A 57,671-nucleotide genomic window follows, 5' to 3' on the forward strand; every position below is an offset into this window, starting at 1 on the left:
GCTTCCAGGTGTTTTGGGTTTTTGACCCGAGATGTCCGATGCCGGTTCCAATGATGTCGTTGATGGCCTAGCCGGCCGGATACGAAAGAGGGATCGGAGAAGGTAGGAAGCTTGTCACTCTGGTCGTCTGTTGTTGGTGACGCAAGTCACCTCTGATGGATCACTGATGATCGTTGCCTGACCGCGCGATCCCGGATTTAATCTCGAGAAGCTGGTCTTAAGACAAGCTGCAAGCGAGCTGCTCGGCGTAGCTCCAATAAAGCAGACTTGTCGAACACGTCGATGGCATCTGAAATAGCCCGGTTGTAAAAGGTAACTGGGTTTGGTGAGGCAGTAGGAATTGGGCAGTAGGCAGTGGGGTTTAGATCCTATTGGCTAATGCCTATTGGCTATTGGCTTTCCATATGGATGAGCATTGGCAATGAGAACGATTAAGTGTCGTAAGGGCATTTGGTGGATGCCTTGGCATGCACAGGCGAAGAAGGACGTGATACGCTGCGAAAAGCCGTGGGGAGCTGCGAATGAGCTTTGATCCATGGATCTCCGAATGGGGCAACCCACCTTAAATGCTTGGGAAATCTGGTGCGCCGATGGCGCACAAGGCAGTAGGAATTAGGCAATAGGCAGTAGGGTTTAGATCCTATTGGCTACTGCCTATTGGCTATTGCCTGCGTCGAAGACGCTCCAGGTTTCCAAGCATTGTGATAAGGTATCTAACTCTGAATACATAGGGGTTAGAAGCGAACGCAGGGAACTGAAACATCTAAGTACCTGCAGGAAAGGACATCAACCGAGACTCCGTAAGTAGTGGCGAGCGAACGCGGACCAGGCCAGTGGCAATGTGAGCTAAAGTGGAACGATCTGGAAAGTTCGGCCGTAGCGGGTGATAGCCCCGTACACGTAAAATACGCATTGTCCTAGAGTAGGGCGGGACACGAGAAATCCTGTCTGAACATGGGGAGACCACTCTCCAAGCCTAAGTACTCGTGCATGACCGATAGCGAACAAGTACCGTGAGGGAAAGGTGAAAAGCACCCCGACAAGGGGAGTGAAATAGAACCTGAAACCGGATGCCTACAAACAGTAGGAGGGCGAAAGCCTGACTGCGTACCTTTTGTATAATGGGTCAACGACTTAGTGTATCTAGCAAGCTTAAGCCGGTAGGTGTAGGCGCAGCGAAAGCGAGTGTTAATAGCGCGTTCAGTTAGATGCATTAGACCCGAAACCGAGTGATCTAGCCATGAGCAGGCTGAAGGTTGGGTAACACCAACTGGAGGGCCGAACCCGCATCTGTTGCAATAGATTGGGATGACTTGTGGCTAGGGGTGAAAGGCCAATCAAACTCGGAAATAGCTGGTTCTCCGCGAAAACTATTTAGGTAGTGCGTCGATCGAATACCCCGGGGGGTAGAGCACTGGATGGGCTATGGGGACTCACCGTCTTACTGATCCTAACCAAACTCCGAATACCCGGGAGTACTAATCGGCAGACACACGGCGGGTGCTAACGTCCGTCGTGAAGAGGGCAACAACCCTGACCTCCAGCTAAGGTCCCCAAGTCATGGCTAAGTGGGAAAGGATGTGAGGATCCCAAAACAACCAGGATGTTGGCTTAGAAGCAGCCATCATTTAAAGAAAGCGTAACAGCTCACTGGTCTAAATAAGGGTCTTTGCGCCGAAAATGTAACGGGGCTAAAGCCATGCACCGAAGCTGAGGATGTGCAGTTTACTGCACGTGGTAGCGGAGCGTTCCGTAAGCCTGCGAAGGAGGACCCGTGAGGGCCTCTGGAGGTATCGGAAGTGCGAATGTTGACATGAGTAACGATAAAGGGGGTGAGAGACCCCCTCGCCGAAAGACCAAGGGTTCCTGCTTAAAGTTAATCTGAGCAGGGTTAGCCGGCCCCTAAGGCGAGGCAGAAATGCGTAGTCGATGGGAACCACGTTAATATTCGTGGGCCTGGTGGTAGTGACGGATTGCGTAACTTGTTCATTCTTATTGGATTGGATGGGCGAGGAAGCGGTTCCAGGAAATAGCTCCATCATTATAGACCGTACCCGAAACCGACACAGGTGGTCAGGTAGAGTATACCAAGGCGCTTGAGAGAACTATGTTGAAGGAACTCGGCAAATTGCACGCGTAACTTCGGAAGAAGCGTGACCCTGCTGTACGCAAGTATGTCAGGGTGGCACAGACCAGGGGGTAGCGACTGTTTATCAAAAACACAGGGCTCTGCGAAGTCGCAAGACGACGTATAGGGTCTGACGCCTGCCCGGTGCTGGAAGGTTAAGAGGAGAGGTGCAAGCTTTGAATCGAAGCCCCAGTAAACGGCGGCCGTAACTATAACGGTCCTAAGGTAGCGAAATTCCTTGTCGGGTAAGTTCCGACCTGCACGAATGGCGTAACGACTTCCCCGCTGTCTCCAACATAGACTCAGTGAAATTGAATTCCCCGTGAAGATGCGGGGTTCCTGCGGTCAGACGGAAAGACCCCGTGCACCTTTACTATAGCTTTACACTGGCATTCGTGTCGGCATGTGTAGGATAGGTGGTAGGCTTTGAAGCGGGGACGCCAGTTCTCGTGGAGCCATCCTTGAAATACCACCCTTATCGTCATGGATGTCTAACCGCGGTCCGTCATCCGGATCCGGGACAGTGTATGGTGGGTAGTTTGACTGGGGCGGTCGCCTCCGAAAGAGTAACGGAGGCGCGCGATGGTGGGCTCAGACCGGTCGGAAATCGGTCGTCGAGTGCAATGGCATAAGCCCGCCTGACTGCGAGACTGACAAGTCGAGCAGAGACGAAAGTCGGTCATAGTGATCCGGTGGTCCCGTGTGGAAGGGCCATCGCTCAACGGATAAAAGGTACGCCGGGGATAACAGGCTGATGACCCCCAAGAGTCCATATCGACGGGGTTGTTTGGCACCTCGATGTCGGCTCATCGCATCCTGGGGCTGGAGCAGGTCCCAAGGGTTTGGCTGTTCGCCAATTAAAGCGGTACGTGAGCTGGGTTCAGAACGTCGTGAGACAGTTCGGTCCCTATCTGCCGTGGGTGTAGGAATATTGACAGGATCTGTCCCTAGTACGAGAGGACCGGGATGGACATATCTCTGGTGGACCTGTTGTCCTGCCAAGGGCATAGCAGGGTAGCTATATATGGAAGGGATAACCGCTGAAGGCATCTAAGCGGGAAACCCACCTGAAAACGAGTATTCCCTATCAGAGCCGTGGAAGACGACCACGTTGATAGGACGGGTGTGGACGTGCAGTAATGCATGAAGCTTACCGTTACTAATAGCTCGATTGGCTTGATCGTTCTCATTGATAATGCTCATCGAAGATGAGCCATCTCTTTCAGTCTTCACGCTGTCGCATCCTTCGGATGCTACGCTGCAGACGGCGCGCCAAACGATTGGCGACGGCCAAAGGCCTGTATGGGTGACCTGCTCATACGGCCGCATGAAAGAAAAAAGACGTGTTCAAAAAAAACTATTGGCTACTGCCTATTGGCTAAGCCCTAGTTACCAGCTTCTCAACACATTGCCCTTAGCTGACCTGGTGGTCATGGCGGGGCGGCTGCACCCGTTCCCATTCCGAACACGGCCGTGAAACGCCCCTGCGCCAATGGTACTTCGTCTCAAGACGCGGGAGAGTAGGTCGCTGCCAGGTCTGCTAAAGGCAATGTTGTCACGGTTTGCACTTGCAAATCCGTCGGGTTTTGCGAAAGCAAATACCCAGGTTTTGCACTCGCAAATACCTCGCGGTTTGAACTTTGCAAATCCGCCAATCTTCTCGTCACAAACACTAACGGCCCAGCCGATAACAAAAGGGTCGCTCAAAGCGGCCTTTTTGCTGTAAGTCTCTAAAGCGTCGCAACTATCAGTGCACGCTCTTGGCGCGGGGTGGAGCAGCCCGGTAGCTCGTCAGGCTCATAACCTGAAGGCCGCAGGTTCAAATCCTGCCCCCGCAACCAAATCCCAAAACATCCCGTAGCCAAAACGCTGCGGGATTTTTGCGTTTCTGGCCTTCGATCGTCCTGGTGTTGGTTTCCACGCGGAACTGAGCCGGTGGGGGTGCGGATAAAAACTTGGACTGCTTCAAAAATTCAGGCCGAGGCTCTTACGATATTCGACTGGGCTTAGCGAGCCCAGCGATATCTTGATGCGCTTCTCGTTGTACCAGCGGATGTAAGCATCCACCTCGGCGACGAACTGTTCGATTGTGATGGCCTTCCAATCTCCTGGATAGAAGAGTTCCGTTTTCAACCGGCCGAAGAAGCCTTCGCACGCAGCGTTGTCTTGTGAGCAGCCCTTCCGGGACATCGAGCGAACCATCTGCGCGTTGCTGATCCGTGTTAGCCAGCCGGGCCAACGATAATGAGCTCCGCGATCGGAATGGACGATTGGCCGTTCCTCTCCGTTGGTCACGGTCTCAATGGCGGCATCCAGCATTGTGTTGACCAGGCCTGCATCTGGTTGCGTTCCAATCGACCAACTGATGACCATACCGTCGAAGCGTATGCGCCGTCTACGCCCCATTGATTTTTCAGTTTCAGCTACTCGGTAGTGCTGCCTGAGGGCCGGATGTGAGCTCACCGGATAGTATCTGACGAGCTCATTGTGAGGCCTTGATGCGAGCGGCATAGGCCCACGGCATCAGATCGTCGATGTCTTTGGCAAGGTGACCGTTTGCGAGACGTGTGAAGAGATCACACATATAGGCGTAGGGCTCCACGCCGTTCATTTTGCATGTTCCGATCAGGCTGGCAAACCGGGCCCAATTGCGACCCCCTTCGTCATGGCCCGCAAAGAGCGCATTGCGGCGGTTCATGGCCGGGCGACGGATGGCGTTTTCCACCAGGTTGGAGTCGATATCGACGTGGCCGTCATCAAGGAACAGCCGAAAGCCATCCTGTCGTTTCAGCATATAGGCCAGGGCAATGCCGAGATCGGATTTGCGTGAGACACGCCCAGCCTGGGCCGCGAGCCAAGTGAAGAACTCGTCCACCAGCGGAAGGGACAGGTCCTGTCGAACTGCCCGGCGATGTTCGGGACCTGAACCGCGGATACTGTCTTCGATCTTGTAGAGCGCGGCGATGCGCACCAGTGCCTCGTCGACGATGGGCGATCCGCTCTTCGGCGCGGCCTTGATCAGCTTTCTACGCCCATGTGCCCAACAGAAAGCCAGCTTCAAGGGATCGCCACCCATCCGGTCCGACGTGGCGAGGTGCGAATAGCCACGTAGGCATCCACCTGGATTGTCCCGTTGAACCCGTCGAGGATTTCAGCGGCATATTCTCCTTTACGCCCAGGCCGATAATGGAACACCACACCTGACGGAGCAGAGCCATTCCAGCCGCGGTCGTCGCGCAGCACGGCCCAAAGATAGCCGGTCTTCGTCTTGCCTCGCCCCGGATCAAGCACCGGAGCGGTTGTCTCGTCGACATAGAGGCGCGTGCTTTCCCACAGCAGCCGTTTGGCCATGTGGTCGACCACCGGTGCGATTTCGCTACCCGTGCGCCCCATCCAATCGGCCAGCACCGTGCGGTCGATTGGCACGCCGTGTCGCGCCATGACCTCGGCCTGACGGTTGAGGGGCATGTGTTCGGAATGCTTGGAGACGGCAATCTCCGCCAGAAGGGCCTCCGTCGGCCAGCTCCCTTCCAGAAGATGCGCCGGCGCTCTGGCCTGGACGACGCCGGTTCGACCCTTGGGGCATGCGTATTTCGGGCGGATCGTGACGATCACCTCGTAGCGTGCCGGGACCCGGTCGAGCCGTTCCGTCCGGTCCTCGCCGATCCGAACCATGTTGCCGCAACCGCAGGGGCAAACGATGCTCTCGGGCTCGATCACTCGCTCGACGCGCGGCAGGTGTTCGGGCAGTGCACGGACCTTACGCTCCTTGCGACGAGAGGCTTTCGCGGGGTCATCCGAGGCGCTGGCTTCGATCTTTTTCTCGACGGCGGCGATCCGCGCCTGTGTTTCGGCAATCGCCGTTTCAAGGTCTTCCAGCGCCAGTTCCATCTGCGCCGGATCGAGCTTTTCCGATTTCGGCCCGAACTTCGTGCGCCTGTAATCGTGAACCTGCCCCTCAAGCTTCTCGATCAGTTCCTTCAGTTCGGCGATGAACGCGTCCTTCTCGGCAACGACCGCCTGCTCATGCTGGCGTGCCGCACGCTCGACCGACAGTTCGAACTGCATCGCCGCAAAGGCTTTGACTACCTCTGACGGAAGGTCCGGAAACAGGCTGAGATCAATAGGTTGCGACATGCCGCTTTATAGCAAAGAAGCTCAAAAAATCCAAATAAAACAATAGAAAGACGGCCGAACAATCACCCTGCCGCCGACGGCGCGGTCACCCGTTGCGCCATGACACGCCGCCAGTCCAGCCCCTCGAATAGAGCTTCGTACTGAGCCCTGGAAAGACGCATCGTGCCGTCCTGCACCTTGGGCCAGGCAAAGCTTCCCTGTTCAAGAATTTTATAAATCAAGACCATTCCGCTGCCATCCCACACCAGGATCTTCAGGCGATCCCCGCGTTTTGAGCGAAAGATCACAGTCACCCCGGAATGCGGGTCGAGCTTCAACTCGGTCTGCACCATCAGAGCCAGAGCCTGATGCCCACAGCGGAAGTCCACCGGCCGTGTTGCGATCAGGATCGGCAATCGTTGGCCGGCGACGATCATGCCGCTCCTAGCACAGCGCGAACCAGAGCGGCGACCCGTTCAACGGGCACATCATTAGGAACCCGCATCACGACGTCGGAGCCAATCTGCAACGTCAAAACCTGCATCTTCGGCCCGTCGGAGGCCAGCTTCGGCAGCGGCAAACAATTGACAGGCTCAGGAGGCTCCGCAGAGATTGCCAAAGGCACGAATGCAGGCTCGATACCATCGTGCTCCGACGGCGTCGTTGCCGCCGCAAACGGCAGCACCAGAATACCGTCGCGCACTTGACGTCGCCAATCGGAAAGCTGGTTTGCTATAACGCCGTGACGGCGCGCGACATCCACAACACGAACACCAGGCTCAAAGCTCTCCGCCACGATCCGCGCCTTCACATTATCCGGCCAACGCCGGTTACCGCGGCGCGGCTCAACAACCTCATAGCGACCAACAAATCCATCATCCATCATTCAGCTTCCAGATACGCCTGGAAGCCTTCTCGCATGCCCAGCTATGCTCAAAAAGCAGCGGATCCAATGGGACAGAGACGGCGCTTACGTCGAAGCAGTCGATGATGGGCGAGAGGTACACCTTCCCAGCTGGGATCTGGAACTCGGTGATGTCTGTCAGCCATTTTACGTTCGGTGCTTTTGCATGGAAGTCGCGATTGATCAGGTTCTCGGGCGCCGGGCTGATTTCTCCCAGATATGATCCAAAACGCCGTCGACGCGGCCTGGCGACGACCAACTGCTCCTGCTTCATCAAACGCTGCACAACCTTCTCCGAGATTGTCACGCTTTGCCTGGCAAGCGACGCCTGCAATCGGCGATAGCCGTAGCAGCGACGGTTTGCTTCGAAGATTTCCGCAAGGCTGTGCCGGATGGCGGCATACTTGTCTGCCAGACACATGCGTGTGCGATGGTAAAAGTAGGAGCTTCGGGCAATTCGCAGCTGGGCGAGGAGTTCTGGCAAGCGATAAACTTCCTTCAGGGCGTCAATCAGCTGTGTCTTCTCCCGATTGCTCAGGATCTGCAGATCGACGCCCAGGCCTTTTTTTAACAGTTCGTTGGCCTTCTTCAGGAGATCATGCTCGAGTTGCAACTGGCGGACATCACGCTGGAGGGCTTCAAGCTGTCGCTCGAGTTCCTCACGTTCTGGCACTTTGGAGTTGCCTTTGCGGCGTTTCATGGATGAAGGAGCCTCGTGATCGAGTAGCTGATCTCTCCAGCTGTACAATGTCGGCCTTGAGACGCCCAGCCGATCAGCTACCTGTTGAGCGGTTTCATCTCCACCGCATAGTCCGATGACTCCTGCTTGCCGGACCTCCTCGCAATAGCCAGGATGCCACGATCGACCAACCATTGATGTTCGCGCTTCCGGAAAGGCCTCTCGGACCCAGGCGGTCAGAGTCCCTCGTCCTGGATAGCCAAGCGCCCTCATCGTCGCAGAGATGCATCGATCATGGGTGCTAAAGTGTTCAAGTGCCGCCTGCCTTTCGGCCTCGGAATATTTTGGCGCCCGGGCCACCGGCTGAGGACGCAGGTCGAGATGCTGTAAGTATCACGGTACCAGCCCCTCAGCGCATTCTTGGTGGGATAACCCAACTGGCGAATGGTCGCGTTGAGCCGCTTGCCAAGCCTGATGTAGAGCTCAACCGCTCGAAGTCTGTCTGCGTAGGAATACATGAACTACCTCCTGGTGGTCCAAGTTTTCGTCCGCACCCCCTTATGCGCCTAACCGGCTCAGTTCTGCGTGGAAACCAACAGTTGCGGACACCAAGGAAGGAGCCGCTGCGTAAGCGGCGGTTCCCCTTGTTCCAAGGAAAAAGTCGCGCCCGCCAGAGGCGGGCGCTGGGTATATGAGGTTTGAAGATGATGAAATCGGATCAATTCTGTTGAGTATCCTGCGATATTGTCAAACTTGAAAATGGTTTGAGAGTCGTGTAATATACTCAGCATGGCTGAGCAATCTGCGTCACTGTTAAACCGACTAGAGAAAGACCTGCCCGAAGGGCTGGTCGTGGATGCCGCTTGGCTGGAAGACCACGGCATCGCCAGCAATTTGCGCGCCTACTACGTCAAGGCCGGCTGGCTGGAACAGCCGGTGCGCAGCGTCTACAAAAGGCCGCGCGGCACACTGAGCTGGCAGCAAGTCGTCATATCGCTCCAGACCCTGCTATTGCGAACGCCGTTTTACGTCGGCGGACGCACCGCACTGGAGCTGCAGGGCTTTGCGCATTATCTCTCGTACGAGACCAAGACCGTTCACCTTTATGGCCCGGACAAGCCGCCCACATGGCTGCAAAAGCTGAACCTTCCTCAGCGCTTTGTCTATCACAACAGCACGACCCTCTTCCGGAATGATCCCGTAACAAAGGGGCTTGGCAGTCTCGCTTGGAACATCGCTGATGGATCGCCGCGCGATCTCAGCCGATTTCAGGGCGGCAGTCTGACGTCGCTTCCATGGGGACAGTGGGACTGGCCGCTGACCCTTTCCCAGCCCGAGCGCGCCTATCTCGAAATGCTCGACGAGCTGCCGCGCCATGAGAGTTTCCATCAGGCCGACATGATCATGCAGAGTGCCGCAAATTTCAGCCCGAGGCGGCTGCAAAAGCTGCTGGTCGATTGCGACAGCGTGAAAGTGAAGCGCCTGTTCTTCTATTTTGCGGATCGCCATGGCCATGCCTGGCTCAAGCGTCTCGATAGAACCGCTATCGATCTTGGCAAGGGCAAGCGCATGCTTGTCCCCGGCGGCAGGCTCGATCCTGTCTATCTGATCACCGTGCCGGAGGACCTTGATGCCGTTTCGTGACCAGTACCAGGCCCAGGTTCGGCTGCTCATGCGCCTTCTTCCCATCGTCGCGCGAGAGACCTGTTTTGCGCTCAAGGGCGGAACGGCGATTAACCTCTTTGTGCGCAACCTGCCGCGCCTCTCGGTCGATATCGATCTGATGTATCTGCCGGTCCATGACAGGCCGGAGGCTTTGGCCGGGATCGATGCGGCCATGAAGCGCATCAAGGCGGCAGCTCTGGCGGAGCTGCCCGGCGCGCGCGTCACCGAAAACATTCACGATGGTGCGATCCTTCGCCTTCTCGTGATTGCGGAGGGCACGCAGGTCAAGATCGAAGTCTCTCCCGTATTGCGCGGCGTGGTCCATGAACCTTCCACCATTCCGGTCACCGAAGCGGTCGAAGAAGCGTTCGGCTTTGCGGAAACCAGCGTCGTATCTTTTGAAGACCTCTTTGCTGGCAAGCTGGTTGCAGCACTTGATCGGCAGCATCCGCGTGACCTCTTCGATGTGCAAGGCCTGCTTGCCCATGAAGGGCTGAGCGGTGACCTACGCGAAGCGTTCCTCGTCTATCTACTCAGTCACAACCGCCCCATGGGTTAGGTCCTTTCCGGCCGCGTCAAAGACCTCGAAAACGAATACAGCAATGGCTTCGAGGGCATGACCGAGACGACTGTCGCAATCGATGATCTGGTCAAAACCCAGCATGAAATGATCGAGGCACTGATCGGCGCAATGCCGGATCACCACCGGGAATTTCTGATCGGCTTCGAGCGCGGGGAACCGGACTGGTCCTTGCTGAAGATTGGCCATGTGGCAGAGCTTCCCGCCATCCGATGGCGGCAGCGCAATCTCGACAAACTCAAGACGGACCAACGTTCAGCCTTGGTCGAATTGCTGCGAACTTCCCTTGAACGTCGCGGATAGAAACTCCCGCTCCCTCGGCTTTGAACACCGGAAAGCAGCGATATGAGAGCGTAAACGGCGGTAGGGGAAGGACCGCAAGATAAAGCGAACCGGGGTTCGCCCGAGCTGCGCTCGTAAGTGATTGTCTGCACATTGTTTTCCAGCCGGAAAACGGGGAAGTGTCGCGGTTCGCGATGTGCGATGAATTTTAGGCCCTGCTGATTTTCTTTGATCGCCATGAGCATAGCGGCTACCTGCCGCGAGGTGCGCCACGCCGATCTACGCGGTTGCAAGTCTTTTTACGCCCGCCTGCGATGACGGCAAAATGCTGTTTGTCAGGCCGAGGAGGGGCGGAGAGCATGACGAGGGCGAGGGCGAACGCGGCGGCAAAGACTGACGTGATGGGCAAATAGATCATGGTGAGTTCTTCCATGCGTAGAGAGGATCGCTGCGGGGCCCGGGTCCCCGCAGTGATGTGGCGGACCGCGCGTCAGCGCGCGCCGTCGATGACCATGCCGCCATCAGGGGAGAGCGACTGTCTTTGCAGTCAAGCGTTTTGCCATGGTTTTTGGTCCCGGATGATGGCGTTGAGCATGGTGAGGAGTTTGCGCATTGTTGCGACGATGGCGACGATCTTGGGTTTGCCGGCTGCGACGAGACGGTCACGAAAGGCTTTGAGCACGGGGTTGTGCCGGCTGGCGACGAGGGCTGCCATGAACAGCACGGCCCGCACTTTGCCCCTGCCGCCGCCAATGAAGCTCTTGCCTTTCCACGTGCCCGATTGTCGGGTAAAGGGTGCCAGACCCGCCAGCGATGCGATCTGACGTCGATCGAGACTGCCCAGTTCCGGCATCTCGGCGAGCAGCGTGCGAGCGGTGGCGGCCCCCACCCCCGGCACCGATGTCAGCAGCTGCTCGCGCACCCGCCACAGCGGCGACCTGCGGATATGTTCATCGAGATCGGCGTCGAGACTTTCCAGCTCGCGCTTGAGGGCTTTCAGCAACCGCGTAATGCTCTTCTGGGCCTCTTTCGCCAGAACCATGCGCGCCCGGTTTTCCTCGGCCACGATCATCTGGACGATCTGCCGCCTGCGGGCCACAAGTGCCGACAAAGCCTGGGTTTCCAAGTCTTTGAGCGGTCTCAGCTCTGGCTGGGTCGCAATCACGAAAGCGGCAATCACTGCCGCATCGATCGGATCTGTCTTGGCGCGACGGCCGATCGCATTGGCATAAGAACGCACCTGCGCCGGATTGACCACGAGGACGGCAAAGCCCGCCGAAGACAGCGCCGCCACCGCCAGCATCTCAAACCCGCCGGTTGCTTCCATGGCAACGGCATCGGCTTTGATCGATTGCAGTCGCGAGACCAGATCTTCGACGCCCGCATGCGTATTTTCCACCGCAAACGTCACACCGGATGGCGCCACGGCGATATCCAGACGATCCTTCGAAACATCGATCCCAACAACGATATCCATCTTTTCCCATCCTTGCCTAAACGGACTTTGCCTGCGCAAGCGGTCCTGGCGACTGTTCGGGTTCGATGGAACGGCGGACGGAGACCCTTGCTCTCCCACGGGCTTGGTGTCCCAAAGGTTTGTCGGTCTCCCATCCGCCACCGCATCGGGCAGTACACACCCAAATGCGGCTATTGGGAAGTTACAAGGGTGTAGCCCGTCAGGAACTGCGCATCCTTGCTCGCCAGGAACAGAAGAACAGGCGCAATGTCGTTCTCCGGCGAGCCATAGCGTTGCAGCGCGTTGTTTGCAGGCGGCACCTCGATATCGCCCCAGGTCTCGGCCACCGGCTGAATGTTGTTCACGGTTATCTTGTCAGGTCCCCATTCGCGTGCCGCGGTTCGCGTCAAGGCACGGGTTGCCTCCTTGGCCATGTTGTAGGGTGCATAGGGCAGCATCCCGAGAAGCGCCGCTGGCGAACCGAAGTTGATGACGCGACCCTCCCCGCTCGCTTTGAGATATGGATAGCAGGCTTGCATCGTGCGCAGGGTAGCGATCGGACCCGTATCAAAGTTGCGCTGCAGCTGCTCGACCGACAACTCCATGATTGACGACATGACAGCCGAGGGATCGAAGGCGTTGTTCACCAGAATATCGACCCCGCCATAGGCTGCGACCACCTTTTCCACAGCCGCCGTGATCTGATCGGCGCTGCTCACATCGCAGGGTACCCCGAGCGCCGTCCCGCCGGCGGCCTCGATGTCCGCGACGACCGCTTCCACATTGGCGGGTGTGATTGAGAGCACCGCGACCTTCGCGCCTTCCGCTGCGAATAACTTGGCGGTCGCCCGTCCGATACCTCGACCCGCGCCTGTGACAATCGCGATTTTTCCGTTGAGTCGACTCATGTTTGTCTCCTGTGAATACTGGGCTGAGATGTGGGTTACGCAGTGGCGTTGCCCGTTGCTGATGACTGGCGCATGGCGGATCCAGCGCCGGTCAGTGATTTGAGCTGGTTGCTCCAAGGGGCCGCTCCCTCATCGCACATCACCAATCGTTTCGGATACGAAGGGAGCGTAGGGCGACGGCATCTCTCTTGCGGCGTTCTGTGTGAGAAATGATCCGGCGATCAGTGCAAGACCGACTGCCGCCGGTAGCGCCGCCTTGATATCGCGCACGCCCAGATGAGCGAGAACGGCGAAGGCCAGGTGATAGAACATCCCGGCATAGGCGAGATCGCTGAGCCCCACGCTGATGCGCGAAAGGATCGCCGCCACGGCGAGCAGCTTGACGATGATCAGGACCGGTACGAGGTAGCCGGGATAGCCCAGCTTGACGATGATCTGCCGGACTTGCTCGCTCCTCGTCAGATAAAGCAGAGCTGATGACATATAGAGCAGAGACAGCAGCGCTGTCGCTATCCAGTATAGATTGGTTTCGGTCATAGGGGTTCCTGCCCACCAGTGGGCCCGGTGAGGTCCTCGATAAAATGGCTTCTTTGGGCGCTGGCGCATTTCCATGATGCGGTGGAGCGTGTATTGAAAATGTAGACTATGAGCGGGAAGCGCAAGTAGGATGAATTCTTGGTGGTAAGTATGGAAAACCAGACCAATGGAGACCGTGTCGCGACAATGCAGGACGAGATGCGCAGAGCGTTCATGCTGCTCTCGGGCAAGTGGAAGCTCGAGATCATGTGGCTGCTCAACCAGCGGGTCTATCGCTTCGGTGAATTGCGAAAGGCGATCCCGGGTATCACGCAGCACATGCTGACGGCACAGCTTCGGGAGCTCGAAGCCGACGGCCTGATTTCTCGTACGATATTTGCCGAGGTTCCGCCGAGGGTGGATTATGAGATAACGGCCAAGGCCCGCGGTCTCCAGCCGACGATGGAGGCCTTGGCTGCCTGGTGGCGGGAATATGGGACTGACGTTCCAGCAAAGCCGGCAACGCGTGGGCGCAAGGCGGGCAGCGCCACTGCCTCTGGCAAAAGCGTATCTTAGGCGTCAAGCCGCCCAAACCATCCAGACGCGTCTTAGTTGGACTGCGCGCACGAGCACGCCACAGGCTGATCCGCGCGCAATGCGCGGGATATGTCGGCCGCCACAGAGGGGGATCCGCTGCAGGCAAACATCAGCCGCATCACCTTGTGCGCTAGCCGGTCGTCCGTTCTGACGCCTCGACGACTTTCGAAGCATAGGCGGTGATGATGGCTGGAAGCAGACCCGGGAAACGTGCCTCCATATCGGCGAAGCGCGGATGATTTCGCATTTCCACGCCGTGACGCTCGCTGCGGATCAATCCTGCTTCGCGCAGCACCTTGAAGTGGTTCGACAGCGACGATTTCGGAATGACCCGATCACCCAAGGCCGAGACGGCAGAGCACGTCTGAATGCCGCCCGCTCGCATGATGTTGACAAAGATCGCTGCGCGATTGGGATCCGAGAGCGCGTGAAGGATCGCTTCCGGCTGAACGTCGTCGATGGAGGGATGAAAAAATGGTCTCATGCCTTCTCACATACACCGGCTTGACACGTTGTTCAATAGTTCATAATTTCCGAACTATTGAACAAGAGCGGCTCTTTCTGCGCTGCCTGACGTTCGCAACGCAAAAGAGGTACAGAGAATGAGCAAGCTCCAAGACAAGGTCGCAGTCGTAACCGGAGCGTCGAAAGGCATCGGCGCGGGCATCGCCAAAGCTTTGGCGAAGGACGGCGCGGCCGTCGTCGTCAACTATGCTTCAAGCAGGGTAGGGGCAGACGCAGTCGTCGATGCCATCAAGGCTTCAGGAGGCAAGGCGATTGCCGTCCAGGGCGACGTCTCCATTGCCACTGAAGCACAGGCGCTGATCGAGACGGCCGTGTCCGAGTTCGGTCGGCTCGATATCCTCGTCAACAACTCGGGCGTTTGGGAAGCCGGTCCGGTCGAGCTGTTCACCGAAGCTCAATATCGGCATGTGTTCGACGTCAACGTGCTTGGCGTGCTGCTGACAACGCAGGCTGCGATCAAGCACCTACAGGAAGGCGGGAGCGTCATCAACATCTCGTCTTCGATCACGACCCTGCGTTCGCCGGGCACATCGATCTATACCGCGAGCAAGGCAGCGGTGAACGCAATTTCGGAAGTGTTGGTCAAGGAACTCGCGCCTCGGAAGATCCGCGTCAACGTCGTCAGCCCCGGCTTCGTCGCCACAGAGGGAACTAAGGCGGCCGGCATCGCAGGATCTGAGATGGAAGCGGGCATCGTCTCGCAAACGCCGCTCGGCCGCGCCGGAGAGCCGGACGATATCGCCCGCGTCGTTGCGTTCCTTGCGTCCGACGATGCGCGCTTCGTGACCGGCGAGAACATTCTGGCCAGCGGCGGCTTGCGTTGATGCACCGGTGCTGGGTGGTTTGCCGGTGATCGGACATGGTGCCCAGCACCAAACTGTTGAAACGCAGGCAGCGAGACCTCAATCGCTTTGCACCTTATTCAAAATGAAAAGGAAAGATCCATGAGAGCCGTTCAATACGAAAGTTATGGCGAACCCGACGTTCTACAGATTGTCGACATCGCTGCGCCGCACGCCGGCGCCGGCCAGATCCGCGTCGCGGTTCGGGCGGCAGGCGTCAACCCTCTGGACTGGAAGCTGCGGTCGGGACTGTACCGTGATTTCATGCCGATAGATCTCCCCAGCGGCGTCGGCGCCGAGGCGGCGGGTATCGTCGACGAAGTGGGCGACGGCGTGTCCAATGTCGCGGTCGGCGATCGTGTATTCGGTATCACCGTTCGCCGGACAGCCATGGCAGAACATGCGGTGTTGACCAGTTGGGCACATACTCCCGACGACATGTCGTTCGAGGTGGCAGGCGGCCTTGCGATTGTCAGCGAGACTGCGACGCGCATCCTTGATCTGGTTGGTAGCAAAGTCGGAGAGACGCTGGTGGTGGTCGGCGCCTCGGGCGGCGTCGGCAGCGCCGTCATCCAGGTGGCGCGCCATCGCGGCGTCAACGTGATCGGCGCGGCAAGCGAAGCAAAGCACGACTATCTTCGCAAGCTCGGTGCCGTTCCGACGACGTACGGATCCGGATTGCCAGCCCGCGTCCGCGCACTTTCACCGCAGGGGGGTGATGCGGCACTTGACTTGGCCGGAGCGGGTGTGATCCCCGATCTCATCGAGATCGTGGGCAATGCGGCCCGTGTTCTGTCGATCGCGGATATCGATGCACCCAAGCACGGTGCGCAAGTCACGACGTCGCAACACGACCACCCTGAAATCGCCCTCAGGCATGTAGCGGAACTCTATTCAATGGGGGCGTTCGACCTCCCAATCGAGCAGGTCTTTTCGCTCGATCAGGTCGCGGATGCGCAGCGGCGCAGCGCGAGCGGAAGAGTTGCCGGCAAACTCGTGGTCACCCTTCCCTAATAAAGCTGTTGCCAGTTCTGCATTTGCGGAACTGGCAACAATGCCGCCTTTTGAAATTGTCACGCAATGATGCACTATCCGCCCCACGAAAGTCGCTATGGTGACGTCCGAATGGCGATACTGTCGAGAGCGTCCAGGCGCCAGAGTTGCGGGTCAATATCGTCAACTCTCGTGATATCAATTTTCTCCCTGCCCGACGTTGTCACTTACAACTGAGACAATCCTCCAGCGACCTTGGGTTCGAACCAAAGAAAAAAAGTCTATCGCGGCGTTTTGTACGCCACTTGGAAAATTCATCGTGAAGTATTGTTCGGCAACTGCCACGTCGCCCAATATTCGAATATTTCTTTTGCCGACAGTTTCGGAATAGCCGTTTTCTTTAATGCCATTCGCGAGCTGTGCCTGCGTGTAACGGGGAAGATCCAGAATGGAAATTTCTGCGTCGGCTGGAAAGACTCTCACACCCAAAATCGCGGACTCGTGGAAAACCTTGTAAAACAAGTCCCATCGCGGTGCGCTGCCTGGCTCAAATGCCAATGCCTCGTAGGCCGTTTCAATAAGATTGCCGATGTCAGCCTGTTCGTCAGACATGATTGCCCACCGTGCTTACGACAATGTCATGGTTGGCCAAAAGACTTTCTATGTCCCCGCAGAGCAAATCGAACGCTTGCTGATCGCCCCGAAGGTGTGCGTCCATGTGTGCCAATGTCAGGCCACGCCAAGCCACATGCGCGTCGGCTCCCCGGCAGATTTCTTGAGGAGATACCACGGTCTTCGCTACGACATCCCATTGCGCCGGTCCTTGTGGGAACAGACGTGCCAAGCGCTTTGCGTAGTCGCGAAGCCACTCTTGCCCTACATCGATATCGTCCACGAAGTGATTGTGATCTGCGTTCGCGAGAATGACCATACGCTTCCACGCATCTGCCGGAATCGACCTGAACACATTGAGTTGACCGTACAGAGGTAGCAGGGCGTCCCTGTCCGCCACGAGTTGCAACGTCGGTACCGCACGCCGCCATTGCCAATCGATGTCGAGGGCAGAGGAACTGAGATCAGCAGCCGGTGCCATACTGTTGGCCGGGCACATTGGGACGATGGCGGCAATTCGCGCATCCCATGCCGGTGCACACAGTGCCGTCCAGCCGCCGAAGCTGGCCCCGACGATTCCAACATCTTCGGCTAGCACATTGAGCTTTTGCGTTGCTGTGGAAATGAGGAAGGGAACGGTATCCTTTCGGTTTTGCGCAATATTCGTCATGTGGGCATCGAGGCTTTCGGGGCTGCCCACAGGCTCTTGCGAATTCAAGAACGCATCAACGTCCTGGAATGTGCTGCCCAGGAGGTCGGGCGAAACCACGACATAACCATGACTCGCGAGATGTGTGCCAATGAAGCTCGCTTCTCGTCTGAAGCCCGCCCAACCGTGGATTAGAAGAATAAGTGGGTTTGGCTCAGCGCGAGCGGTTGTATTGCGCACCGCAGCCTGACGACTCATATCATCTCCACCTTCACCAGCAACCCACCCAGGAACAAATTTATCCTGGGTGCTGGGATTCAGATCGTCTCCCGCGATTGCATCGGTTGCGGGGTACCAGATCTCAACGGGAACGCTGCGGTCAAGCGAGGCGTGTAGCCACTCGTCCGATTTAACTCCGACAGGAAACATACCTCGGGAAAATGGATCATAAGTCATTTGCTGCACCGTATTCGCATTCTAATCAGACTACTGGTTTCGGGGCGTCGATCAGCTTCAGCGTCCTGAAACGCAGCATGCCGACTATCATAGCGGCTGCAATCGAGCCTGGGATAATCCAGTTCACCCAACCAGACCGTCCTGTGAAAAAATCTATCTGCAATACGATCGTGACCAGAACGATGCCGATCAGCAAGCATGCCGTGAACGGAGCGATAACTCTCTCGACCACATGAGCTCCCATTCTTGACCGTCGAAAGAATGCCAGAATCGCCAGGCTTGTGAGGACTTCAAGGGCAGGAATTCCGATGACAGCAGGCGCTGAGCCGAGCACAAACAAATCAAGATACGGATCGCCATTGCCAATAATGAAGGCGCAGGTGACGAGGATAGCCGTGCCCGTCATAGCGATGCTTGCGATCCAAGGAGAGCCGAAGCGCGGATGCAATAGCGCCAGTTTTTTTGGAACTAAGCCATCGGTTGCCATCGCCGCAAGGTAGCGGGCCGTCGCGTTGTGGAATGCAAGTACTGAGGCAAACCAACTGGCGACCACGAGGACCTCCAGGACTTTAACTGCCCAGCTGCCGAGGTATTTGTTGGCAGCCGTAAAGAACAGTGTGGTCGCGTCTGTATTGGCGACGTTCATCGCATTGCTGACGCCATAGGCGCTGATGACGGCCCAGGTTACCAACATGTACAGTCCACCCATCATGGCGAGCGAACCGAAGGTCGCATTGCGAATAGTGCGATGGCGATCCTTTGCCTCTTTGGAGTACAGGATAGTGGCCTCAAAACCGGCGAATGCCGCAATAGCGATTGCCAGTTGTACGCCAATGTGAGAATCGATACCGGCAAAGGGCGAGATCGGTATCAGTGAGAGGCCTTCAGGCCCTCCATTTAGCAGGATTGCCATCGACAGTGCCACCAATATGGCGACTTCAAGCACAATCACCACTCCCAGCAGGCGCGCATTGACTGCGACACTACGGGTGCCCAGTACGCCGACGAGCAGTGTCATCCCCAATGCCCAAGCATACCAAGGCATGGTGAACCCTAATAGGTCCTGAGCGGCGGCGTCGATAAACACTGCGAAGGCACCACCACCGCCAATCGCTGCACAGGCATATACCAGAAGTGCAACGTAAGAGGCCCCCGCGCCAGCTGCAGGACCAAGTCCCTCTGAAACGAAGCCGTATAAGCCTCCCACTCGACTGAGGCGCGCAGCCATGGCGATGTATCCGACTGCGAAGATCGCAAGAGTGAGTGCAGCAAACAGGAAGATTGCTGCACCGCCTGCCACACCGCCCCGCCCAATTATCAGTGGAATGGCGCCAAGTGAGAAACCTAGTGGCGCGGCGGCCGCAATGACGAAGAACACCAGTTGCCATGCGCCAATTTTGTGCGCGACGGTTTCTGTCGAGGTATTGTTGACACGGCGTAATTCAGATTTTGGCATGCGTTCGACCTCTCCTGCAGACAACCGTGCCAAAACGTTTTGGCATAGACAAAATTGGCGAAGATCTTGCGAGTTGTCAACACTGTTTGATACGTACTTCAGATGAACAAAAAAAAACGCCCGACCATTGCGGACGTGGCACGCGCCGTAGGCGTGTCAGCGACCACTGTCTCCCATGCACTCAATGGAAAAGGACGCGTTGATGAAGAAACCAGAACACGTATATCGGATGCCGCACAACGCATTGGCTACGCTCCCAGTCGTGCAGCGCGTAGCTTGGTTCTTGGTAAATCAGATGCAATTGGCTTGTTCCTGCCGCAGGTAGCCAATCTCTCCTTGCACGAATTGCTGTCATCGGATTGGTACGGACGTATTGTTGCAGCTGCGAGTCAGGCGGTTTTCGAGTCGGGCCGTGTTCTAACTTTGCTTCACACGACCTACTCGGCCGAAGAGGCGGCGCGTCTGGGGTTGGACGGGTTGATTCTTTTGGATCCTGTTCCAGGCGACCCCCGTAAACAGGTTCTTATGAAAAGTGGTATCCCGCATGTTCTCCTTGGGCGCGACGCCCAAAGCAGCAATAGTTGCACCGTGTGCTCAGACACCCACAGTGCCATGGTAACGCTCCTCGAGCACCTGCTTGAGGCCAGAGCAACCTCCATTGCATTACTGACGCATGACTTGCCCTGGGACATGCTCAGTGAAGAGTTGCAGTCCTATGTTGATTGGATGCAAGCTCACGACATGCCGGCGGTCTCCCATACAGTCCCGATCAGCGAGGTACGCACGCGCCGGGAGATCTTTGAAGCTGCCTTTACCGTAGCCCGTGCCGTACTTTCGGCCCCCAATCCACCTCGAGCCATCATCGGACTCATAGAAGATTTTGGACCGGCAGTCGTTGCCGCGGCAGAGTCCTTGGGTATCAGAGTACCTGAAGATCTCTTGGTCGCCCAGGATTCCGATGGGCTGCGTGCGCAACTGAGCAGACCGCCCATCACAGCGATTGATATGCATCCCGAGCTGCAGGTCGCGGCTGCTGTCGCCCTGTTGGTAGAACAAATCGATGGCAATGACGTCAGCGTGGAGACGAGAGTCTCGGTGAAATTGAATGTCAGGGGTTCGACTCTGGCGATGCTACCGTCTTAAAGGCGCCATACAGGGTCGCGCTAGCGACGGCTTTCCTGGTTCACTCGCTCGCGACTCATGGCGGGTTAAGCGTCAAGCGGCATTCCAAGATGACCTTTGACGCTTGGCATATGAACTTAAAGGTCCCGCCTAACACCCCAGACGGTGAGCTCCATAATTCAGCCTTGCGCCCGTACCACGAACCTAAGTAGCAGAAGTTTCAGCTATTTAGGGGGGCAGAAAGGCAGGTCGCAGGTTCGTATCTGTTCAAGGCGATCGGAGCAGCCGCTTGCCGGTGTTGTGTCCAGGCGACGCGCTGCCTTTACAGCCTCTTCGGCCATTTCTGAGAGGCATGCATTACGGTAATGATCTCGATGTCTTGGCGAACCCGATAAGGGATGATGTAGGGAATGTCGGACAATACTACTTCGCGCGTGTTGGCAATACGACCGATGCGTCCAGCGGCCGGCATCTCTGCGAGCATATCAACGGAAGCTACGAGTCGGGCAACGACTCGTGCAGCGGCATCTGGGTCGTCTTGTTCGATGTACGCGCCGATTTCGTCAAGTCGCCGCAACGCCCGCACGGTCCAGCGGATGCGCCTCTGCTTCATGATCGAGAAGTCGCCTTGACATATTTGCCGACCACGCGCGCCACGTCGTCGTCGCTGGCGAATTCGCCGCGGTCCGCCTCGGCAATGCCGGCTTCAATTTCCGCGAGTTGCCATTCTTCGCGCGCCACAAAATCTTCAATGGCCTGTGCTGCCATGTAAGAGCGGGAACGGTCGAGTTTTTGAGCAATCTGGTTCAGGCGGTCGGCCACCTCGTCCGGGACGCGGATCGTGAATGCGGTCATGAAAAGGTCCTCAGTTGTTCACCTTGAATATCCTTGAACCACTTTGGTTCGTCAAGGTTCAACTGATTACTTCCCAAGTCCCTCGTGTTGCCTTGGTTCAGGTTGGCCGATCGATGATCATCCCGCTGATGACTGCCGCCCGCTCAACAGCGTAACCACTGGGCCGTCAGTTCGGCTCCCTTCAAGAGCTTTAAGACGATTTTCGCAGGCAAAACAATGCGGCTATCTCCATCAAGAGATGACCGCACGCGCCTGCAGATCATCTAGCTGTTGTCTATTGAAGCCGAGCTTTTCAGACAGGATCTCATAGGTGTCCTCGCCCAACAGGGACGGCGGAGAAGCGGGGGCCGGCCCCTGTCCATCGAAAAGGATTGGGCCGCGGACCATGCGCAGACTGCCGATCTTGGGATGCTCCACGGTCTCGATGAGACCGTGCGCAGTCACGTGCTCCTGCTCAAGGGCTTCCCCGATGGACAGGATAGGAGCGTTTGGCACGTCGAAGGCGCTCAGACGCTCCAGCCAATATTCGGTGCTGTCACTCGCCAGGCGGCTCAGAATGATGGGTTCAAGTTGATCGCGGTTCCGGAGCCTGTCCTCGTAGAGAGCAAACCTAGGGTCTTCGATAAGATCCGGCCTGTCGATGCAGCGCGCAAAATTGTGCCAGAACCGTTCGGTCAGGCAGGCCACGATGACGTGTCCATCCGCGGTCGGAAATGACCCGTAGGGAACGATGCTCGGATGCTGCGTACCGACGGGCTTCGGACTCTCTCCGGTGAGGAAATAGATCTGGGAAAGATAGCCCTGCATGGCGATCAGGCTGTCGAGCATGGCGATTTCCACCAGCCGTCCCTGACCACTCCGGTTGCGATCAAGCAGAGCTGCTAGGATACCGAAGATCGAATAGATGCTTCCTGCCATATCGCCCAGGGGCAGGCCGAGCTTGTTCGGGGCCTGACCGGGTTCGCAGTTGATGCTCATGACGCCTGAAAGGGCTTGGGCCACGATATCGAAGGCGGGTTTATCGGCGTGCGGGCTGTCTTTTCCGAAGCCCGTGATCGAACAATAGATCAGTGATGGGTTCTCCGTCTTGAGCGTCTCGTAGCCAAGTCCCAGCCTTTCCATCACCCCTGGCCGAAAATTCTCCAGGACGATGTCACTTTGCGCAGCCAGGTCCCGGGCAATCTGGACACCTTCAGGAGATTTCAGGTCAAGCGCAACGCTCTTCTTGCTACGGTTCAACGCCATGTAGTAATGGCTCATCCCGCCGACGAACGGCGGGAAATTGCGGGTCTCGTCGCCCTTTTCGATCGGCTCTATCTTGATGATCTCAGCCCCGAAATCGGCGAGCACCATCGAGGCATAGGGTCCGGAGAGAATGCGTGAGAAATCGAGGACCTTGATGCCGGTGAGGGGGCCTCTGCTGTGCTCCATGCCTTGCATGTCATGCCGCCTTTCTTAGAATTTTCATGACTGCGGTGGCCAAGGCTACGGCATTTCCGCTGTCGGACACGTCAGCGTCAAGGAACATCAGGGACCCCGACTGGTGCCGGATCTTTGCGCGCGCCTCCAGAAATGCGCCGGGCCGTGCGGCGCTGACAAATCGTGTGTCTATCTGCACGGTGACGGTCGGCGCGCGGTCTGCGGCCGTCCAGGCCACCATCGATATCGCCTGATCGAGAAGCGCGGTGATGACGCCGCCATGGATCAGGCCCAGCGCATTTTCGTGCTCGCTCCTTGTTTGCAGCGCATAAACGAAGCTCCCATCTTCATCCTGCGCTTTGGTCAAAGGCCCCACCATCGCCATAAACGCGCCTGCGTTCAAAGCCTTCCAATTTCTCTCCTCCCTCGTGCCTGTCATTTCAATTCCCTGCTGTGATTTGCATGTTTTCGATGTCGTTGCGGGCATCCGTCAGGGCTCCTGCAAGCTTAAGGATATCCCCGTCCTCCAGCCTTTCGGTAATACCGATAGCGACGAGCGAACGGATCATTTGCTTTCGCGTGTTGAAGACGGGAACGGCTACAACGGTCACTCCGGAAATGTAGGTGCCGTGATCTACGGCAAATCCACGCGCGCGCGCTTCGTCGACTTCATTGAGCCAGTCGGCGAACGACGGGGGATGGTCCCATACGAGTTTCGGGAACTCGCCCTGGAGGGCCTCCCTGCTCATCCCGCCAAACGCGGCAAACAGTCGGCCTGTCGCGGATATCAAAAGAGGAAAGCGCGATCCGAGATCTACCTGGAGGCGAAATGGCAGAGGCGATTGAGACAGTGCCACCACGACCATTTGGCCTGGTTCGGATAGCTGCGTCGCAATGGCCGTGACGCTGAAGCGCGCCGACAATTCTGACAGCCGCGGCTGGATCATCACCGAGAATGTGTTCTTCTGCAGGGCTGACCTCGCCAGCGGCAGGATGCCGACGCCGATGGAATATCGCTTTGTTCTCAAATCGAATTCGACCAGTCCCTCGTCTTGAAGGACCCGCAGGATATGCAGGCAGGTGCTGGGCACCAGATCCAGCTCGCGGGCGATCGGATTGACCCCGACGGGGTCGTTCGAGCGTGCCAGAAGCCTGAGGATTGCAATGGCCCGCGTGACGGCTGGCACCTGTCTCTTGCTGGCTTGGCTCGTGTCGTCGTCTCTCATTTCACCTGCTCCCAAAACGCCAAAAACATTGTATATATACAATAATAAAAGCGTATTGACAATACTCTATCGATCCCTCTACCGTTGTCAACGAGCACAACGGGTGGCGGAACCCCTTGCGGAGTGAGGGAATTGGGAGGAGGCCATATGACGCTGACGGATTACACGTCCTATGCGGATGCGCAGAAGCACTACACGAAAGAGGCGCTTTGGGACCTGTTCGACGGCACGCGCGAACGGTTCAATATTGCCCATGAGTGTATCGATCGTCACGTCAACGGAGAGGCCGTCGCGCTGCGCATCGCCAATGCTGATGGCCGCAACGAGATCATCACATTCGCGGAAATCTCGCGTCGCTCGTCACAGATCGCGCACTTCCTCAAAGGACGGGGCATCAAGAAAGGCGACCGCGTTGCCGTGATGATCGAGCCATCGCTGCCGTTTTACTGCGCGATCTTCGGTGCGATTAAGGCAGGCGCAGTCGCGGTTCCGATGTTCACACTCTTCGGGCCCGACGGCATCAGGCTGCGCATTGGCGACTGTGATCCGGAAATCTTCTTCACCAATGCCGAAAAGGCCTCGGAAGCCAGGGAGGGCGGAGCGAAGAACGTGATGGTCGCGGATCACGCATTCCTCGAGAGCCTGGACGACCTGCCGTCGGTCTTCGATTGGGACACGAGCAGCGATGATCTCGCGGTCTTGCAATATACCTCCGGGACGACCCGTCTACTGCCGGCTGCCGTGCACCACAACCATCGGTCCATCGTCACTCTTATGGTCGCTGCCCTCTATGCGACCGGCATTCGGCCCGGTGATCGCTTCTTCTGCCCGTCTTCGCCAGCCTGGGGACACGGTCTCTGGCACGGTACGTTCGCGCCGCTCGCCATGGGGGTCTCCACCGGGACCTTCTCCGGCAGGTTTGATCCGGTGCGTCTCCTGAAGGCCCTGCAGGATTTCAAGATCACCAATCTCACCGCCGCGGCAACCCACTACCGCATGATGCGAAACTCCGGGGAAGCCGAGAATTTTACCTACAGTTTCGAAAAGCTGTCCTTCACCGGCGAGCCGATCGACAGCGAGACTGCGGCCTATGTCGAACAGGTGTTCGGGAAAAAGGTTCGCTCGATGTACGGCACGACCGAGATCGGCGTCATCATCGCCAACTATCCCGGCGCGGACGACCTCGAGGTGCGGGACGGTGCAATGGGCAAGGCCGTCCCAGGTGTCGAAGTGGAAGTCCAGAGGCCGGACGGTTCTCGCTGTTCTGCCGGGGAGACCGGCGAACTGATGGTCAGAAAGGGCGGCCAGTGGTTCCCGACAAAGGATCTCGGACGCGTCGACGAGGATGGCTATTTCTATCACGGCGGCCGGGCCGACGACGTGATCATCTCGGCAGGTTGGACCATCGGCGCCGTCGAGGTCGAGGATGCGATCTTGAGCCATCCGGCCGTGGCAGAATGCGGTGTGATCGGAACGCCCGACAGCCTGCGCGGACAGGTGGTCAAGGCATTCATCATTCCAAAGACGGGTGAAACGCCTGGTCTCACGGAGAGCATTCAGGAGCATGTGCGCGCCAAGCTCGCCCGTCACGAATACCCCCGCCAGATCGAATTTGTTACCGAGCTGCCGAAGACCCCGGCAGGCAAGGTGAACCGAAAAATCCTGCGAGATCAGGAAGCCCAGAAGTTTTCCGCCGCCGGCTGACGGTTGCGCGACCCCATATTTCAAGGAGGAACATGATGAATGAAATGATCCGGAAGTTTCCGAAAATCACGCAGGAGGGTCTCGACGATCTTCGCACGCGCATTGGCGTGAAGATCGAAAAGACGGTCGAGCCGTGGTGCTATGAGGCGACGCGCGACAATATCCGTCACTATGCGCACGGCATTGGCGATGACAATCCTCTGTGGTGCGACCCCGATTACGCGAAGAACACCAGATACGGCGATGTGATCGCGCTCCCGAGCTTCCTGTTTGCGACCAGCCGGATCATTTCGGGCTATGTCGGCGGCCTTCCCGGGGTACATGCGATGTGGTCGGGCGCGAACTGGAACTGGCACAAGGTCATTCCGCGCAATACCGAGTTCCGGACTGAGGCCTTTCTCAAGGACCTGGTGGAGCACGATACCCGCTTTGCCGGACGGGCCGTCCAGCAGATCTATCACGTGGACTTCTACGATGCCAAAACTGGTGATCTGCTGGCTGACGCCGACAGCTGGTGCTTCCGCACCGATCGCGATCAAGCCCGCGAGAACGGTACGAAATACACGAAGGCCAAGGAAAATGGCCGCCGTGTCTACACCCAGCAAGAGCTCGACCAATACTACAAGTATTACGAGCAGGAAGAGGTCCGCGGCGCCAAAACCCGTTACTGGGACGACGTGGCCGAGGGCGACGAACTGCCGACCATGGTCAAGGGCCCGATGACTGCGACCGGCTTCATTGCCTATGCGCAGGGTTGGGGTGGCCTCTATATCCGCGCCAACAAGCTTGCCTGGCAATTGCAGCAGAAGCATCCGTCGGCTGGTATCAAGAACCGCTTCGGCATTCCCGATTGCCCCGAACGGGTTCACTGGGAAGAAGAATTCGCGCTCGAGGTTGGTGCGCCCGGTGCCTATGACTACGGTCCGGAGCGCACGTCCTGGCTGACCCATCAGGTCACAAACTGGATGGGTGACGACGGTTTCCTGCGGCAGGCGAAATGCCAGGTCCGCCGGCACAACCCGGAAGGCGATATCATCCTGATCAACGGTACCGTCATCCGCAAGTTCGGGGAAGGCGGCCGCTATCTGCTGGAAATCCAGCAGCGTGCCGTGCAGCAGGACGGCGAATTGTCTGCTCTTGGTTCCGTTGTCGTCGAGTTGCCCAAACGCTGAGGCAGCCGACGGCCAACCGCTGGGAGGATAGGTTGAACGTCATCGGTATCATTCTAAGAAAAATCGAGGACACCCTGCATTTGCTGGGGTGCCTCAGCCTCGTGATCATCGTTGTCATCATCAATGCGGACATTTTGCTGCGACTGATATTCGGCGAGCCTGTGCAGTTTCAGTTCGAGTTGACCGAACTCTATCTGATGCCGGCCCTGGCGACCTTGTCCCTGTCATGGGTTTTTCGTGATGGCGGCCATCTCGCCCTGGATTTCTTGCCGGAACAACTTCCGGGGCTGTGGGGAAAGGCGGTCGTCAAGCTGTGTCTGCTGCTTCCGTCCGCCTTCTTCTTCGCCGTCACCTACATGTCCGGAAAAAATGCGCTGAATGCCTTTGTGCGAGGGCAGACCCAGTTCGGCGTGGTCGATTGGCCGCTGGGGTGGGCCTATGCCGCGGTGCCTCTGGGCTGTGGAGTCCTGGCCGTTCGGCTGCTCTATGACGCTTTGCAAAGTGAGACACCTAAACCGATCCATTAGGAAATCAATTCAGGGAGGAGACTGAAAATGAAGACCGTGAATATGAAACAGCCCGTGGCGGGCTTGGCCGTTGCGCTCGCTCTGGTCGCTGTCGAGGCGCAGGCGGAAACGCTGAGCCTGAGCGACTTCCAGTCCACCAGCCATATCGTATCGGTGGAGGGCACGACCAAATGGATGGCGGCCGTCGAAAAGGCCACCGGCGGCAAGATTACCTTCAACCATTTCCCCGCCGAGCAGGCGGCGAAGGCCAAGGCGCAGCTCGACGCCGTCAAAAGCGGTATTCGCGATGCCGCACTTCTGGGTCCGAGCTACCACTCGGAATCCTTGCCGCTGAACTCGGTGGTGGACCTGCCGGGCTTCTACGACTCGGCCGTCCAGGGCACCAAGGCGCTGCAGACTATGTTGAAGGAAGGACCGTTGCGCGATGAGCTTCTGGCGAACGGCGTAACACCAGTCTTCGGCTTCGTTCTCCCTCCCTACCAGGTGCTGTCCAAGAAGCGACTGGGCATGCCCGCTGAATGGAAGGCGATCGACGTGCGCACCTCGGGCGGAACCCAGGCCATGACTGCGCGCAGCCTGGGGGCGGTCGGCATCTCCATCCCAGGCCCGGAAGTCTACACGGCCGTCGAAACCGGGCGGCTTGATGCGATCCTGTTTCCGCTGGCCTCGGTGCCGGGATACAAGCTGAACGAGGTGGTGAGCCACATTTCCACCAATGGCTCATTCGGCGGCTACAGCTTCGTCATGGTGGTTCGCAGCGATCTGTTCGACAGCCTCGCTCCCGAAATCCGGGACGCCATGGTGACAACCGGGAATGAGACCGCTGTTCATGTCGCACAGGCTCAGGACGACAGCGCCAGCGTTCTCATCGCAAAATGGAAGGCAGCCGGCATCGATACCTACAGCTTTAGCGATGAAGAGCTCACGGCCCTTGATGAAGGCATGGCGCTCGTGGCCGCTGACTGGTCGAGCCGCATGGGTGGCGACAAGGCCAAAGCGGTGCTGGATACCTATAAACAACTGACGGCCCAGTAAACGCAGCCGCCTTTCCCGACCCCGTCAGAGCAGTCGGTCTTCGAACCGGCTGCTCCTCAAAGGAGCTTGCGTTCGCCACATGCTGACCTTTTTACCCATACTCGTCCTACTGGCCATTTTCATGGTGTTCAGGATGCCAATCGCATTCGCCATGGGGCTTGCCGGCTTCATGGGGCTTGCCGTTCAACTTGGATCGCGTCCGGCGCTCGCCGTGCTGGAGCGGACATTTTTCGACAGTTCGTCCTCCTTCATCCTTGTCGCGATCCCGCTGTTCATCCTCATGGCCGAACTGCTGACCGCGGGGGACGTGACCCGGCGGGCCATCGTCGCGTGCCAGGGTTGGGTTGGGCACGTCAAGGGCGGTCTTGCCATGGCGACCGTGGGTGCCGCGGTCATTCTTGCGGCGCTTGTTGGTAGTTCGACCGCGTCAACGGCGGCAATGGCAGCCTCTGCCTATCCCGAGATGCGCAACCACAATTATTCCCGCAGGCTGGCTGCGGCCGTCGTCTCCGTCGGTGGCACCCTTGCCGTTGTCATACCGCCTTCGATCGTGCTCGTTGTCTACGGCGTGCTGACGGAGACTTCGATCGGGCAGCTGTTCATCGCCGGGATCATTCCCGGGCTTCTGACCGCGGTAGGTCTCGCCGTCGTCATAAAAATCATTGCCCACATGACGGACCAGGCTCCGAAAGGCCCTCCCTTCGAGTTGAAGAAGGCGGTGAATGCCAGTCGTCACGTCTTACCGATGACGGCTCTGCTGCTGCTTGTGATCGGCGCGATCTATGGCGGTCATACATCCCCTTCCGAAGCTGCGGCGCTCGGGGTGATGGGATCGCTCATCATCGTGATCGCCCAGCGCTCCATTTCGTTTGCAAGATTGAACAGGTCAATCTCCAACACGATCCGCGCAACCGTGATGATCGTCGCCATCGTTGCCTGCTCGGCGATCTTCTCGAATTACTTGGCGTTCACGCGCATCACCCACACGCTTCTCGAGTTTGTCGCGACGACTGAACTTTCGCGTGGCACCATCATGGCGATCATCATGCTCACGCTGCTGGTCATGGGCATGTTCATGGATCAGCTTGCGATCCTCTCTCTGGCCATGCCGCTGATGTTTCCGATCGCCATGGCGCTGGACTTCAATCCGGTGTGGTTCGGGATCGTCGTGACGAAGACGGTCGAGATCGGCTTGCTGACGCCACCGCTGGGTCTCAATGCCTATGTCGCCGCGGCACAGACGGGAGTGCCCCTAGGCAGGATATTCCGTGGACTGGTTCCGTTTATTATCGTGGAGCTTTTCATCCTGCTTTTGCTGCTCCTCTTCCCGCAGATCACGTTGTGGCTTCCGAGCCTAATGCAGCAGTGAACCGACAACGCCCCCTCGACCACCATGTCTGCGCCGGTAACGAACCGCTCGGTGGTCGTGAGGCCGGCGCCCGAATGACAGGAGAGATTGCATGACGATATTGCCGAGCAACGTGCTGACCGGTGCGCCGGAGTTTGAGGAAAACCGGTCTGCCATGGAAGCGCAGCTGGCGCCGGTTGAACTGGAAGCCACACGGATCAGGCAGGGCGGCTCGGAAGCGGCTCGTGTGCGCCACAAGGCCCGCGGCAAATTGCTGCCACGCGAGCGGGTCGCCGCCCTCCTTGATCCCGGCTCCCCATTTCTCGAGATTGGGCTCTTTGCTGCAAGCGGGCACTACGATGACGAAGTGCCTTCGGCAGGCGCCATTGCGGGCATCGGCCGCGTCGAAGGGCGCGATTGCATGATCCTCTGCAACGATGCCACTGTCAAAGGCGGCACCTATTTCCCGCTCACCGTAAGGAAGCATTTGCGCGCCCAGGAGATTGCGGAGGAGAACGAGCTTCCGTGTGTCTATCTGGTCGATAGCGGCGGAGCGAACCTGAACAATCAGGACGAGGTTTTTCCCGATCGCGACCATTTCGGTCGAATATTCTTCAACCAGGCGCGGATGAGTGCGAAAGGCATCGCACAGATCGCTGTGGTCATGGGGGCGTGCACGGCCGGCGGTGCCTATGTGCCTGCCATGAGCGATCAAACAATCATCGTTCGTGAACAAGGCACGATCTTTCTCGCCGGCCCCCCTCTGGTAAAGGTTGCGACGGGGGAGGAGATCGATGCCGAGACCCTTGGCGGAGGCGATACGCATACGCGGCTTTCGGGCGTCGCGGACTATCTGGCCGATGACGATCGCCATGCCCTGGCGCTGGCGCGCGAGATCGTCGCCAATCTAGGCCCCAAGCCCCGTCCAAATATCGACTTGAGGATGCCGAAATTCCCGCTTTATCCGGCGGAGGACATCATGGGGATCGTGCCGGCGAACGATAAAACGCCCTACGATGTGCGCGAAATCATCGCGCGCATCGTCGACGGTTCGGATTTTGCCGAGTTCAAGCCGCGATACGGAACGACCTTGGTGACAGGCTTTGCCCATATCGATGGCATACCCGTGGGTATTCTTGCCAATAACGGTGTCCTGTTCTCGGAAAGCTCCGTCAAGGGCGCGCATTTCATCGAGTTGTGTTGCCAGCGCAAGATCCCGCTTCTGTTCCTGCAGAACATCACCGGCTTCATGGTCGGATCGAAATATGAAGCCGGTGGCATCGCCAAGGACGGCGCAAAACTGGTGACCGCCGTTTCCACGGCGTCGGTGCCCAAGGTCACGGTCATCATCGGCGGATCGTATGGCGCTGGCAACTATGGCATGTGTGGCCGGGCTTTCGGCCCGCGCTTTGTCTGGATGTGGCCCAACGCCCGCATCTCGGTGATGGGTGGAGCTCAGGCAGCAGGGGTTCTGGCCAATGTGAAACGTGCTGGCATCGAGGCGAAGGGTGGCTCCTGGTCTGTCGCGGACGAGGAGGATTTCAAGCGTCCGACACTCGAAATGTTCGAACGTCAGTCCCGCCCGCTCTACGCGTCCTCCCGACTCTGGGACGACGGTATTATCGACCCGCGCAAGACGCGTGACGTGGTTGCCCTGTCGCTGCGGGCAACGCTCAACGCGCCCGTCCAGGAAACGAAATTCGGCTTGTTTAGGATGTGATGATGACCCCTCCCTTTTCCAAGATTCTGATTGCAAACCGGGGTGAGATTGCCTGCCGCGTCATCCGCACGGCGCAGCGGATGGGTGTGCGAACCGTGGCTGTCTATTCGAATGCCGATAGGCAGTCGCTGCATGTTTCGCTGGCGGACGAAGCCGTGCATATCGGGCCATCGCCAGCGTCGGAAAGCTACCTCGCCGGAGACAAGCTGATTGCCGCCGCGCTGGCGACGGGTGCGGAGGCGGTCCATCCGGGCTACGGGTTTCTGTCCGAGAACCCTGGTTTCGTGGAGGCGGTCGAAGCGGCGGGCCTGGTGTTCATCGGACCGTCGGCGGCTTCAATTCGGGCCATGGGGCTGAAGGATGCGGCAAAGGACCTGATGGCAGAGGCAGGCGTGCCGATCGTGCCCGGTTACCAGGGGGCCGAGCAGGACCCCGATTTTCTGGCCGCGAAGGCTGAGGGAATTGGCTATCCCGTGCTGATCAAGGCGCGCGCCGGCGGCGGCGGCAAGGGCATGCGCCGGGTTGACGATCCCGCGGATTTCCGTGACGCACTTGCCTCCGCCCGAAGGGAGGGGCAGGCGTCTTTTGGCGATCCGCAGGTGCTGATCGAAAAATATATCCTCTCCCCAAGACATATCGAAGTGCAGGTGTTCGGCGACAACCATGGCAATGTCGTGCATCTCTTCGAGCGTGATTGTTCGCTGCAGCGGCGCCACCAGAAGGTGGTGGAGGAGGCGCCGGCCCCAGGCATGACCCGGGAGGTTCGTGCCGCGATGACGGATGCGGCCGTGAAAGCGGCCAGGGCGGTCAACTACTCCGGCGCCGGAACGATCGAATTCATCGTGGATGGTTCCGGACCGCTGCGTGCCGATGGTTTCTGGTTCATGGAAATGAACACGCGCCTTCAGGTCGAACATCCCGTAACGGAGGCCATTACAGGTGTCGACCTGGTGGAGTGGCAATTGCGCGTCGCGGCGGGCCAGCCCCTGCCACTGGCGCAGGACGCACTGTCTATTTCCGGCCATTCGTTCGAGGCTCGCCTCTACGCGGAAGACCCGGCCAGAGGATTTCTTCCTGCCACCGGCAAAGTCGAGCATCTGGCCTTTTCCAGCCACGCCCGCAATGACGCAGGCGTATGTTCGGGCAACCATATCAGCCCCTTCTATGATCCGATGATCGCCAAGATCATCAGCCACGGAACGGATCGCCGCGACGCCCTCAATCGGCTCATTCTTGCGCTGCGAGGCACCCATGTGGCCGGAACCGCCACCAATGCCGAATTTCTGGCCAGGTTGGCATCGCACAAGGGATTTGGCGAGGGAGAGTTTGACACGGGCCTGATTGAACGGGATCTGCACCACCTGATCGCCATCACGCCGGTTTCGGAGATCCACCTGGCCATCGCCGCCATTGCTGGATTGGGCATCGACCCACGGGCGCCACGTTTCGGCTGGCGCCTCTGGGATGAGGCCTTCCATGATCTGCGCCTCGTCTGTGACGGAGAGGTCTTCGACCGCCGCCTGACGCTTCGCCGCAACGGCTCGATGACACTGTCCGGCGGGCATGACGATATCGTCCTTGGGGCAGTCGAAATCGATGGCGATAGGATTACCGCCCGTCTCGGACCAACCATGTCGCGGATCGAAGCGAAGGTATTTCTGGCGTGCCCCCAGGCCGGGCTTCTGATTTCCGTCAGCACGGCAGACATGGTGCGCGACATATCCATGCCGGACGCGCGTGCGGGCAACGGCGTAGCGGTGGATGCGGGCAATGTCGTGGCGGCTCCCATGACAGGTGTGATCGTCACTCTCACCGTCTCGCAAGGGGACGTCGTGCAAGGCGGCGCCAAGCTCGGCATCATCGAAGCTATGAAGATGGAGACGGCCCTTGTCGCCCCGCGCACGGGTCGTGTGGTCTCCGTCAAATGCGCTGCCGGCCAGGCGGTCGAAGGCGGTTCCGTGCTCATCGTGCTGGAGGAAGACGCCGCATGAGCGACCATGTCCGCATCTACGAGGTTGGCCCCAGGGACGGGTTGCAGAACGAAAAACGGATCATTCCGACTGCCAGGAAGATCGAGCTGATCGACCTTCTGTCCCGGGCCGGGTTCGAGAAGATAGAGGCGACGAGCTTCGTTTCTCCCAAATGGGTTCCTCAACTGGCGGATGCGCTTGATGTCATGAGAGGAATTACCCGCCAGCCGGGGACAGGCTATGCGGTACTGACCCCCAACATGAAAGGGTTCGAACTGGCGCAGGCCGCAGGGGCGGACGAGGTCGCCGTTTTCGCATCCGCCTCGGAAGGGTTCAGCCAGAAGAACATCAATTGCTCGATTGCAGAAAGCCTGGTTCGCTTCGAGCCCCTGCTCGCGGCGGCCGGGAAGGCGGGCATCCGGGTGCGCGGCTATGTCTCCTGCGTCATCGCATGCCCCTATGACGGCGAAGTGGCACCGGAGGCGGTGCGCGATACTGCTTTGGCGCTTCGCGGGATGGGCTGCTACGCAATATGCCTTGGCGATACGATCGGGGCGGGAAGGCCTGCCACCGTCTCGCGAATGTTAGAGGCCGTTCTTGCCGGCATTCCGCCAGGCGAACTCGCCGGGCATTTTCACGACACGGCAAATACGGCGCTCGATAACGTGGCGGTTTCGCTAGGTATGGGACTGCGTACCTTCGACAGCGCGGTCGGCGGGCTTGGCGGATGTCCCTATGCTCCCGGTGCGAAGGGCAATCTGTCGACGTCCGCGCTCCTGGATCTGCTCGAACGGCGCGGCTTCGATACGGGTATCGACCGGACGGCGCTGCAGGCTGCGGAAACCTGTGTCGCGGCCATCGCATCCAAGGCAGATTGAGAGGAGAGAGCCCATGACGTATGAGACCATTCACTTGCGGGTGGACGCGCGCAACGTGGCGACGGTGACGCTGGCACGCCCCGACAAGTACAATGCGATGAACGCAATGATGATCGCCGAGCTCACCCAGGCGGCCGAAATACTGGCAAGGGATCCGGCCATACGCGTCGTTGTCCTTTCCGGCGAGGGCAGGACCTTTTGCGCTGGCGGCGACCTTGGCTGGATGCGCGCCCAGGCGGACAAGGATCGGGCCGAGAAGCTGGCCGAGGCAACCAGCCTGGCCAACATGCTGGGGCACTGGAATGCGCTGCCGAAACCCGTCATCGGGCGGGTTCATGGCGCCGCCTATGGCGGCGGATTGGGGTTGATCGCGATTTGCGACATCGTTGTTGCGGAGGAAGCGACCCGGTTTGCCCTCACGGAAACCCGGCTTGGGTTGATCCCCGCCACAATCGGCCCCTTCGTTATCCGGCGTCTCGGAGAAGCTTTCGCGCGCCAGGTGTTCCTCAACGCGAAGCCCTTCGATGCTGCATTTCTCATCCGAGCAGGGCTGGTCGCCCGGGCTTGCCGGCTCGATGACCTGGACGCCACGATTGAGGAGGAGGTTCTCACCTTTCTGCAATGCGCGCCGGGTGCGGTCAGCGAGGCCAAAGCCCTTTGTGGCAAGCTCGCCGGCCCCGATCCCTCGGATGCCGCGGAGATGTCTGCGATAGCACTCGCTGACCGCTGGGAGACCCATGAGGCTCAGGAGGGAATTGCCGCTTTCTTTGCCAAGGAGACGCCGTCCTGGCGCAGGGAGATTTGATTTGTAGTTCGGCCGCCGACGCCCTGGAGGGGTTTCTCCACGACGGTATGACGACGGCAGCGGGCGGCTTTGGTCTTTGCGGGATTCCTGAGCTGCTGATTGCGGCGATCTCCGATGCCGAAACGACGGATTTGACCATTGCGTCCAACAATTGCGGAGCTGACGATTTTGGTCTGAGAATACTGCTCAGTAACCGTCAAATCAAGAGGATGATCTCTTCCTATGTTGGGGAGAACGCCGAGTTCATGCTCCACTATCTATCGAGAAACCCAAGCTTAATCCGCGTTTCCTCGCGCTTGACAACGTGTTTCTCCAGCCGCGCCACGCATCCGGCACGATCGAGACCCGCGAGGCGAATGGCAGGCTGATGCGCTACAGCCTTGCGGCCCTTTTTGCCGGCGCGGCCCTGCCGACCCCTCGTGATCTGAGGAGAAAGTCATGAAAGCCATCGTCATCCATGCCGCAAAGGATCTTCGCATCGAAGAGCGGACAGTCGACGCACCTGGTCCCAGTCAGGTGGAGGTTGCCATCGGGGCCGGGATCTGCGGTTTGGACCTGCACTACTACAAACACGGCGGCTTCGACTTGCCAAACGCAATGGCATGAAGAAAGCGCTGGTCCCCGTCGCACGCAAGCTTGCGGTCATTTTGCACTGCATCTGGGTCGATGGAACCTCGTTCCGGTGGGGAAAGGAGCCGGCCTGACAGATGGCACTCTCCTGAAATCGCAGGGCTGAATCAGGCCTGTGGCATCCCGCCGGGACGGTGGTTGCGGTGACCTCGTTGTTTCGGCTGACGCCTTGGGACGTCGCTGCACACGTTGAGGCATCCGACCCGAACATCATCATGAGGCAATGACCTTGCAAAGGACCATGACCCCGGCACGGACAAAACAGACTTGACTATGTCCCGCAGTTAAAGGGCGGAAACACAATCGACGTTCGTGTGCTATTGGCCAAATCCATCGACACGGCTGTCGTTATCCGAATATGGCTTGGCCACACCCGCAATTGCGGGTGTGGCCAATGGGCGCGATACCCTTGGAACCCGAGACTGGAGGAATCGGGTGCCGGACTGAACACCTAGGTCAGAACTTGTAACTCGTGCCCAAAAGAACCTTGTGCTGGGTTGCTCCGACGTCGCCGATCGAGGATCCAAAATCTTTGCTGCCGAAGTCGGAGTAGCGATATTCGCCGCGAACCAGAATGTTGTCAGTCACTGCGTGCTCGACACCGCCGCCAGCCGTCCAGCCGATGAGGATACTGTCGTTTTCGGCAATCCCTTGTGTGCTGGCCTTTGCTCCTGCGGCTGCAACACCTGCAGTGGCGAAAATTAATGTCCGGTCCAAGGCATAGCCGACGCGGCCACGGGCAGATGCATCCCATTCAACCCGCGCATTGTCGCCCTTTTCGAAATTGTAGTTGAAGTCGTTCTCGATGCCGTAGACGATGTTTCCGCTCTGGAAATTGTAACCGGCATGAACGCCAAATATACCACTGTCGATATCATTATCGGTGCCGGAGACCGTTGCTTGGTTCCAGTTGTAGCCGCCTTGGGCGCCAAGGTAAAAGCCGGACCAGTTGTAAGCCGATGGGAGCTGTGCGACAGCAGCAATCGGTGCGTCAATGACGTCGGCCGCAATGACAGGCGCGGCAAAGGAGAGCAAAATCGCTGCTGTAGCCAATAGTTTCAAATTCATCGGAAATTCCTTTTCGCGGAGCGCGAACACACTAAGCGCTGGTTGAGCCCGTTTAGCTCATGAACCAAACTCTACTGGCGCATCGTGTTGCGGAGTGTCTTTTCGTATTAGGTTATGTTGCGACGGGATTTAATGTTAGGCGAGGCGGCCTCCGGCGTGTGAACCATAGTTTTGGTTGGGTACGCTATTGTTTCATCATCTGCCGGATGAGTGGATCCTTCAAACGGTGGCCGACATGCAGTTTCGGAATGTAAACATTTGTTTGTCTTGAAGATTGCCGGCATTGCGCAACAGACGGAAAAGCATTGCTGTAGGACCGCACGCGGCTGCCCATCGGCCGTTTCAAACATTGCAATCCGGATGACCAGACCCGTTGCCAAGACGCTGCATAACGCGCCCGCGTCGCAATTCCCTCCTCTTGGCCAGGGCGTCGCCTGTGGTTTGGCTGCGTTCAATCCTGCCTGAAAATGCCAACAATCGCCTCCCGGCCTATCCTTAAGGTGGTAAGCGGCAGGATCACTGTTTGCGTGAGAATGTAACCGGCACCATCAACCGCAGACACGTTTTGTTGCTCCACCTCGGTTTGGGGTTGGAGACCACCGCGATCTACGGTTTCTCCTTCAGACACTGAGCCGGAGATGACAGGTCGAGCGGATCCACAATATCGTATGCAGGAACCATCCCGGCGCGGACGAGCAGCGGGAACGATTGTTGCTGAAGGCACCGTCGTCGGTTTTGCGCTATCCGGACCTCTTGGTGCCATCACCATCGGGCGGCTGATCGGAACTGGGATCTCGGTCAACGTGGTGGTGTCCCTCGCGCGGGAGGTGTCCACGACCGGAACTGCCTGGATAATGCCCGATGGCGGCATTGGCGCCGCCGCATTTGCGGCGACGGCGACCGAGGTTTTTTCGCCGTAATCGGTGAGCTTCAGGTAGCCAATCGAAACAGCGCCCATCATGAAGACCACGGCACCGACACGGCACCATTCTAACGGCCAGCGCTTCTCTGAACTGGCGTGGTCGATGTCGAACCTATAATGCCAAACCCGCTCGACGACAATCAGGTCGTCGTTGTGACCCATGAGAAAGGATGGGCTAATATCCCTTGGGTTATTCATCATAGGGGTCTTCCGACCTGATTTTCCCCTGGCGATGACGTGCGAACAAGGTTGCTTCGGGCAAATGGACATCATTCCACTGCGGTAAAACGTGTGAGGCTGACGAGCCGGATCTGGCGTGCTGGATCTTGCTACCGATCATGCACGACACCCATGATGTCGCCTGACCGCGATACACTGACCAGCAGGTTCTCGCCGCCGCGGCTAGCCCTGACAAGATATCTCTCGCCGACATCCTCGACGTCACGGACCCTATATCCACGATCTTCGAGCAGACTGATGACGTCTTCCGGGCCGAAGCGCGAACGACTATAGGAACGGGTCTGTTTGTCGTGGTCACGGTTCCAGGCACGAAGAAAGCGAGACTCGGTATTGCCATCTACCGAGTAGGAGCCGGTGCTTTCGTCGCCGTAAATAACAACCTGGGACAATGCGGGGACGGCTGTAGACGAAATGAGAGCGGTCGTAACACTCAAAGCTAGGGCGATGCGTCTCATGATATGTAGCCTTTCAGCGTTAGATTGTGCTGCGTCTGCAGGCCTGCCGCTTCGTAAGCCGATGGGAGCCGGAACTGCTGCAGTGCATGATGCATCAATTGGCTGTTGCGCCGTGTGATTTGATGTTGAGAGATGTTGCCCGTCCGGAACCTGGCTGAACCGAGGGTTGGTCCAGCTGCATCGTGAAAGGAGAACCGGTTGGCTTCGCTCAGGATCTGATTTCCGGCAGCACGATGTCGACCCTCAGGCCATGCGGCTTACGGTCGAGCAGTGCCATGCTGCCCTTGTGGCCAATCGTTACAATCCCTTGAGCAATTGACAGGCCCAGGCCAAATCCATCGACTTCCCCGCTCGTCTGCCTTGCCTCATCGGCTTTGAAAAAAGGTTGGAGGACCTTCGACTTCAAGTCGTCGGATAGTCCGGGTCCGTCGTCCGAGACCTTGATGAGCACGCCCCGATCCCGCCTGTCGACAAGTTCTAGCTCGATTTTTTGCGCATACCGTGATGCATTGTCGACAAGGTTTGAGACCGCCCGCGTCAACCCCTGCGGCATACAGATAAACGCCAACCGGCGCGGGCCTAGGAATTTAATATCGACACCCGTATCAGCAAAATCATTGGCGATTGTCTGCAGCAGGCTCGACAGATCAACCTTGCGTGGAGCTTCGAACTTGTTGTCGAGAAAGCTCAAGCTTGCATCTATGAGAGACGATAATGCAGCCACATCGGAGAGCATGAGGTCCTTCAGTTCCGGTTCGTTCGAGCGTTCAATGCGCATTCTCAAGCGCGTCAGCGGGGTTCGCAAATCATGACTGATGGCGCGAAGGATCCGGGTTCGCTCGCGCAACATTAGTTGTATGCGGCTCTGCATGACGTTGAGGGAAGCCGCAAGGCTTCGAAGTTCTGACGATCCCTCGGCCTTGAAAGCCTCCTCGGAATGGTCGTCCATGCTCGCCCTCTGGGCCGCCAGGGCGAACCGCACGAGCGGTTCGGTGACAAGCCAACTTCCGACATAGGCGAGAAGTATGAGCGGAAGCAGGATTTTGAGGATGCCGCTTGCCACGGCGGGCAGCAGCCAGACACTTGTGGGAAAATGGGGCATGACGAAAGCTAGGGCCCTGTCAGGGGGGACCTTCACGACAAGCTCGGGTTGGTCGCCATCGCCCACAATCGCATTCCGGACGGCCTTCAGGAAACCATCGTTGATAATCGCCTTCACATGGGTAACGACGTCATTTGTCGGGGTGTCGGCGTCGTATGATACGGATGCGTGTGAGGGCAGGGTTCGCCTGACGACAATGCCCATCCGGCCTGCCAACGACAATACATCGGCTTCCTCCGCCGCGGACCGAGTATGGGCAAACTGGTCGAGCACCATTTCGACCCGTCCCGCAAACAGGCCGATCTCGATACCCTTGTCATGCCGTCCATAGATGAAGGGTTCCGTCGTTGCCGCCACCATCGAGACCAGAATGACAAGAAGAATTGCGAGGAAAAGGAGCTGTTTGCGAATGGAGGCACTGCGAAGGCTTTTCACGGAAGACGCTCTACTTTGGAGGCAAACAAGTAGCCACCCAGTCGAACCGTCTTGATAAACGTTGGATCCTTCAGATTCGGTTCGATCTTTTGGCGAACACGGCTGATATGGGCATCGATGCTGCGTTCGATGGGGCCTGCAGAACCAGCATGTGTCATTGCCAATAGCTGCTCACGGGTGAGAACCTTGTTAGGATGACAGCAAAATGCCCAAAGCAGATCGAATTCCGCTGTCGTCATCGAAACCTGCGCACCTTCAGCGTCAAAAAGTTCGCGGCTGGCCGGATCAATCCGCCATCCTGAAAATGACATGGCTTCGGGTTGTTCATCCGGCTCGTCGTGGGCGGCGGCCCTGCGCAAGATGTTCTTGATCCGGGCCAGCAGTTCCCGCGAATTGAACGGCTTCGTGACGTAATCATCCGCCCCCAGTTCCAGACCGAGGATCCGGTCGATATCCTCGCGAAGAGCCGTCAACATCAGGATAGGTGTTTTTCCGGAAGTGCGTAACCGCCTGCAAATACTGAACCCGTCCTCGCCGGGCAGCATTCCGTCAAGCAGGATAAGATCGAACGAATGACGGGCCATAATCCGGTCCATCTCGATCCCGTTGGCCGCAGACGCGGCTTCAAACCCGTTGGCTTTGACCAGATCAACCAGCATGCCGGCGATTTCACCGTCGTCTTCCACAACAAGAATTCGCGCTTGCGCAATTCCCATCTGGTTAATCGGCTGTTGCGGAGAGACCGCCATATCTGTTCACCTTGCCCGCAGGATCGCTTTGTCGCGGTAAGCTAGAGGCGGGACCCACCGCACGCCGTTTCTTATCGGATATCATGCAAAACTATGTTCTGAAATGTTGCAACATGTTGCAGCGCTCGGGCGGGTTGGCCTCGCCGTGCCCGAAGCTGTCCATGGTCTGCCCCGGTTGTCTCTCAGCGAAACCTAGTGTCGATAACAATGACAGCAAGATAGCACGCCCTGAATGCCAGCAGCGAAAAAAACGCGGCAGATACGCATGCAACAAGGTAATACCGTGCCCTCGACCGCCGCGGCAGATCTTGCGCAATGACAAGGCAAATGTGCTTGGCATATCGCCCCAGCGCGACGAGGACGAACAATCCCAACAAAACATAGCCGCTGACGGAGGCGGCACTGATCAGCCATAACATCAGAAAACAGCCTGCCAAAAATACTTGTTCCTGTTGGGGAGCGGCAATTCGCCAGAGTTCGGCAATGCGCGAATACCTTTGCACTCGTCTGGGCGTTGTAGTCGAGGTTTCGACGGGTTGGCTTGGGGGCACCTCATAGATGACACCAAGCAGCGGCAAACTGCGCCTCGCAAGCGAGGACAGTAACCTGAAGCGGGTCAAGCTCGGAAATCGCCGACGTTTCGGACAGAACGCCAGATGCGGACTGGATAGGCAAGGGTAACCCTCAAATGGGAGATGACCGATCCGTGGACCGGTAACGGTGTGGCGCACCCAGTATCCGATCTGGCAGGGATCATCGATCGGGCTAGGAAATCCACTCTTTCGAGAAATGCCTGTGCGGCAAATCGCTTCGCACCGGGCACCACGCCACAGGATGAAACGGGAGCATGCAGGAAGACTTCTAGATTAATCACAGGCAAAGCGCGGATCTTGCGGAGAAGATCAATGTCGGGCCGAGTTGTGATGGCAAAGCCGAACGCCTCGGAACGAAGCGCATCGAACGCTTCCGGCACGGTCGATACCCAAACGGCGTCATATCCGTGGTCTGCCAATCGCGCGGCGATCATTGTTCCGGCAGCCTGCGGCAGAAAGACAAGTATTTTGAAATGTTTCGGTGGGTGTTGCATGGTGATGCCAGCCTCATGTTTGATGCGGGAGACTAGCCCAGAGCTTTGCAGACCTGCGTTTTGTTTTGTTAAGATTTATGCTCGCGCTCCGGCGCGATCACAACATCTCGTCAGGCGATCGGTATTGTGATTAGAAATCAATGCGTACGCTTCGCTGAACGCTGCGTCTGCGGTCCGAACTCCATCAAGGCGATGCCGACTTCTGGGCTTTACATCGCTATTTTTGTCAATCTAGCGTCCACTTTACTCGGGGTTATATCGATACGACTTGAACTAGTTGGAGCAACCTTGCGGTTCGAATAGTGTGACGATCTGGCCGACCTCATCTTTTCCGTCTTTCTCCGACGTGTCGCCCACTCGGTTACAACACGAAGGGGGCCCCGGAATCCCTGGCGCGTTAACTCGCGCCACAACTGTGTGCCATTGCGATGACCGGCACTCCATTGAGCATTCTTTCTACCCCACCCGGACCATCCGGGTGGGGTAGAACTTTTTTGGGTGACGCGTCGGTGCACGTTGACTGTTTCAAACGACAGCGGGCATGGCCCGAAGGCTTGCACGGGTCTGAGTGGAACCGGTCGAAGGCCTGATCCCGAACCTCCTCGGGGCCTTTTCCCTTCCGCCTCGCCAACATTTCTCAACAATTCGAAACACACAGCAACAGCCGTCCGACGTAGTTTTACCGGACCGACCCACTGCACATCCCAAGCGTCCAACATACTCAGCGGCGGATGGATATGTCTTTCAAACAGACGCGCGATAGGATCGTCAATTGCTTCTCGATGCCCTCAACAATCGGTCTCGAATCTCGCCGGTTCTCCAATCGGAGGCTGCAGAATGCGGTCTCGCATGCCTGGCAATGGTCGCATCGTATCACGGTCATCGCGTGACGATGTCGGAACTGAGACGGCGCCACGCGGTATCGGCCAAGGGTACGACCCTGAAGAGCCTGATGTCCATTGCCGATGACCTTGCCTTCACCAGCCGGGCGTTGAAGCTGGAAATGGACGATCTGGGCCAGTTGAAGAGACCGTGCATTCTGCACTGGGACATGTCGCATTATGTCGTTCTCAGCCGTGTCACGCGAAAACAGATCGAAATACACGACCCTGCAATTGGACATAGAAAACTTACCCTAGCGGAAGCGTCCGCGCATTTTACCGGAGTCGCTCTGGAACTGACACCGGCCGCATCCTTCCAAAAGCGCCAGACAGTCGAACGGGTGCGCCTTGCGGACTTGTGGTCAAGGAGTGCCGGGTTCATCCCGAGCCTTCTTCAAATCCTCGCTCTGACCGCTTTGCTTCAGTTCTTTGCGCTCGTATCACCTCTGGTGAACCAGCTGATTGTCGACGAAGCGATCGCCAAGGGCGATTTCAGCCTTTTGAACGTCATCGTCATCGGGGCCAGTCTGTTGCTGTTGATCCAGGGAGCAACCACGCTTCTTCGCGGTTACGTGCAGATGCATTTCAGCACGCTTTTGACGTTTCAGATGCGTGGCAACCTGCTGCGCCATGCCTTGCGTTTGCCGGTACCTTGGTTCGAAAAGCGTCGCCTCGGCGATATTCTGTCCCGCTTCAACTCCCTCCAACCGATCCAGGATCTGCTGACCGGCGGTCTGGTTTCGGGCACCCTGGACGGTCTCATGGCGGTCCTGACGCTTGCGGTCATGATCGTCTACGCGCCATACCTCGCCCTTGTCGTGCTTGCGTCGCTGGCAATCGTCGTGTCCACCCGGCTGGTTACCTTCCCATGGTTGCGCAGTCTCACCAATGAGGGCATTCAATATCAGGCCAGAGTGGACAGTGTCTTCCTGGAAACCATCCGTGGCGCACGGGCTTTCAAGCTCTTCGGCAGGGAACTGGAGCGCCATGGAGTCTGGCAGAACGCCTATGCCGCCAGTCTCAACAACACTGTGCGCCTCCAGAAAATAGGCCTAAAAGGCACGGCAGGCCTGTCCATTGTGACCGGTGGGGAAATGCTTCTGGTGTTTTACCTCGGCGCCAGCGCGATCATTCGCGGCGAGATGACACTCGGGATGTTGCTGGCCTTTCTGTCCTATCGTGGCCAGTTCAGCACCGCTGCCCTGTCGTTTGTCGACCAGTGTTTCAAGTTTCGCATGACCGGACTGCACCTCGAGCGGCTGGCCGACGCGGTGCACCAGGATGCCGAGCCCGGCATTGACGCCGGTTCGCACAGGATTCGTCCCTTGCTCGGCGAATTGACCGTCCGCAATCTCTCCTTTCGTTATGCTGAGCGGGAAGCCTGGGTGCTGAAAGATGTCACGCTCGACATCAAGGCGGGACAGTCCGTGGTCTTCGTCGGACCCTCGGGTGGTGGAAAATCCACGCTGCTGAAGCTGCTCATGGGGCTTTATCCGCCATGCGAGGGCGAGGTACTGGCGGATGGCCTGACCTTCAATGCCCGGGGTATGAGAGCATATCGCGCGCAAATCGGGGTTGTCATGCAGGACGACCAGCTCTTTGCAGGCACAATTGCAGACAATGTCGCGTTTTTCGATCCGGATATGGATCTGTCGCGGGTCGAAACTGTCGCCCGCATGGTTGGACTTCACGATGAGATCCAGCAGATGCCGATGGGCTACATGACGCTGGTCGGGGATCTCGGAATGACGTTGTCAGGCGGGCAGCAACAGCGTGCTCTTCTGGCCAGAGCCCTGTACCGCAAGCCCGCGATCCTGTTCCTCGATGAGGGCACCGCCAATCTGGATGTGCTTTCCGAACGTCGTGTGATGCAGTCGTTGAAGGCCCTTGGCATGACCCAGATCATGGTGGCTCATCGACCCGGTGCGATAGAGGGAGCCTCGCGCATTTTTGCCGTCGAAGCCGGACACGTGCGCGAACTGCAACGCGATGTCCCGGCACAGCCGCTGCAGGTGGTGCCATGAGCGAGACGCTTTTTCGGCGCGAAGCGGTCGAACACCGTCGCAGGTTGCACGGTGAGGTCATAATCGCGCAACCGGTCAGACACGGCGTCATGACGGCAATGCTGGGTCTCTTCGTTGCTGTCGGCGGGACCTATCTCGTGACCGGGACCTATGCGCGAAAGGAAACGGTTGAGGGATACGTCGCTCCGACCGGGGGACTGGCGCAATTGTATGCCACAAAAGGCGGCATCGTATCTCGTGTGCTCGTCCATGAAGGCGATATGGTCAGTCAAGGCCAGCCTATGGTCGAACTGTCGCTGGAGACGACGGGTGCGCAAGGGGAGGTCGGAGAAACGCTCCGCGCAGAGACCCAGTCCCGCATTCAGGCGATCGACGCTCAAGTTTCGGCTGCCAAATCCCGCTTTGAAGAAGAACGGCGACGCCTTGCTGCCAGGGTTGACAGGCTTGGTGAAGAGATTGCGTCTCAAGGTCGCCGGCTTGTGTCCGAGCGCGAACTTCAGGATCTGCAGGTCCGCGATGCGGAGCGCTACGCGCATCTGCAGGCCGGTGGCACGGGCACACGATTTGAACTGTCACGCCTGCAGCAGCAGATCCTGACTCAGAAAAGCGTCATTTTCGAACTGGAGCGACAACACGCACAGCGGCAGGGCGATCTGGATGACGTGCGCTCACAATTGGCAAACCTGCCGGCCGAACAAGTCGATAAGCTCGCTCAGTTGCAGGGACTTCGCAGCGAACTCGACCAATCCCTGGCACAGCTTCAGGTCGATCGGGCTTACGTGCTGGTCGCACCCGTCGCCGGCAGGGTCGCGGCTCTACAGGCACAGCCTGGTCAGACAGCTGTCGCCCATTCGCCTTTGGCAGCCTTGGTGCCGGCCGGTAGTTCCCTGGAAGCGAACCTCCTTTTGCCGTCGCGCGCTGCGGGCCTGGTGCAGCAAGGCCAGGACGTCCGGCTGAGGGTGGATGCCTTCCCCTATCAACGTTTCGGTGTGATCCCCGGTCGCGTGACCCAGGTGTCGCAGGCGACCTATCGCGAAGGCGAGCTTCTCGCACCCATAGCATTCAAAGACCCCGTCTACCGGGTGACCGTCAGCCTGGAGCGCACGAGCGTCTCGGCGTATGGCGAAGAGCGCCAGCTGTCACCCGGTATGACACTCATCGGCGATATCATCACAGATCGCCGACACTTCACCGACTGGATCATGGATCCATTGAAGGCCATGGGCAGCCGGTGAAACTTCGAACGGGGGCAATGCCATTCCGGTATGACCCTCATCACGAACCTACAGGAGACTAACATGAGCAAGATGATTGAAATCAACAACGACATGCTGGACCTCGTAAGCGGCGGCGCGCCCACCGTCGCGTCGACGGTCACGATCGGTGCTGATGGTGCTGTCGAGGGGAACTACACCTTCGGTAGCCGCTCGGGAACCTTCTCGGCAACGCTGCCTGCTGGCGTCGTACAGAAGCCCGGCACGTTCTCCTTCAGCAATGCGTCCGGCGCATTCAGCTTTGAAAACTCGTTCGCCAGCTGAATCTAGTTGATGAAACGACAGTCGGCGGCTCTCACTGAGCCGCCGACTGTTGCCGGCAGGAGGCAATAATACCCAGTCAGCCAAGGCGCTGCGCAACCAATCTGGGTCTTAAAATGTGTCGCCAAACGGGGCTGCGGTATGTCAAACGGCCCGTATGTTCCTTGTAATCTTCATCCTTGATCATCATTGCCTATATGGACCGGGCTATTTTGTTGGCGAGAGCGATCGCAACGAGCATGCGAGGATTGCGCGCCAGCATTCGTGCCATGTTACGAAGGTCGATCATCGCCGCAGCTACGCGCCTGGAGCGTCTGCGCCCCGCCCATGACGACGATCTCTTTGCCGTTCGCCGGCAGCTCCGCGATGCCGAGCGCGAGATTGAGACGGCGACGCGTCGCACCGGCGAAATAGGCCAGGATATCGATCGACGAATGCCGACATCAGGCGATGCCTTCGCCATAACCGTAATGGGAAAACCACATACGGAGCGGAAGGACGCAGGCAGGGCGTTGATGAAGGAGATACTCACCCTCGTTCAGCTTCAGAGCCAAGTTGAAGTCCACATCGCATCGATCGGCGGCTTCGATCTCGTCTATGACAGCGAGCACTTTGGCCGGGGTGACAACTATCACTACCAGACCCTGCTTCAGCGCACCGGCGCGGACTACGAGATCGATCTGGTGGTAAGCGTCACGTCGCACGGGGCCATCTCCCGCATCGAGCACGCGAGGAGGAGCGGGAACATTATCACCAGAGGTTGGAGGACTACCAACGCCGCCTTTCCTGCTACAAGTCGCGGCAGGGTGGCGCCTTCGCGTTCGCTGGCGAACTGACAAACAAGCGCCGGCAGTTGCGTGAGGTCGAGGCGGCGCTCGCGACATTGGCCCGGGAGGATGCCGGGGCAGAGAAGGTCGCCGCTTAGCCCGGCGGCTGACGCAGCGCCTCGACCGGCCGCCTATGCGTTGGCTGCGATATTCAGCCGGTAGCGCGTTGCCTTGCGTTCGCCGGTGCGCAGCAACGCCCCCTTCTCGACCAGATCGGAGAGGTCGCGTGTAATGGTTGAGGGCGGAGCGCCGGTGATTGTCGCGTAGTTGCCGGCGCTCAAGCCTCCGGTGAAACCTTCTGGTCCCTCGGCAAGCATCCGCAGCAGCATTTTTTCCTGGCGCTCGTTCAACGCGCCACGCAGCCGGTCCATGAAACGTGTTTTCTCGATTAGGAAGCGGACCAACTCGTCCGCGGATTTCTGGGCCTCAAGCGCGCGATCCGCAAACCATGAGAGCCAGGCATCGATCAAAAGCGTGGTGCTCGCCGCTTCCAGCATGGCGTAATAGTCTTTGCGGTGTCTGAGTAGCGACTTGGACAATGCGCTGAAGGTTGGCGTCGAGATTGCCCGTGCAAGGGCGCTTTCGGCGATCGCGCGACCGATGCGGCCATTGCCGTCCTCGAAAGGATGGATGCTCTCGAACCACAGATGAGCGATGCCGGCACGGGTGAGGGCGGCAAGTGGGTCTGGTCCTTTAGATGTCTGTTCCAGCCATTCCAGAAGCCTCCCCATCTCGGCCGCCAGGCGACCGGATGGAGGTGCTTCGAAATGCACGCGCTCGCGGCCGAATGCGCCTGAGACGATCTGCATCGGTTCGTCATGGCGGCGATAGGTGCCGATATCAACAATGTCACGGCGGCCGTTCATGACCATTCGGTGCCATTCGAACAGCCGATCCTCGGTTATGGGGTTAAGCGGGTGGCGGTAGAGGTCCGCCATCATTTCGGCAATGCCAGCTTCTGCTGGCCTGCTGCGGAATGCGGCCGCGGACATTCCCAGTTGGCGCCGAAGGGACGATTGCACGCTGTCGCGGTCGAGGACTTCCCCTTCGATCGCCGATGTGCTCAAGGCATCGGAGCTGAGCAGCTCGATCACGACCTCCTCGCGGTCGTCTTTCCCAAGATGGCGCATGGTGCCGACAGCGATAGCCGCATTCTCCATGAATGCCTGCTCCCTGGCCCGCAGAAGTTCAGCGTTCCACTCGAACTTCGGCCACCCGGCTAATTCCCAATTCCACGTCATGGGCGATAAACTCCCTGTTTATAGCCCACAATGCCGCAATATTGTGGGCGATAAAAGCAATTTGTTTCGCTCATCACACCGAGGGCAGTTGTTGAGTTTCAGCAGGATTTAACCCACTTTTCCATTTCGCGTTGTCCCACCAGATCCGGTGTAGTCGATTGTCCGGCAACAATTTTATCTGGCTTGAGTGGATCGCCCCATAGTGGAAAAATGGATCAAACTGACGCGAAAACCAACACGTGCCTGAATGGGTTGGTGCTGCGGGCAGGGTGCAGCTGCTGCGGCAGGGAGTGGCGTTGATCAGCGGGACAAGCTTCGGGACGCAAAATTTAGCTGTTATGAATGAGCAAATTTAAATAATCTAATATGCTATGGCGAGTGTCCCGTTGTCTTCGTTCGCAGGAATTTGCTATGCCGCTCACATATGGTAACCGGGCAAAGTGGGAACTATTCGCCTGGCTGGTCGCCTTTCTGGTTATCTACGGCCTTGCCCTGTGGTTCAACGGCCATGAGGCACTTGATTCATTGTTTCGATCCCATGAGGAATATGATCTTGACGAGGTCTTCACCGCACTCAATATCGCTGGGTCGCTCGGCCTGATTTATTCGGCCCTGCGTATCAAGGATATGTCGAAAGAAATTCAGCGGCGGTTGGCTGCCGAAAAGCATGTCGACTGGATCGCCTGTCACGACCCGCTGACGGAGTTGCCAAACAGGCGGTTTCTGGATTCCGTCGTGTCGCGAGGAAATGGCTTTTCGAACAAAAATAAACATGCAGTCTACAGTATCGATCTTGATGGCTTCAAGAAAGTCAACGATCTGCTCGGACATGAGAAAGGCGATCTTGCGCTTAAAGTCGTTGCGGAACGCCTGCTTGAGATATTTGTTGAAGACAGGGTGTTCCGTCTCGGCGGTGACGAATTTGTCGTCGTCATCGAGCGGAACACCAGTCCGGATCTGGTTGCCTTGGGGAGGCGGCTGGTCAATGCCATCAGCAGGCCAATCTTGATCGAGGGGGCGAGCATAGAATTGGGCGCAAGCGTCGGTTTTGCGCGGGTTCCAGAAGACTGTGGAACGCTAAGGGAAGCAATCCAGTATTCAGACTGCGCGATGTATGCCGCCAAGAAAACCGGACGCAATGTTGTCAACGGTTTTCGCCCGGAAATGCAGGAGGAATTGGTCAGGCAACTCCGGATGGAAGCCGATCTTAGAGTCGCCATGAAGCAAAATGAAATCCGGCCGTTTTATCAGCCGCTCGTCGACCTCAAGACGCGGGAAGTTATTGGCTATGAGGCACTGGCGCGATGGGAGAGAACAACTGGTGAATTCGTACCACCATCTGAGTTCATACCCTTGGCAGAAAACGCTGGCCTCATCGTCCAACTGACTGACCAGTTGTTTCGCATCGCTTGCCGGGACGCTTTGAGCTGGCCCGGCCACACCATTCTATCTTTCAATCTTTCGCCCCTCCAACTGAATGATCGGCTGCTCAGGCTCCGTATTGTCAAGGTCCTTGAAGAGGTTGGCTTGCCTGTGCACCGTTTGGAACTTGAAGTGACAGAGGGCGCGCTCATTGCAGACCCGGAGACAGCACGTGATATTCTCAATGATCTGTCTAAAGCAGGAATAAAAATCGCCCTTGATGACTTTGGGACAGGGTTCTCAAGCTTGTCGCAACTCTCGAATTACCCTTTCGACAAGATTAAGATTGATAAAAGTTTTGTCGCAACGTTTGAAGAAAGCGATAAGCAAGGGAAGGTGGTCCGCGCAATAATTTCTCTCGGGAGCGGCCTTGGCGTGAAGATCACTGCTGAGGGAATAGAAGATGAGGGGCAGCTTCGTCGTCTGCAGGATTTAGGCTGCGATATCGGTCAAGGATATCTGCTCGGCAGGCCTCAACCAATAGAGCAAACGATCAACGCCTCGCAAATTCATGATTTCAAGTCGAGAGCGTAGTCCACCGATCAAGCGCCTCACTGCCTTCGACCGCTTCCGGGCCTGATTGCTCCCTTCAGCTAATTCTTTGAGTGGACCCATGCTGTGGACGCATGGCCGACCTGAGACCTTGTGCCTTATCGCCCGTTGGCCGAGAGCCTATATTCCAATCATCGAAACGACGTTGGAACCAAGGCAAGGTTGCTGGCGTCAAGAGACCTCACGAAAGGGGATCATCATGAACGTAGCACGCTCTTTCAACAACTGGCGCAAGTACCGTCAGACCGTTACCGAACTCGGCCGCATGAGCTCGCGCGAACTGCAGGACCTGGGTATCGATCGTGCTGACATCCACAGCGTTGCGCGCCAGTCGGTCGCTCGTTAAGCGGCCTTTTCCTGCCCATACTGATGACACTACGCCCGCCGAAGACGCGGGCGTTTCTGTATTTGGCACGCCCCGAAGTGCTAAATTGAAGATTTCCCTCGTCTGGAGGAGGGGCTTGCGTTTTGCGCATGGCTGCACTGCAGCAAAGTCCATTTGATGTGCGCTGAGAGTCGGACTCGAAAAGATTTCCGATATCCGTATCTTGCCGGCCGCCTGGTGAGCATTCGGATGTGAGCGATGGTTATCCAGGCTTGTGCTGAAGCGATGGATGTCTCGAAGTCCTTTGCCAATCTTCTGCATCGTCCCAGCCACGCGAAAGTCCGTTCAACGACCCAGCGGCGCGGCAGGATTTCAAAGCCCTTGGCCATGGAGGAGCGCTTGATAATTTCGAGTGTCCATTTGCCGATTTTCTGCAGCCGCGTTTCCAGCTTGTGGCCCGCATAGCCGCCATCGACAAAGACATGAAGAAGCCATGGCCAACGGTTGCCAATGGATTTCAGGAGATCGGGAGCACCGTCGCGGTCCTGGATATCGGCACTGTGCACCATGAGACCAACCATCAGACCGAGCGTGCCGACTATGATGTGGCGCTTGCGGCCCTTGATTTTCTTGCCCGCATCAAAGCCCCGGATGCCACCGCTTTCGGTTGTTTTGACACTTTGGCTATCGATGGCACCAGCCGTTGGAGAGGCCTCTTTCCCTTCCAGTTCCCGCGCCTCCATGACGAAGTGGTGGTTGATCCGTGACGAAAGCCCCATGGCCCGCCATTCATAGAAATGCCGCTGTACCGTCGAACAGGGTGGAAAATCCTTCGGCAGCATCCTCCGCCGCCGCGCCGAGTGAATGCCCCGCCCAAATCATTTCCATCGCAAGCCCATGACGCACAAGTCTACATGGCTGACAACGAGACCGGCTCTCTTCAGGCAACTCTACCGGAGAAGGCCTTGGTGATTTGGCCCGTCATTCGCCCGACAGGCGATGTTGTTGTCCGATGGTTCCCTCCCGCCGGCGTGAGGTAAGATCCGTGACGCGGCTCGACATCGAGCTGAAACTGCACCAGATCCGGTGTAGTCGATTGTCCGGCAATGGTTTTATCTGGCGTGAGTGGATCGCCGCATAATGAAAAAATGGACCAAACTGACGCGAAAACCAACAACCCTGATCCTCGCGAGGCTCGCGCCGACGGTCGAGGCGGTGATGGACACGCTCGGCGTTAACACGATTGAGGCGGTGGCAGACCGGAGCTACTTCAAGATCGATGACATCGACGCTTGCGAGAAACCCGGCATTACCGACTATGTGCCCAAACCGATCCGCGGTCGCGCCGTGGCCGAGGGATTCTTTTCCAGGGAGCAATTGCGCTATGATCCGGACAAGGACATTTACCTTTGCCCCGCAGACCAGGTGCTCTCACCTCGCCATTACGGCAAGTCCGGCAACAATGTGAAGATCGACTACGTCAATTGCGACGCCTGCAAGGCGTGCTGCCTGCGCGAACGCTGTACCAGAAGCTTTCGTCGCGTGTAGCATCTTGAGAACGAGGGGGCGCTCGACCGCATGGCTGAGTGTCGTGCCGACCGGCCAGACATTCTGGACCGGCGGCGCGAAAGCGTCAAGGATCCGTTCGGCACGATCAAACAATGGATGTATCAAGGTGTTCCTGATGCGGCGCCTGGAAAACGCTCGCGGGGAGTTCAGCCTGACGGCGCTGGCCTAAAATGTCGAAAGGGGCCATCACCTTGTCGGCGTTGCGGGTCTTATCGCCGCTGTCAGGGCATGACAGCCCCGCTGTGCGCATCTTCTGAACCCCAATATGGATGCCAAACTGTCCCCAGCTATGGCAAACGGGCTTTGGTTGAAACAGTGAGGGGCCGATACAAGGGTATCATCGGGTTGCGTATGCATGCTCGTTCATTCAGTGCGCAGCAGACAGACGCTGCGATCGGCGTCGCGATTTTGACCCAAATGCTTTCCTGCGGACGCCCGCAATCCGTTCGTTGGCAAGCCTTGACGGGAGCAACGCAATAGATGAGGCCATCAAAGTCCAATGATGACCTGTCGCTGAGCGGTGTACCAACGCCGGTCTTCAGCTGAGCCTAGCGGCTCCGCAGGTTCGCCCGGTCCAGCATGGCTGCCCCGTGCAACGAGACGAGGATGACCAGGATCCCCACGACAGTGCGCATATCCGGGATTTCGCTGAAAAAGAGGTATCCGACGGCGGTGACGAATGCGACCGACAGATAACCCACTGGCGCAAGTACGCTCGCGTCGGCGATCCGGTAGGCGCGCAGGAAACAGTATTGGCCGAGCTGGGCGAGGAGCCCGATGCCGAGCAGCGGCACCCAGTCGAGCGGCATGACAGGCTGCCAGGTGAAAGCAGCAGGAATGGCCGTGACAAGGGCAAGTCCCACCGTATAAAATACCATCATGACCGTCGTGTTCTCATCCTTCAGCGCCCGCGTCTGGACAACCGCCAATGCGCCAAAGACGACGGAGACCAGGACGACGAGGATATTGATGTCGAAACTCGACGTGCCGGGCGCGATCACGATCATGACCCCGATGAGGGCGAGGCCGGCGCCTATCCAGCGGATGCGGCTGACAGTCTCTCCGAGCATCACGACCGCGAGTGCCATGGTAACAAGCGGTCGGGAGAAACCGACAGCATTGACCATCGTGAGCGGCAGGAGCGTGATCGCCAGGAAATTCGTGGTCAAGGCGATCGCATTGCAGGAAATCCGCAGAACATTGCGCCAGGGATGGCGGACGCTACGTATCTCGGCGCGATGGTGCCAGATCAGCGGCAGGATGAACAAGAGGCCGATCACCGCCCGGATGAAGACGAGCTGAAACGCCGGGTAGATTGCTCCTTGCGCCTTGACGAGCGCAGTCATGCCCCCCGAAACGAGTGTCATATCGAGCAACAGCCAACCGATAGCCATGCGCGTGTTCAAGGAATGGTGCGGCCTCTCGTTCTGAGGCCCTGTCGTCGTCACGCCGGCTGCACGAAGTTGGCCATCAGCCGGAAGGCACCGGGCACGAGACGGTCCATCTGGTGATGCAGGACCAGGCTGGTATGGGTGTGGCGCCCTTTGCCGATCGCTGCCGAGATCAATGCGCCGTTGAGCGGCTGCTCGTTCACGTCGTGCATGGCGAGAAGCGGCTCATACGCCTCATCAAAGCGAGCGGCAAAGTAGAGGCCGCGCTCCTTGTCCCAGCCGCTCCAGTCGTTCGGGCCGATCTGGTTGGGACCGGTCAGTAACGGGTGTTGGGGCGCAAGCACCGTCACCTCCGCTTTCGGATCCGTGACGCGCCAGCGCAGCGACGGGCTGCCGATCTCGATGCGGCGGACGGGCGTCTCATCAGGCCGCCAGCCGTCGCTCGGACGATGATAGAGGGTGACGAGATGGCCGCCGTCCTCGATAAAGCGATGAAGCCGTTCCGTCGCGGCCGCCAGATCCTTGCGGATACCGAAGGCGAATAATCCAACGACAATGGTCGTGAACCGTGACAGATCAGCAGAAAGCGCTGCGGCATCCATTTCGGTGACATCGAGACCCATGCGTGACAACCATGTTCCGACCTGGTCTGCACCGCCACCGACATACCCGATCTTTGCCCCTTCAGGCAGCTTCAGGTCGAGGCTGAGGATCTTCAGTTCGACCGGTTGGCGAAAAAAGGTGCGGCCGATATGCCCAAACTCGATCGGCGTCGTCCTGTAGCCGGGACGTCCGCCGATCAGTGGCTCGATCTTGACGAGGCCCGGTTCTGGCGTTCTGTTTGCGCAGATGGTCCAGCCTTCTTCCGCGGTATCGATGGACCAGCCGGACGGCGGCTGGAACGACACGGGGGCTTGCGGCCCTTCAAGGCTCGCCTTGATCGGCCACCTGGTTTGCCAGCTATCCAGCGGCATAAGAATGGCATCTGGCAAGAGCTGAAGCGATTGTGCCGGCGCGACCGAAAACGCCTCTTCCAGATCAAACAGTCCCGAGGCTATGTGGTCGCCGATGCGGGCGGAAACCCTGACATATCCATGGCCGTTGCCACCGATTGCAGACCATGCCGGCCGGTAAAGCTGCGAATGCGGGGCAGATGTTTCTGCGCTCAGCAGGAAACGGCGATGCCGGTCGCTCGACTGAAGGCTGGACGTCACGCCCGCCGGAAGGACCGGCAGGACCTCGATATCACGGCTCGCCGCACCCTCGCCAAGTTCAACAACGAGGGTCGCAGTGCCGCCCGGAAAGATCGTCGTCGTATCGGTATAGGCGCGGTCGAAGATTGCCGAAGCCTCGAGAAGCGCCGCATCGATTTCCCGTCGCTTACGGTCGATCCGATGGCCGTGCAGCGCACGAAATGTGTCCGGGGCGTTTTCTGCAACGCGATCAAGCTGTTTGGCGGCGTCCTGGAGGTTTGACAGGATCCCGTCGCGATCGGGAAACGCTGCCATGGCAGCACCGATTGCAGCATCTGCCGTCCGCAGCAGATCCGCGACATCGCCCGGTCGTTCAGGGAAAAAGGTGGCGAGGGCCGCCAGGTTAGCCGGGAGGTTTTCGATGACGGATTGTTCGCAGACAGGGGCAGGGAGCTTCAGGGACAGGGGCCAGATGTTCTTTGCCAGCATTGGCCAATGACCCATGCCTTGCGAGGCGTGGTAATAGCGCGACCACTCGCCGATACGACCGTATTCGGCACCGGTTGCCGGATCCCTTCCCGCAGCCAGAACGGTCACGGTGGCATCCGGCGGAGGCACCTCGTCATCATATGTGTCGCCGCCTCCGGACCAGGCCGGCAGATAGTATTTGGCGACCGTCCAGGGTGTCAGCCCCTCGTCAAAATGCTCGGGGAAGGCCGTGCCGTCCGCCGCCAGCGCGATCGCCGTTTCCGCAGCCCGCGTCATGGCACGATGGTGGCCATGCTGGCCCGGCACGTCGAGAAATGTCGGAATGACGATGTCCGGCCGCTCCATGCGGTAGGCGCGGACCAGTCTCTCGACGATCCGCATTTCGCCCCACCGGCCAAACGTTGCATCGCCATTCTTGGAGAAACCGAAATCATGGACCGGGTCTGCCGGGCCATGGCCGAGCCAGAACACGTCCGCATCGAGAACCCGGGCGGCTTCCTCCATCTCTCGGGACCGGACGACGCCGAGCGCTCCAAGCCTTTCGGGACCGAGCGCATTCTGCCCGCCTTCACCACGCGTCGAACAGGCGATGATCACCCGCATGCCAAGACCGAAACGCAGCCAGGCGAGCAGTCCGTTCTGTTCGTCATCCGGGTGAGCGCCGGTATTCATCATCGTAACAGTCGAGCGCAGCCGGCTCAGTTTGCGGTGCAGGCGCACCAGCGAAGGATCATTCATCTGACGTTCGATGCGTTCGCGGGCAGTCAGCATGCGTGCCTCCTTGGACTGTTATCAGGGATTGGCGGCCGAAGCGTGAAGCGAGATTTCCAGCTTCGGGGTCACCATGTCGAAAAGCGGAAGGGCGGCGGCGCCGAGTGCAGCGGTCAGCTGGCCGGTCTTGCCACGCAGGACGCGCGGTAGCTCGCGCTGCCTTCGGCTCGCAACGGATGTCGGCAGGGGAGAAAGGCCGGCGATCACGTCATCAATGATCGCGTCGGGCAAGGCACCGCCAAGGATCAGCGTCTGCGGGTCAAGAATGTTCTCAAGCATCGCCACCATGGGACCAAGATATGTCGCGGCATCCTGCACCCATTCGACGATCACCGGGTGCTTCTGCGCATGTAGCCGTTCAAGATCGGCAAAATCGGCATCGGCAATGCCGGCGCATTCAAGCTTTTCCTTCAGCGCATAGGTCGAGACATAGCCCTCAAGGCAGCCGAGCTGCCCGCAAGAGGGGCATTTCCTGCCCTTCGGTACGACCGTGACATGTCCGATCTCGCCAGCGTTGCCGAAGGCGCCGCGATATGGCGATCCATCCTGGATGATGCCAAGACCGAGACCGACGCCGAAATAGACCATGCAGAAATTGGAAATCGCAAGGCCGGCACCAAACAGCCGCTCTGCCACGGCGGCGGCGGTGGCATCATTCTCGATGATGACAGGATGGCCGCAGGCCTCACTGAGCACCTGGGTCGCGTCCCGCCCGCCCCAGCCGGGAAGCGTCGTCGGTCCGACCGACGTCATGCCGTCGATCTCGAAGGGACCGGGCATGACCACTCCGGTACCCAAAAGCCTGGAGCCGATGGCGTTTCTGACCATTGCAAGCTCGTTGGTGAAAGTCGAAAGGACATGCTCGGGCGTTGGATCCCGAAGCGCCACGATCCGGCTTTCGCGCAGTCGTCCCGACAGGTCGAGCGCAACGGTGACAATATGGTCGGCGGCGATCTCGACGCCGAGAGTGAAACCACCCTCGGGATTGACCGCGAACTGGATCGGCGGCTGGCCTCGGCCGGATCGCCTGCGCCCGAGTTCCATCAGCAAGCCTTCACCGACCAGTTCGTCAACGATGTTGGCAACGGCCTGCGGCGTCAGCTGGGTCAGTTTGGCGATATGGGCGCGACCCAACATTTCATGCTGTCGCACGATATCGAGAACCACCCGGCGATTATGATCCCGGCTGCGCTCGGGATTGTTGCCAATTGCTATCGAATACTTCCCGATGGAGTGGATGGTCATGTCGATGTCCTCGTCGCTAACACATATCGCCGTGATGCCGCGCTCGGCAATACATTAATTCAAGTAAATTATCTTATTGACATGGCGCCAGTCTCGGCAGACCGTAAGGCACTGGCGGCAGCATTTGAAGGTTGCCGGCGTCGGAATGATTTCCGGCAGCAGCAAACACCGGATCGCGCGTCGCGTGACGGGACCAAGGGAACGATCACCCAAGACCGGAAAGCCGGCTGGGAAACTGGAGGCTCACATGCGCAAGGCAACTCTGTTCGCCGGTATCGTCGCCGGCTTCAGCACACTGGCATTCAACAGCGCCCAAGCCGTGGAAATCGAATACTGGCAATATGTCTTCGACACGCGCGTCAAGGCCATGGAT

General features: G+C 58.3%; 45 protein-coding genes, 1 tRNA gene, 2 rRNA genes and 10 pseudogenes (1 of these 58 only partly in view). 30 read left to right on the top strand and 28 right to left on the bottom strand.

Annotated elements, in window-relative coordinates; genetic code table 11:
• The first annotated feature begins 429 nt into the window (after window positions 1-429).
• The 3 genes from AC4CWH_RS20945 to AC4CWH_RS20955 all read left to right on the top strand — a co-directional run bounded on the left by AC4CWH_RS20945 (window position 430) and on the right by AC4CWH_RS20955 (window position 3,969).
• Window positions 430-3,312, top strand: a 23S ribosomal RNA gene (locus AC4CWH_RS20945).
• A gap of 238 nt (window positions 3,313-3,550) precedes the next feature.
• Window positions 3,551-3,665: ribosomal RNA gene (gene rrf, locus AC4CWH_RS20950) — 5S ribosomal RNA — on the top strand.
• Between the two features lie 227 nt (window positions 3,666-3,892).
• Window positions 3,893-3,969: transfer RNA gene (locus AC4CWH_RS20955), tRNA-Met, on the top strand.
• 124 nt (window positions 3,970-4,093) lie between these two features.
• Here AC4CWH_RS20955 and AC4CWH_RS20960 read toward each other — a convergent pair.
• The 5 genes and pseudogenes from AC4CWH_RS20960 to AC4CWH_RS20980 form a co-directional block, all read right to left on the bottom strand.
• Window positions 4,094-4,510 (bottom strand): annotated as a pseudogene (locus AC4CWH_RS20960) (transposase); the annotation flags it as partial.
• 100 nt (window positions 4,511-4,610) lie between these two features.
• Window positions 4,611-6,265 (bottom strand): annotated as a pseudogene (tnpC, locus tag AC4CWH_RS20965) (IS66 family transposase).
• Window positions 6,266-6,327: 62 nt separating this feature from the next.
• The gene (gene tnpB, locus AC4CWH_RS20970; RefSeq protein ID WP_491322181.1) at window positions 6,328-6,681 is read right to left on the bottom strand and encodes an IS66 family insertion sequence element accessory protein TnpB; all 354 of its coding nucleotides are present in this window, start codon (window positions 6,679-6,681) and stop codon (window positions 6,328-6,330) included.
• Window positions 6,678-7,130, bottom strand: coding sequence for an IS66-like element accessory protein TnpA (tnpA, locus tag AC4CWH_RS20975; protein WP_491322182.1), 453 nt, complete (start codon window positions 7,128-7,130; stop codon window positions 6,678-6,680). Before tnpA ends, tnpB begins: the two co-directional genes overlap by 4 nt.
• Window positions 7,131-7,203: 73 nt before the next feature.
• Window positions 7,204-8,345: pseudogene (locus AC4CWH_RS20980) on the bottom strand (IS3 family transposase); the annotation flags it as partial.
• Window positions 8,346-8,616: 271 nt separating this feature from the next.
• On the opposite strand from AC4CWH_RS20980, the gene AC4CWH_RS20985 reads away from it, so the two are divergent.
• Complete coding sequence (locus AC4CWH_RS20985; protein ID WP_491322183.1) at window positions 8,617-9,471, top strand: type IV toxin-antitoxin system AbiEi family antitoxin domain-containing protein; 855 nt, start codon at window positions 8,617-8,619, stop codon at window positions 9,469-9,471.
• A pseudogene (locus AC4CWH_RS20990) lies at window positions 9,458-10,375 on the top strand (nucleotidyl transferase AbiEii/AbiGii toxin family protein). The gene AC4CWH_RS20985 and the pseudogene AC4CWH_RS20990 overlap by 14 nt, the downstream one beginning before the upstream one ends.
• A gap of 526 nt (window positions 10,376-10,901) precedes the next feature.
• Here AC4CWH_RS20990 and AC4CWH_RS20995 read toward each other — a convergent pair.
• The 3 genes from AC4CWH_RS20995 to AC4CWH_RS21005 form a co-directional block, all read right to left on the bottom strand.
• Window positions 10,902-11,831 (bottom strand): IS110 family RNA-guided transposase, encoded by a 930-nt coding sequence (locus AC4CWH_RS20995; protein ID WP_491318559.1) that lies wholly within the window; start codon window positions 11,829-11,831, stop codon window positions 10,902-10,904.
• Window positions 11,832-12,001: 170 nt separating this feature from the next.
• Complete coding sequence (locus tag AC4CWH_RS21000; protein WP_491322184.1) at window positions 12,002-12,718, bottom strand: SDR family NAD(P)-dependent oxidoreductase; 717 nt, start codon at window positions 12,716-12,718, stop codon at window positions 12,002-12,004.
• Window positions 12,719-12,847: 129 nt separating this feature from the next.
• Entirely contained in the window at window positions 12,848-13,255 is a 408-nt protein-coding gene (locus AC4CWH_RS21005; RefSeq protein ID WP_491322185.1) for a DoxX family protein, read from the bottom strand.
• 150 nt (window positions 13,256-13,405) lie between these two features.
• Here AC4CWH_RS21005 and AC4CWH_RS21010 point away from each other — a divergent pair, with 150 nt between their 5' ends.
• Window positions 13,406-13,810 (top strand): winged helix-turn-helix transcriptional regulator, encoded by a 405-nt coding sequence (locus tag AC4CWH_RS21010; RefSeq protein ID WP_491322186.1) that lies wholly within the window; start codon window positions 13,406-13,408, stop codon window positions 13,808-13,810.
• Between the two features lie 151 nt (window positions 13,811-13,961).
• Here the strand turns inward: AC4CWH_RS21010 and AC4CWH_RS21015 are convergent, their stop codons facing one another.
• Window positions 13,962-14,315 (bottom strand): ArsR/SmtB family transcription factor, encoded by a 354-nt coding sequence (locus tag AC4CWH_RS21015; protein WP_491322187.1) that lies wholly within the window; start codon window positions 14,313-14,315, stop codon window positions 13,962-13,964.
• 118 nt (window positions 14,316-14,433) lie between these two features.
• Here AC4CWH_RS21015 and AC4CWH_RS21020 point away from each other — a divergent pair, with 118 nt between their 5' ends.
• Window positions 14,434-15,180, top strand: coding sequence for a glucose 1-dehydrogenase (locus AC4CWH_RS21020; protein WP_491322188.1), 747 nt, complete (start codon window positions 14,434-14,436; stop codon window positions 15,178-15,180).
• Between the two features lie 120 nt (window positions 15,181-15,300).
• On the top strand, window positions 15,301-16,212 hold the full coding sequence (locus tag AC4CWH_RS21025; RefSeq protein WP_491322189.1) for an NADP-dependent oxidoreductase: 912 nt from the start codon (window positions 15,301-15,303) through the stop codon (window positions 16,210-16,212).
• A gap of 177 nt (window positions 16,213-16,389) precedes the next feature.
• On the opposite strand, the gene AC4CWH_RS21030 is transcribed toward AC4CWH_RS21025, so the two are convergent.
• Genes AC4CWH_RS21030 through AC4CWH_RS21040 form a run of 3 tightly spaced genes read right to left on the bottom strand, consistent with a single transcriptional unit; the run spans window position 16,390 to window position 19,364 of the window.
• On the bottom strand, window positions 16,390-16,803 hold the full coding sequence (locus tag AC4CWH_RS21030) for a nuclear transport factor 2 family protein (RefSeq protein ID WP_491286733.1): 414 nt from the start codon (window positions 16,801-16,803) through the stop codon (window positions 16,390-16,392).
• A complete protein-coding gene (locus AC4CWH_RS21035; protein WP_491286732.1) occupies window positions 16,796-17,908 on the bottom strand; it encodes an alpha/beta hydrolase family protein in 1,113 nt (370 codons plus the stop codon). Before AC4CWH_RS21035 ends, AC4CWH_RS21030 begins: the two co-directional genes overlap by 8 nt.
• A 25-nt stretch (window positions 17,909-17,933) precedes the next feature.
• Window positions 17,934-19,364 (bottom strand): APC family permease, encoded by a 1,431-nt coding sequence (locus tag AC4CWH_RS21040; protein ID WP_491322190.1) that lies wholly within the window; start codon window positions 19,362-19,364, stop codon window positions 17,934-17,936.
• Between the two features lie 102 nt (window positions 19,365-19,466).
• Here AC4CWH_RS21040 and AC4CWH_RS21045 point away from each other — a divergent pair, with 102 nt between their 5' ends.
• On the top strand, window positions 19,467-20,507 hold the full coding sequence (locus AC4CWH_RS21045) for a LacI family DNA-binding transcriptional regulator (protein WP_491286729.1): 1,041 nt from the start codon (window positions 19,467-19,469) through the stop codon (window positions 20,505-20,507).
• Window positions 20,508-20,808: 301 nt separating this feature from the next.
• Here the strand turns inward: AC4CWH_RS21045 and AC4CWH_RS21050 are convergent, their stop codons facing one another.
• The 5 genes from AC4CWH_RS21050 to AC4CWH_RS21070 form a co-directional block, all read right to left on the bottom strand.
• Complete coding sequence (locus tag AC4CWH_RS21050) at window positions 20,809-21,099, bottom strand: type II toxin-antitoxin system RelE/ParE family toxin (protein WP_045022158.1); 291 nt, start codon at window positions 21,097-21,099, stop codon at window positions 20,809-20,811.
• The gene (locus AC4CWH_RS21055; RefSeq protein ID WP_045022157.1) at window positions 21,096-21,341 is read right to left on the bottom strand and encodes a CopG family ribbon-helix-helix protein; all 246 of its coding nucleotides are present in this window, start codon (window positions 21,339-21,341) and stop codon (window positions 21,096-21,098) included. The genes AC4CWH_RS21050 and AC4CWH_RS21055 overlap by 4 nt, the downstream gene beginning before the upstream one ends.
• Window positions 21,342-21,572: 231 nt before the next feature.
• Entirely contained in the window at window positions 21,573-22,781 is a 1,209-nt protein-coding gene (locus AC4CWH_RS21060) for a CaiB/BaiF CoA transferase family protein (protein WP_491322191.1), read from the bottom strand.
• Window position 22,782: 1 nt separating this feature from the next.
• The gene (locus tag AC4CWH_RS21065) at window positions 22,783-23,247 is read right to left on the bottom strand and encodes a PaaI family thioesterase (RefSeq protein ID WP_491286723.1); all 465 of its coding nucleotides are present in this window, start codon (window positions 23,245-23,247) and stop codon (window positions 22,783-22,785) included.
• A complete protein-coding gene (locus AC4CWH_RS21070) occupies window positions 23,201-23,986 on the bottom strand; it encodes an IclR family transcriptional regulator (protein ID WP_491286722.1) in 786 nt (261 codons plus the stop codon). The genes AC4CWH_RS21065 and AC4CWH_RS21070 overlap by 47 nt, the downstream gene beginning before the upstream one ends.
• A gap of 147 nt (window positions 23,987-24,133) precedes the next feature.
• Between AC4CWH_RS21070 and AC4CWH_RS21075 the strand changes: the two genes are divergently transcribed.
• The 12 genes and pseudogenes from AC4CWH_RS21075 to AC4CWH_RS21130 all read left to right on the top strand — a co-directional run.
• On the top strand, window positions 24,134-25,690 hold the full coding sequence (locus tag AC4CWH_RS21075; protein WP_491286720.1) for an acetate--CoA ligase: 1,557 nt from the start codon (window positions 24,134-24,136) through the stop codon (window positions 25,688-25,690).
• A gap of 35 nt (window positions 25,691-25,725) precedes the next feature.
• Window positions 25,726-26,862, top strand: coding sequence for an FAS1-like dehydratase domain-containing protein (locus AC4CWH_RS21080; RefSeq protein ID WP_491287824.1), 1,137 nt, complete (start codon window positions 25,726-25,728; stop codon window positions 26,860-26,862).
• Between the two features lie 32 nt (window positions 26,863-26,894).
• Window positions 26,895-27,389, top strand: a complete 495-nt coding sequence (locus AC4CWH_RS21085; RefSeq protein ID WP_491286718.1) for a TRAP transporter small permease — start codon at window positions 26,895-26,897, stop codon at window positions 27,387-27,389.
• A gap of 27 nt (window positions 27,390-27,416) precedes the next feature.
• A complete protein-coding gene (locus AC4CWH_RS21090; RefSeq protein ID WP_491322192.1) occupies window positions 27,417-28,424 on the top strand; it encodes a TRAP transporter substrate-binding protein in 1,008 nt (335 codons plus the stop codon).
• 151 nt (window positions 28,425-28,575) lie between these two features.
• Window positions 28,576-29,793, top strand: a complete 1,218-nt coding sequence (locus AC4CWH_RS21095; protein ID WP_491322309.1) for a TRAP transporter large permease — start codon at window positions 28,576-28,578, stop codon at window positions 29,791-29,793.
• Window positions 29,794-29,884: 91 nt separating this feature from the next.
• Complete coding sequence (locus tag AC4CWH_RS21100; RefSeq protein WP_491322193.1) at window positions 29,885-31,492, top strand: carboxyl transferase domain-containing protein; 1,608 nt, start codon at window positions 29,885-29,887, stop codon at window positions 31,490-31,492.
• Window positions 31,493-31,494: 2 nt separating this feature from the next.
• Window positions 31,495-33,483, top strand: a complete 1,989-nt coding sequence (locus AC4CWH_RS21105) for an acetyl/propionyl/methylcrotonyl-CoA carboxylase subunit alpha (protein ID WP_491322194.1) — start codon at window positions 31,495-31,497, stop codon at window positions 33,481-33,483.
• The gene (locus AC4CWH_RS21110; protein WP_491322195.1) at window positions 33,480-34,340 is read left to right on the top strand and encodes a hydroxymethylglutaryl-CoA lyase; all 861 of its coding nucleotides are present in this window, start codon (window positions 33,480-33,482) and stop codon (window positions 34,338-34,340) included. The genes AC4CWH_RS21105 and AC4CWH_RS21110 overlap by 4 nt, the downstream gene beginning before the upstream one ends.
• Window positions 34,341-34,353: 13 nt before the next feature.
• Window positions 34,354-35,145, top strand: a complete 792-nt coding sequence (locus AC4CWH_RS21115; protein WP_491322196.1) for a crotonase/enoyl-CoA hydratase family protein — start codon at window positions 34,354-34,356, stop codon at window positions 35,143-35,145.
• 47 nt (window positions 35,146-35,192) lie between these two features.
• Window positions 35,193-35,408 (top strand): annotated as a pseudogene (locus AC4CWH_RS21120) (CoA-transferase); the annotation flags it as partial.
• Window positions 35,409-35,583: 175 nt separating this feature from the next.
• Window positions 35,584-35,727: pseudogene (locus AC4CWH_RS21125) on the top strand (L-idonate 5-dehydrogenase); the annotation flags it as partial.
• Window positions 35,728-35,732: 5 nt separating this feature from the next.
• Window positions 35,733-35,849: pseudogene (locus AC4CWH_RS21130) on the top strand (IS110 family RNA-guided transposase); the annotation flags it as partial.
• 382 nt (window positions 35,850-36,231) lie between these two features.
• Here AC4CWH_RS21130 and AC4CWH_RS21135 read toward each other — a convergent pair.
• The 6 genes from AC4CWH_RS21135 to AC4CWH_RS21160 form a co-directional block, all read right to left on the bottom strand.
• Window positions 36,232-36,843, bottom strand: coding sequence for an outer membrane protein (locus AC4CWH_RS21135; protein WP_491286710.1), 612 nt, complete (start codon window positions 36,841-36,843; stop codon window positions 36,232-36,234).
• A 451-nt stretch (window positions 36,844-37,294) separates the two neighbouring features.
• A complete protein-coding gene (locus tag AC4CWH_RS21140; RefSeq protein ID WP_491322197.1) occupies window positions 37,295-37,966 on the bottom strand; it encodes a hypothetical protein in 672 nt (223 codons plus the stop codon).
• Window positions 37,967-38,094: 128 nt separating this feature from the next.
• The gene (locus AC4CWH_RS21145; protein ID WP_491322198.1) at window positions 38,095-38,460 is read right to left on the bottom strand and encodes a hypothetical protein; all 366 of its coding nucleotides are present in this window, start codon (window positions 38,458-38,460) and stop codon (window positions 38,095-38,097) included.
• 208 nt (window positions 38,461-38,668) lie between these two features.
• Window positions 38,669-39,997: an ATP-binding protein gene (locus AC4CWH_RS21150; RefSeq protein ID WP_491286707.1), complete on the bottom strand. Its 1,329-nt coding sequence runs from the start codon at window positions 39,995-39,997 to the stop codon at window positions 38,669-38,671.
• Window positions 39,994-40,746 (bottom strand): response regulator, encoded by a 753-nt coding sequence (locus AC4CWH_RS21155; protein WP_491286706.1) that lies wholly within the window; start codon window positions 40,744-40,746, stop codon window positions 39,994-39,996. Before AC4CWH_RS21155 ends, AC4CWH_RS21150 begins: the two co-directional genes overlap by 4 nt.
• A 616-nt stretch (window positions 40,747-41,362) precedes the next feature.
• Window positions 41,363-41,833 carry a hypothetical protein gene (locus AC4CWH_RS21160; protein WP_491322199.1) on the bottom strand — a complete coding sequence of 157 codons (471 nt, stop codon included), beginning with the start codon at window positions 41,831-41,833 and terminating at the stop codon, window positions 41,363-41,365.
• Between the two features lie 859 nt (window positions 41,834-42,692).
• Between AC4CWH_RS21160 and AC4CWH_RS21165 the strand changes: the two genes are divergently transcribed.
• The 4 genes from AC4CWH_RS21165 to AC4CWH_RS21180 all read left to right on the top strand — a co-directional run bounded on the left by AC4CWH_RS21165 (window position 42,693) and on the right by AC4CWH_RS21180 (window position 47,109).
• The gene (locus tag AC4CWH_RS21165) at window positions 42,693-44,738 is read left to right on the top strand and encodes a peptidase domain-containing ABC transporter (RefSeq protein WP_491286704.1); all 2,046 of its coding nucleotides are present in this window, start codon (window positions 42,693-42,695) and stop codon (window positions 44,736-44,738) included.
• Window positions 44,735-45,973, top strand: a complete 1,239-nt coding sequence (locus AC4CWH_RS21170) for an HlyD family secretion protein (protein ID WP_491286703.1) — start codon at window positions 44,735-44,737, stop codon at window positions 45,971-45,973. Before AC4CWH_RS21165 ends, AC4CWH_RS21170 begins: the two co-directional genes overlap by 4 nt.
• Window positions 45,974-46,036: 63 nt before the next feature.
• On the top strand, window positions 46,037-46,276 hold the full coding sequence (locus tag AC4CWH_RS21175; RefSeq protein WP_491286702.1) for a flagellar hook protein: 240 nt from the start codon (window positions 46,037-46,039) through the stop codon (window positions 46,274-46,276).
• A gap of 176 nt (window positions 46,277-46,452) precedes the next feature.
• On the top strand, window positions 46,453-47,109 hold the full coding sequence (locus tag AC4CWH_RS21180; RefSeq protein WP_491322338.1) for a hypothetical protein: 657 nt from the start codon (window positions 46,453-46,455) through the stop codon (window positions 47,107-47,109).
• A 122-nt stretch (window positions 47,110-47,231) separates the two neighbouring features.
• Here the strand turns inward: AC4CWH_RS21180 and AC4CWH_RS21185 are convergent, their stop codons facing one another.
• On the bottom strand, window positions 47,232-48,341 hold the full coding sequence (locus AC4CWH_RS21185; protein ID WP_491322200.1) for a Fic family protein: 1,110 nt from the start codon (window positions 48,339-48,341) through the stop codon (window positions 47,232-47,234).
• A gap of 411 nt (window positions 48,342-48,752) precedes the next feature.
• On the opposite strand from AC4CWH_RS21185, the gene AC4CWH_RS21190 reads away from it, so the two are divergent.
• A complete protein-coding gene (locus AC4CWH_RS21190) occupies window positions 48,753-50,297 on the top strand; it encodes a putative bifunctional diguanylate cyclase/phosphodiesterase (RefSeq protein WP_491322201.1) in 1,545 nt (514 codons plus the stop codon).
• Between the two features lie 217 nt (window positions 50,298-50,514).
• A complete protein-coding gene (locus tag AC4CWH_RS21195) occupies window positions 50,515-50,661 on the top strand; it encodes a DUF1127 domain-containing protein (RefSeq protein WP_070150011.1) in 147 nt (48 codons plus the stop codon).
• 188 nt (window positions 50,662-50,849) lie between these two features.
• On the opposite strand, the pseudogene AC4CWH_RS21200 reads toward AC4CWH_RS21195, so the two are convergent.
• Window positions 50,850-51,485: pseudogene (locus tag AC4CWH_RS21200) on the bottom strand (IS5 family transposase); the annotation flags it as partial.
• A gap of 349 nt (window positions 51,486-51,834) precedes the next feature.
• Here AC4CWH_RS21200 and AC4CWH_RS21205 point away from each other — a divergent pair.
• Window positions 51,835-52,441, top strand: a pseudogene (locus tag AC4CWH_RS21205) (transposase); the annotation flags it as partial.
• A 41-nt stretch (window positions 52,442-52,482) separates the two neighbouring features.
• A pseudogene (locus AC4CWH_RS21210) lies at window positions 52,483-52,689 on the top strand (IS5/IS1182 family transposase); the annotation flags it as partial.
• Window positions 52,690-52,757: 68 nt separating this feature from the next.
• Here AC4CWH_RS21210 and AC4CWH_RS21215 read toward each other — a convergent pair.
• Genes AC4CWH_RS21215 through AC4CWH_RS21225 form a run of 3 tightly spaced genes read right to left on the bottom strand, consistent with a single transcriptional unit; the run spans window position 52,758 to window position 57,298 of the window.
• On the bottom strand, window positions 52,758-53,603 hold the full coding sequence (locus AC4CWH_RS21215; RefSeq protein ID WP_491322202.1) for a DMT family transporter: 846 nt from the start codon (window positions 53,601-53,603) through the stop codon (window positions 52,758-52,760).
• A gap of 50 nt (window positions 53,604-53,653) precedes the next feature.
• Complete coding sequence (locus AC4CWH_RS21220) at window positions 53,654-56,053, bottom strand: PIG-L family deacetylase (protein ID WP_491322203.1); 2,400 nt, start codon at window positions 56,051-56,053, stop codon at window positions 53,654-53,656.
• A gap of 21 nt (window positions 56,054-56,074) precedes the next feature.
• Entirely contained in the window at window positions 56,075-57,298 is a 1,224-nt protein-coding gene (locus tag AC4CWH_RS21225; RefSeq protein WP_491286696.1) for an ROK family transcriptional regulator, read from the bottom strand.
• Between the two features lie 247 nt (window positions 57,299-57,545).
• On the opposite strand from AC4CWH_RS21225, the gene AC4CWH_RS21230 reads away from it, so the two are divergent.
• Window positions 57,546-57,671, top strand: partial view of a sugar ABC transporter substrate-binding protein gene (locus AC4CWH_RS21230; protein WP_491322204.1) — the beginning only. The gene runs 1,128 nt beyond the window's last position; 126 of the gene's 1,254 nt are visible here — the first part of the coding sequence; the start codon lies at window positions 57,546-57,548; its stop codon lies off the right edge, out of view.

This window comes from Neorhizobium sp. PAMB6716 (genome assembly GCF_058242805.1).

Coding starts and splice junctions, on each gene's coding strand:
- tnpB (WP_491322181.1), bottom strand. CDS start 6,681: ATGATCGTCGCCGGCCAACGATTGCCGATCCTGATCGCAACACGGCCG.
- tnpA (WP_491322182.1), bottom strand. CDS start 7,130: ATGATGGATGATGGATTTGTTGGTCGCTATGAGGTTGTTGAGCCGCGC.
- AC4CWH_RS20985 (WP_491322183.1), top strand. CDS start 8,617: ATGGCTGAGCAATCTGCGTCACTGTTAAACCGACTAGAGAAAGACCTG.
- AC4CWH_RS20995 (WP_491318559.1), bottom strand. CDS start 11,831: ATGGATATCGTTGTTGGGATCGATGTTTCGAAGGATCGTCTGGATATC.
- AC4CWH_RS21000 (WP_491322184.1), bottom strand. CDS start 12,718: ATGAGTCGACTCAACGGAAAAATCGCGATTGTCACAGGCGCGGGTCGA.
- AC4CWH_RS21005 (WP_491322185.1), bottom strand. CDS start 13,255: ATGACCGAAACCAATCTATACTGGATAGCGACAGCGCTGCTGTCTCTG.
- AC4CWH_RS21010 (WP_491322186.1), top strand. CDS start 13,406: ATGGAAAACCAGACCAATGGAGACCGTGTCGCGACAATGCAGGACGAG.
- AC4CWH_RS21015 (WP_491322187.1), bottom strand. CDS start 14,315: ATGAGACCATTTTTTCATCCCTCCATCGACGACGTTCAGCCGGAAGCG.
- AC4CWH_RS21020 (WP_491322188.1), top strand. CDS start 14,434: ATGAGCAAGCTCCAAGACAAGGTCGCAGTCGTAACCGGAGCGTCGAAA.
- AC4CWH_RS21025 (WP_491322189.1), top strand. CDS start 15,301: ATGAGAGCCGTTCAATACGAAAGTTATGGCGAACCCGACGTTCTACAG.
- AC4CWH_RS21030 (WP_491286733.1), bottom strand. CDS start 16,803: ATGTCTGACGAACAGGCTGACATCGGCAATCTTATTGAAACGGCCTAC.
- AC4CWH_RS21035 (WP_491286732.1), bottom strand. CDS start 17,908: ATGACTTATGATCCATTTTCCCGAGGTATGTTTCCTGTCGGAGTTAAA.
- AC4CWH_RS21040 (WP_491322190.1), bottom strand. CDS start 19,364: ATGCCAAAATCTGAATTACGCCGTGTCAACAATACCTCGACAGAAACC.
- AC4CWH_RS21045 (WP_491286729.1), top strand. CDS start 19,467: ATGAACAAAAAAAAACGCCCGACCATTGCGGACGTGGCACGCGCCGTA.
- AC4CWH_RS21050 (WP_045022158.1), bottom strand. CDS start 21,099: ATGAAGCAGAGGCGCATCCGCTGGACCGTGCGGGCGTTGCGGCGACTT.
- AC4CWH_RS21055 (WP_045022157.1), bottom strand. CDS start 21,341: ATGACCGCATTCACGATCCGCGTCCCGGACGAGGTGGCCGACCGCCTG.
- AC4CWH_RS21060 (WP_491322191.1), bottom strand. CDS start 22,781: ATGCAAGGCATGGAGCACAGCAGAGGCCCCCTCACCGGCATCAAGGTC.
- AC4CWH_RS21065 (WP_491286723.1), bottom strand. CDS start 23,247: ATGCCCGCAACGACATCGAAAACATGCAAATCACAGCAGGGAATTGAA.
- AC4CWH_RS21070 (WP_491286722.1), bottom strand. CDS start 23,986: ATGAGAGACGACGACACGAGCCAAGCCAGCAAGAGACAGGTGCCAGCC.
- AC4CWH_RS21075 (WP_491286720.1), top strand. CDS start 24,134: ATGACGCTGACGGATTACACGTCCTATGCGGATGCGCAGAAGCACTAC.
- AC4CWH_RS21080 (WP_491287824.1), top strand. CDS start 25,726: ATGAATGAAATGATCCGGAAGTTTCCGAAAATCACGCAGGAGGGTCTC.
- AC4CWH_RS21090 (WP_491322192.1), top strand. CDS start 27,417: ATGAAGACCGTGAATATGAAACAGCCCGTGGCGGGCTTGGCCGTTGCG.
- AC4CWH_RS21095 (WP_491322309.1), top strand. CDS start 28,576: ATGGGGCTTGCCGGCTTCATGGGGCTTGCCGTTCAACTTGGATCGCGT.
- AC4CWH_RS21100 (WP_491322193.1), top strand. CDS start 29,885: ATGACGATATTGCCGAGCAACGTGCTGACCGGTGCGCCGGAGTTTGAG.
- AC4CWH_RS21105 (WP_491322194.1), top strand. CDS start 31,495: ATGACCCCTCCCTTTTCCAAGATTCTGATTGCAAACCGGGGTGAGATT.
- AC4CWH_RS21110 (WP_491322195.1), top strand. CDS start 33,480: ATGAGCGACCATGTCCGCATCTACGAGGTTGGCCCCAGGGACGGGTTG.
- AC4CWH_RS21115 (WP_491322196.1), top strand. CDS start 34,354: ATGACGTATGAGACCATTCACTTGCGGGTGGACGCGCGCAACGTGGCG.
- AC4CWH_RS21135 (WP_491286710.1), bottom strand. CDS start 36,843: ATGAATTTGAAACTATTGGCTACAGCAGCGATTTTGCTCTCCTTTGCC.
- AC4CWH_RS21140 (WP_491322197.1), bottom strand. CDS start 37,966: ATGATGAATAACCCAAGGGATATTAGCCCATCCTTTCTCATGGGTCAC.
- AC4CWH_RS21145 (WP_491322198.1), bottom strand. CDS start 38,460: ATGAGACGCATCGCCCTAGCTTTGAGTGTTACGACCGCTCTCATTTCG.
- AC4CWH_RS21155 (WP_491286706.1), bottom strand. CDS start 40,746: ATGGCGGTCTCTCCGCAACAGCCGATTAACCAGATGGGAATTGCGCAA.
- AC4CWH_RS21160 (WP_491322199.1), bottom strand. CDS start 41,833: ATGCAACACCCACCGAAACATTTCAAAATACTTGTCTTTCTGCCGCAG.
- AC4CWH_RS21165 (WP_491286704.1), top strand. CDS start 42,693: ATGGTCGCATCGTATCACGGTCATCGCGTGACGATGTCGGAACTGAGA.
- AC4CWH_RS21170 (WP_491286703.1), top strand. CDS start 44,735: ATGAGCGAGACGCTTTTTCGGCGCGAAGCGGTCGAACACCGTCGCAGG.
- AC4CWH_RS21175 (WP_491286702.1), top strand. CDS start 46,037: ATGAGCAAGATGATTGAAATCAACAACGACATGCTGGACCTCGTAAGC.
- AC4CWH_RS21185 (WP_491322200.1), bottom strand. CDS start 48,341: ATGACGTGGAATTGGGAATTAGCCGGGTGGCCGAAGTTCGAGTGGAAC.
- AC4CWH_RS21190 (WP_491322201.1), top strand. CDS start 48,753: ATGCCGCTCACATATGGTAACCGGGCAAAGTGGGAACTATTCGCCTGG.
- AC4CWH_RS21195 (WP_070150011.1), top strand. CDS start 50,515: ATGAACGTAGCACGCTCTTTCAACAACTGGCGCAAGTACCGTCAGACC.
- AC4CWH_RS21215 (WP_491322202.1), bottom strand. CDS start 53,603: ATGGCTATCGGTTGGCTGTTGCTCGATATGACACTCGTTTCGGGGGGC.
- AC4CWH_RS21220 (WP_491322203.1), bottom strand. CDS start 56,053: ATGCTGACTGCCCGCGAACGCATCGAACGTCAGATGAATGATCCTTCG.
- AC4CWH_RS21225 (WP_491286696.1), bottom strand. CDS start 57,298: ATGACCATCCACTCCATCGGGAAGTATTCGATAGCAATTGGCAACAAT.